The 57,671-nt window shown below is 37.3% G+C and carries 41 protein-coding genes, 1 tRNA gene and 1 pseudogene (1 of these 43 running past the window's edge); 27 read left to right on the forward strand and 16 right to left on the reverse strand.

Annotated elements, in window-relative coordinates; genetic code table 11:
• Positions 1–137: 137 nt before the first annotated feature.
• From DSM02_RS20815 to DSM02_RS16175, 7 genes and pseudogenes are all read left to right on the forward strand, one after another.
• A pseudogene (locus tag DSM02_RS20815) lies at positions 138–329 on the forward strand (hypothetical protein); the annotation flags it as partial.
• Between the two features lie 87 nt (positions 330–416).
• The gene (locus tag DSM02_RS16150; RefSeq protein ID WP_128766587.1) at positions 417–791 is read left to right on the forward strand and encodes a hypothetical protein; all 375 of its coding nucleotides are present in this window, start codon (positions 417–419) and stop codon (positions 789–791) included.
• Positions 792–888: 97 nt separating this feature from the next.
• Positions 889–2,625 carry a hypothetical protein gene (locus DSM02_RS16155; protein ID WP_128766588.1) on the forward strand — a complete coding sequence of 579 codons (1,737 nt, stop codon included), beginning with the start codon at positions 889–891 and terminating at the stop codon, positions 2,623–2,625.
• Positions 2,626–2,627: 2 nt separating this feature from the next.
• Positions 2,628–3,296, forward strand: a complete 669-nt coding sequence (locus DSM02_RS16160; protein WP_128766589.1) for a hypothetical protein — start codon at positions 2,628–2,630, stop codon at positions 3,294–3,296.
• 105 nt (positions 3,297–3,401) lie between these two features.
• A complete protein-coding gene (locus DSM02_RS16165; RefSeq protein WP_128766590.1) occupies positions 3,402–5,912 on the forward strand; it encodes a DUF4268 domain-containing protein in 2,511 nt (836 codons plus the stop codon).
• Between the two features lie 30 nt (positions 5,913–5,942).
• Positions 5,943–7,214: an SIR2 family protein gene (locus tag DSM02_RS16170; RefSeq protein ID WP_128766591.1), complete on the forward strand. Its 1,272-nt coding sequence runs from the start codon at positions 5,943–5,945 to the stop codon at positions 7,212–7,214.
• On the forward strand, positions 7,207–8,913 hold the full coding sequence (locus tag DSM02_RS16175) for an ATP-binding protein (RefSeq protein ID WP_128766592.1): 1,707 nt from the start codon (positions 7,207–7,209) through the stop codon (positions 8,911–8,913). The genes DSM02_RS16170 and DSM02_RS16175 overlap by 8 nt, the downstream gene beginning before the upstream one ends.
• A gap of 183 nt (positions 8,914–9,096) precedes the next feature.
• Here the strand turns inward: DSM02_RS16175 and DSM02_RS16180 are convergent.
• Together DSM02_RS16180 and DSM02_RS16185 are read right to left on the reverse strand one after the other, a co-directional pair.
• A tRNA-Ser gene (locus DSM02_RS16180) sits at positions 9,097–9,181 on the reverse strand.
• Between the two features lie 151 nt (positions 9,182–9,332).
• Positions 9,333–9,971 (reverse strand): SanA/YdcF family protein, encoded by a 639-nt coding sequence (locus tag DSM02_RS16185; RefSeq protein ID WP_240674085.1) that lies wholly within the window; start codon positions 9,969–9,971, stop codon positions 9,333–9,335.
• Between the two features lie 210 nt (positions 9,972–10,181).
• On the opposite strand from DSM02_RS16185, the gene DSM02_RS16190 reads away from it, so the two are divergent.
• The gene (locus tag DSM02_RS16190) at positions 10,182–10,811 is read left to right on the forward strand and encodes an NAD(P)H-dependent oxidoreductase (protein ID WP_128766594.1); all 630 of its coding nucleotides are present in this window, start codon (positions 10,182–10,184) and stop codon (positions 10,809–10,811) included.
• Here DSM02_RS16190 and DSM02_RS16195 read toward each other — a convergent pair.
• From DSM02_RS16195 to DSM02_RS16250, 12 genes are all read right to left on the reverse strand, one after another.
• Positions 10,806–11,153 carry a hypothetical protein gene (locus DSM02_RS16195; RefSeq protein WP_128766595.1) on the reverse strand — a complete coding sequence of 116 codons (348 nt, stop codon included), beginning with the start codon at positions 11,151–11,153 and terminating at the stop codon, positions 10,806–10,808. The two genes, DSM02_RS16190 and DSM02_RS16195, sit on opposite strands and share 6 nt — an antisense overlap.
• 72 nt (positions 11,154–11,225) lie before the next feature.
• Positions 11,226–12,371 carry a 3,4-dihydroxy-2-butanone-4-phosphate synthase gene (gene ribB, locus DSM02_RS16200; protein WP_128766596.1) on the reverse strand — a complete coding sequence of 382 codons (1,146 nt, stop codon included), beginning with the start codon at positions 12,369–12,371 and terminating at the stop codon, positions 11,226–11,228.
• Positions 12,372–12,456: 85 nt separating this feature from the next.
• The gene (locus DSM02_RS16205) at positions 12,457–14,067 is read right to left on the reverse strand and encodes an LptF/LptG family permease (protein ID WP_240674086.1); all 1,611 of its coding nucleotides are present in this window, start codon (positions 14,065–14,067) and stop codon (positions 12,457–12,459) included.
• Between the two features lie 6 nt (positions 14,068–14,073).
• Positions 14,074–14,739, reverse strand: coding sequence for a LolA family protein (locus DSM02_RS16210; protein WP_128766597.1), 666 nt, complete (start codon positions 14,737–14,739; stop codon positions 14,074–14,076).
• Complete coding sequence (locus DSM02_RS16215; RefSeq protein ID WP_128766598.1) at positions 14,732–17,110, reverse strand: FtsK/SpoIIIE family DNA translocase; 2,379 nt, start codon at positions 17,108–17,110, stop codon at positions 14,732–14,734. The genes DSM02_RS16210 and DSM02_RS16215 overlap by 8 nt, the downstream gene beginning before the upstream one ends.
• A gap of 153 nt (positions 17,111–17,263) precedes the next feature.
• The gene (locus tag DSM02_RS16220; protein ID WP_128766599.1) at positions 17,264–17,635 is read right to left on the reverse strand and encodes a diacylglycerol kinase; all 372 of its coding nucleotides are present in this window, start codon (positions 17,633–17,635) and stop codon (positions 17,264–17,266) included.
• 3 nt (positions 17,636–17,638) lie between these two features.
• Positions 17,639–18,139 (reverse strand): thiol peroxidase, encoded by a 501-nt coding sequence (gene tpx, locus DSM02_RS16225; protein WP_128766600.1) that lies wholly within the window; start codon positions 18,137–18,139, stop codon positions 17,639–17,641.
• Positions 18,140–18,380: 241 nt separating this feature from the next.
• Positions 18,381–18,629 (reverse strand): DUF6952 family protein, encoded by a 249-nt coding sequence (locus DSM02_RS16230; RefSeq protein WP_128761293.1) that lies wholly within the window; start codon positions 18,627–18,629, stop codon positions 18,381–18,383.
• Complete coding sequence (locus tag DSM02_RS16235) at positions 18,610–18,924, reverse strand: thioredoxin family protein (RefSeq protein WP_128766601.1); 315 nt, start codon at positions 18,922–18,924, stop codon at positions 18,610–18,612. The genes DSM02_RS16230 and DSM02_RS16235 overlap by 20 nt, the downstream gene beginning before the upstream one ends.
• A gap of 54 nt (positions 18,925–18,978) precedes the next feature.
• Complete coding sequence (locus DSM02_RS16240; RefSeq protein WP_128761291.1) at positions 18,979–19,617, reverse strand: peroxiredoxin; 639 nt, start codon at positions 19,615–19,617, stop codon at positions 18,979–18,981.
• Between the two features lie 223 nt (positions 19,618–19,840).
• Positions 19,841–21,322, reverse strand: coding sequence for a Na+/H+ antiporter NhaC (gene nhaC / locus DSM02_RS16245; protein ID WP_128766602.1), 1,482 nt, complete (start codon positions 21,320–21,322; stop codon positions 19,841–19,843).
• 326 nt (positions 21,323–21,648) lie between these two features.
• Entirely contained in the window at positions 21,649–22,185 is a 537-nt protein-coding gene (locus DSM02_RS16250) for a hypothetical protein (protein ID WP_128766603.1), read from the reverse strand.
• Positions 22,186–22,770: 585 nt separating this feature from the next.
• On the opposite strand from DSM02_RS16250, the gene DSM02_RS16255 reads away from it, so the two are divergent.
• From DSM02_RS16255 to DSM02_RS16275, 5 genes are all read left to right on the forward strand, one after another.
• The gene (locus DSM02_RS16255) at positions 22,771–23,307 is read left to right on the forward strand and encodes a sigma-70 family RNA polymerase sigma factor (protein WP_128766604.1); all 537 of its coding nucleotides are present in this window, start codon (positions 22,771–22,773) and stop codon (positions 23,305–23,307) included.
• Positions 23,308–23,393: 86 nt separating this feature from the next.
• Positions 23,394–24,551 carry a FecR family protein gene (locus DSM02_RS16260; protein ID WP_128766605.1) on the forward strand — a complete coding sequence of 386 codons (1,158 nt, stop codon included), beginning with the start codon at positions 23,394–23,396 and terminating at the stop codon, positions 24,549–24,551.
• A 169-nt stretch (positions 24,552–24,720) separates the two neighbouring features.
• Positions 24,721–28,251, forward strand: a complete 3,531-nt coding sequence (locus tag DSM02_RS16265) for a SusC/RagA family TonB-linked outer membrane protein (RefSeq protein WP_164918330.1) — start codon at positions 24,721–24,723, stop codon at positions 28,249–28,251.
• Positions 28,252–28,263: 12 nt separating this feature from the next.
• Positions 28,264–29,616 carry a RagB/SusD family nutrient uptake outer membrane protein gene (locus DSM02_RS16270; RefSeq protein WP_128766607.1) on the forward strand — a complete coding sequence of 451 codons (1,353 nt, stop codon included), beginning with the start codon at positions 28,264–28,266 and terminating at the stop codon, positions 29,614–29,616.
• Positions 29,617–29,634: 18 nt separating this feature from the next.
• Positions 29,635–32,148: a zinc-dependent metalloprotease gene (locus DSM02_RS16275; protein WP_128766608.1), complete on the forward strand. Its 2,514-nt coding sequence runs from the start codon at positions 29,635–29,637 to the stop codon at positions 32,146–32,148.
• 709 nt (positions 32,149–32,857) lie between these two features.
• Here DSM02_RS16275 and DSM02_RS16280 read toward each other — a convergent pair.
• Positions 32,858–33,397, reverse strand: a complete 540-nt coding sequence (locus DSM02_RS16280) for a hypothetical protein (protein ID WP_128766609.1) — start codon at positions 33,395–33,397, stop codon at positions 32,858–32,860.
• A 296-nt stretch (positions 33,398–33,693) separates the two neighbouring features.
• Here DSM02_RS16280 and DSM02_RS16285 point away from each other — a divergent pair, with 296 nt between their 5' ends.
• The 3 genes from DSM02_RS16285 to DSM02_RS16295 all read left to right on the forward strand — a co-directional run bounded on the left by DSM02_RS16285 (position 33,694) and on the right by DSM02_RS16295 (position 40,142).
• Complete coding sequence (locus DSM02_RS16285) at positions 33,694–34,224, forward strand: TPM domain-containing protein (RefSeq protein ID WP_128766610.1); 531 nt, start codon at positions 33,694–33,696, stop codon at positions 34,222–34,224.
• A gap of 745 nt (positions 34,225–34,969) precedes the next feature.
• On the forward strand, positions 34,970–38,152 hold the full coding sequence (locus DSM02_RS16290; protein WP_128766611.1) for a SusC/RagA family TonB-linked outer membrane protein: 3,183 nt from the start codon (positions 34,970–34,972) through the stop codon (positions 38,150–38,152).
• Between the two features lie 7 nt (positions 38,153–38,159).
• Positions 38,160–40,142 (forward strand): RagB/SusD family nutrient uptake outer membrane protein, encoded by a 1,983-nt coding sequence (locus tag DSM02_RS16295; protein WP_205875161.1) that lies wholly within the window; start codon positions 38,160–38,162, stop codon positions 40,140–40,142.
• A gap of 297 nt (positions 40,143–40,439) precedes the next feature.
• Here DSM02_RS16295 and DSM02_RS16300 read toward each other — a convergent pair whose 3' ends face one another.
• Complete coding sequence (locus tag DSM02_RS16300; RefSeq protein ID WP_128766612.1) at positions 40,440–41,177, reverse strand: hypothetical protein; 738 nt, start codon at positions 41,175–41,177, stop codon at positions 40,440–40,442.
• A 582-nt stretch (positions 41,178–41,759) separates the two neighbouring features.
• On the opposite strand from DSM02_RS16300, the gene DSM02_RS16305 reads away from it, so the two are divergent.
• From DSM02_RS16305 to DSM02_RS16355, 11 genes are all read left to right on the forward strand, one after another.
• The gene (locus DSM02_RS16305; protein ID WP_128766613.1) at positions 41,760–44,537 is read left to right on the forward strand and encodes a PA14 domain-containing protein; all 2,778 of its coding nucleotides are present in this window, start codon (positions 41,760–41,762) and stop codon (positions 44,535–44,537) included.
• Positions 44,538–44,673: 136 nt separating this feature from the next.
• Entirely contained in the window at positions 44,674–46,080 is a 1,407-nt protein-coding gene (lpdA, locus tag DSM02_RS16310; protein ID WP_128766614.1) for a dihydrolipoyl dehydrogenase, read from the forward strand.
• A 110-nt stretch (positions 46,081–46,190) separates the two neighbouring features.
• Entirely contained in the window at positions 46,191–47,165 is a 975-nt protein-coding gene (locus DSM02_RS16315) for an NAD(P)H-quinone oxidoreductase (protein WP_128766615.1), read from the forward strand.
• Between the two features lie 19 nt (positions 47,166–47,184).
• Positions 47,185–48,429 (forward strand): ATP-binding cassette domain-containing protein, encoded by a 1,245-nt coding sequence (locus tag DSM02_RS16320; protein WP_128766616.1) that lies wholly within the window; start codon positions 47,185–47,187, stop codon positions 48,427–48,429.
• A 176-nt stretch (positions 48,430–48,605) separates the two neighbouring features.
• Positions 48,606–52,235 carry a PAS domain-containing hybrid sensor histidine kinase/response regulator gene (locus tag DSM02_RS16325; protein ID WP_128766617.1) on the forward strand — a complete coding sequence of 1,210 codons (3,630 nt, stop codon included), beginning with the start codon at positions 48,606–48,608 and terminating at the stop codon, positions 52,233–52,235.
• A 31-nt stretch (positions 52,236–52,266) separates the two neighbouring features.
• Entirely contained in the window at positions 52,267–53,001 is a 735-nt protein-coding gene (locus DSM02_RS16330; protein ID WP_128766618.1) for a hypothetical protein, read from the forward strand.
• A complete protein-coding gene (locus DSM02_RS16335) occupies positions 53,001–53,363 on the forward strand; it encodes a response regulator transcription factor (RefSeq protein WP_164918331.1) in 363 nt (120 codons plus the stop codon). The genes DSM02_RS16330 and DSM02_RS16335 overlap by 1 nt, the downstream gene beginning before the upstream one ends.
• 76 nt (positions 53,364–53,439) lie before the next feature.
• Entirely contained in the window at positions 53,440–54,534 is a 1,095-nt protein-coding gene (locus DSM02_RS16340) for a HEAT repeat domain-containing protein (protein WP_128766620.1), read from the forward strand.
• A 51-nt stretch (positions 54,535–54,585) separates the two neighbouring features.
• A complete protein-coding gene (locus tag DSM02_RS16345) occupies positions 54,586–56,013 on the forward strand; it encodes a glycosyltransferase family 2 protein (protein ID WP_128766621.1) in 1,428 nt (475 codons plus the stop codon).
• An 11-nt stretch (positions 56,014–56,024) separates the two neighbouring features.
• Positions 56,025–57,284 (forward strand): YaiO family outer membrane beta-barrel protein, encoded by a 1,260-nt coding sequence (locus tag DSM02_RS16350; protein ID WP_128766622.1) that lies wholly within the window; start codon positions 56,025–56,027, stop codon positions 57,282–57,284.
• 2 nt (positions 57,285–57,286) lie between these two features.
• Positions 57,287–57,671 carry the 5' end (the start) of a hypothetical protein gene (locus tag DSM02_RS16355; RefSeq protein WP_128766623.1) on the forward strand. The gene runs 776 nt beyond the window's last position, so 385 of the gene's 1,161 nt are visible here — the first part of the coding sequence; its start codon is at positions 57,287–57,289; the stop codon falls past the right edge of the window.

The raw sequence follows: 57,671 nt of genomic DNA on the forward strand, positions 1-57,671 counted from the left end.
TGAGAAAAAAACTGAAAAATAAAGAGTAAATTTAACAACAAAGGAATCGACTTCCAGTACTTAGTTTGCTATGCTCACTTTCATCCGGCGAACGTGGTTCACTTTGACCGGCTCATCCAATTAAACCACAGTTCGCGATAGATAAAACAAAAAACTGGCACGTTCGTACCGTTTGTAGCTTAGAATTAAATACGAAGGGTAAAGAAATAGGTATTAGTCTCGATTTACTTCTGCCAATATTTAATTCAAATTTATTTTATTATTTCATAAAGACAAATAGTAATACTGTACGAGGTGGTTACTACAGATATAAGCCTCAGTATGTTAAAGAATTTCCTGTACCATCTACATCAGATGATGTAAAATTTGCTAAAATTATTTTTCTATCAAAACAAATTCAGGAACAAAATGAGAGTATGAATACTATAATTGAGAAATATGTCAGGATGTTAAATTATTCTTTTAATGGTATTAAACTCTCCCGTAAGCTAGAAAACTGGCACGAGTTGGAGTTTGGGGAGTTTATCAAAGAGCTCAATAAAAGCATCAAAGCCAATAACAAACTCCGTCAAAAAGCTGCTGTCACTTCGAGCGCAGTCGAGAAGCCTATCGAGGTGCCAACCCTAACCAAAAAAGACGAGTTTGAGTGGATGTCCCTTTTTGAAGAAAACAAGAAAAAAGCCCAGGCTCTGCAAAGCCAGATCAATCAAACCGAGCGCGAAATCGACCAGATAGTTTATGAGTTGTATGGGTTGACGGAGGAGGAAATCGCTAAAGTTGAAAGTTCATAGTTAGTAGAATTTAAATATAGCGATTCACGAGTTCCCGGAAAATAATAAAGTGGCGAGTAAATTGAACTAATAAGTTATTAGTTAATATCAATAGAGAATGGATAAAGGTACTTACCTAGATATTAAGACATTTTTTGAATACACAGATACTCAGGCATTTTCTGATAAAAAATACCATGTTGCTGACCAAGTTTTAATCAATTCAAAAAATCTTACCTGGGAATCAGCAGCAATTTCTAATGTAAATTTTATACAACCTGTTGTTGTTAGCAATGTTGACATTAAGTCGGGATTAGCATTTTACAATTGCAATTTTGAAGGAGGTATAATATTTAGGGGTGTCACTTGTCTTGAGTTTGATGTAGAAAAGAGTAAAGCAAAATGTAGCTTGTATTTTTCTAATTGTCAAATGCAGCATTTTACAATGTCTGAGAATTGTCACTTTAAAAGAAATGTAAGGATAGAAAATAATTCAGAAGTTGAACTTTTAAAGTTATTTCAATCTAAAGTTGAGGAGACAGGATTTTACTTTGATAGGAGTAAGTCAATTAAATTTTTTCAGTTAGAAGGTTTTATTGGAAGTTTCAAAATATCTAATTCAACTTTCGAAGATATGGTCCGTTTTGAATCTCACGCAGGTGAGATAAGTTTAGTAAAATCAGTATTTAAAAAATCGATTCAAATATGGAATCTTAGTTCTAGACAATTAATATTTAATGATAACACTTTTGAAGATACTGTAAAGGTTACGGCCTCTCGTATTGCAAGCTGGAGCATTATAGGCGATGTGTTTCAAAAGGAAATTAAATACGAGAATTTTGATCGTGGAGGTCAAATTAAAGAATGTTACTTAAATGGGCTTTATATCAGTCAGGCTAAGTTTATTGAAGGGGCTGATATTAGAGGTAGAGGTCTAACTATTGATAAGATAACCTTACCTATTACCTCAGATTTAAAAGGGGTATTGCGTATTCAGAATTGGCATGTAGCAGAATTAGATATTTCAGGTATTAATCAAAACCTAAAACTCCTTCTGTGTCAGATGTACATTCGTACGCTTAAAATGATCGAGTTTACAAATTATGCCGATGTTACATTTGAAAGGTGCCAAGCAGAGAATGAACTCTTAAAAACTAAGTTGGTCAATTCAAGCGCTATCGTAATGGCGCATAATGATCTCGGAGCGACTAAATTCATCGAGATGGATTTTAGAAGTTTCATCACGATAAATGTTGAAAACACCTCATTTGATGGGATAAAATGCTCTAATGTGAATTGGTTCGATGATAGCCAGTTGGTTATGGGGTTTCCTAATAACAACACTCCAAAGGCATATAGAACACGCAGGGAAATATATAGGCAAATAAAACATGCATTAAAATCGCAGGGCAATCAAATAGATAGTCTTTTGTTTCAAGCAAGAGAGATGCGAGCGCATAGAGCGGAACTAAAAAGTTCAAAGATTTACGGGTATAATGATAGACTGATTATGACCGTAAATATGACAAATAATTACGGGTTAGATTGGTTTAAACCTTTTTGGATAGTATCCTTGATAACTCTTGGTTTTTATTTTGTAGAGTTACCTTTCTTTTCTGATAAGCTAGAGTATAGTCTTGCAACTTCTTGGGAAGAGGTAAAAATAACTTGGTCGGAATGTTTTGGGCATTTTAATGTTTATTGGCAAATGTTCAATCCAGCTAGAAAGTTTGAAGCTGTGTATGGCTCAGGTAGAAGTGCTTCTCTTTATTTCCTAGACCTTTTTCATCGATTGGTCTTAGGCGTTTTTATATTTCAAATTATTAGAGCCTTTAGAAAATTTAGTGGAAAGTAAAGATGACAGAAGCAGAAAACGACTATTTAAAAGAGGTAGCCTCAGAAATCAAGATGCCTGTAATAACCGACCCAAAAGAAGATAAAGAAATTGATTCAGAATCGAGCAAACAAAATTACCTCAATCTTCTCACTGAGAATATTAGATCTAATAATAGAGCAATTCAGCGCAATTCTTTAGTGCTTGTGTCGAGCCTTGCAATTTATACTCTTGTTTTATTAGGTTATATCAATGAAGTAAACGTACTAAGTTTTCAGTTAACTGATAAAAATATACTATTAAATGGTATTGCTGTATTATTCAGTTATCTATATATGGCTAATATAATACGTTGGTATAATAATATTGACCTTAGAATAAAGTTTGACGAGCTGGCTAAAGACCTTTATAAAATTGGTTCAATAAGTGACACTTTAAATGCGATACGCCCTTTTAGTATACTCTTTCACGGATTAGATTATCAGACAGAAAAGAAGGATTTGAAAAGATGGATGAAATGGCCTGGTACTATTTTACAATCTTTTGTGATTCTTGGTCCCATCATTTTTGATGTTTATTTTATAGTAAACATTGTTAGACTAAACACTTTTAATTTTATTGCTTGTTTATGTGGTTTATTGACTTTTCTCATTACAGTCAATACCATCATTTATGCAGCTAAATCAAGATAACTAAATAACTGATAAGGAAATATTAGTCTAGAAATCTACTATAGAAAAAGTTCTATAGACACTCACGAATTGGAACAGGCTAAATTAAAGTAAAAATAAAAAATAATGAAAGCAACAGAACTACCTATTAATGCCTTTTTACAGGCTGCCAATGTACAATTTGTTATACCGGTATATCAGCGTAATTATGACTGGACGTCAAAAGAATGTAAAGAGCTTTTAAAAGACATTGTAGCTGTTGAAGAAGATTCTAGAGGGACTCATTTTATAGGGAGTATTGTTTTTATTCACGAGGGTATTTATAGTACCAGTGAGGTAAAGGAACTGGTTATCATTGACGGGCAGCAGCGTTTGACAACCATTAATATTTTATATGTTGCCTTGTATCGTTTTGCCAAAGAAAATGGTTTAGAACAAGACCGCGACAGACTGTATAATCTGTTTTTAACCAATCAATATGTAAAACAGGAATCCAGTAAGCTTAAACTAAAACAAACCGATACCAATTCTGCTGCATTTCACGCCATTATGATAGGTACAGAGAAAGAGTTTAATCAATATTCTAATGTAATTGAAAATTACACCTATTTTAAATCTCAGATTACAGAAGAAAATTTTGAAACGATTCAACGCGGTTTAAACCGTTTGATCTTTGTTGAAATCTCATTAGAACGCGATAAAGATGATCCCCAGCGTATCTTTGAAAGTTTAAATTCTACAGGATTAGAATTATCCCAATCAGATCTTATCAGGAATTTTATTTTGATGGATTTAGAACCTAAAGATCAGCAACGGGTTTTTGAACAGATCTGGAACCCTATTGAAGATAATGCACTTGATTTAACGCATCAAAAATCTATGGTTTCGGCATACATTAGAGATTATCTAACGTTGCGAAATAATAAAATACCCAATAAAAGTAAGGTTTACGAGGAGTTTAAAAAGTTATATCCCAATAAAAAAGGAGATGACTATCAGCAAGATTTAGAGAATATAAAGTCCCTTTCGGTACACTATAAGAAGTTTATCAATCCTTCAACAGTAAAAGATGATAAAATACGGAGAGAACTTAAGTACATTTCAAGATTAGAAATAAATGTAGCTTATCCTTTTCTGCTTCAGGTTTTTGAAGATGCCGAAAATGGACTACTCGATTCAGCGACCCTTATTCAAATATTAAAACTTATTCAGTCTTATGTATGGCGACGCTTTATTGTGGGTTTGCCCACCAACGCTCTGAATAAAATATTTATGTCTCTGTATTCTGAAATAGATATAGAAGACTATTACAATACGCTTGCTCAGGCACTTGTTAAGAAACGCGGTACAGCTAAATTTCCCGGAGATTCTGAAATCAAAACGGCTCTTTTAGACAAAGACCTGTATAACATTCAGTCTAAGAACAGGAATTATATGTTTGAGATGCTGGAAAATTATAACAACCGGGAGTTTGTAGATACTTCAAACGAGCAAATAACTATAGAGCATATTTTTCCGCAGACACCTGCAAAAGAATGGGAACAAGACTTGCCTGCAGAGAGTTTTTTTATGTTCAAGGAAAAACACCTTAATACGCTGTCAAACCTTACACTTTCAGGCAATAATGGCGCATTAGGAAATAGGTCTTTTCAGGATAAAAAAACAATGAATAAAGAAGGTCTTGAACAAGGTTATATATACAGCAGGCTCTGGCTTAATAATTACCTTAAAAATATTGACACCTGGAACCTTATAAATTACACCGAGCGTTTTGAATTGATCTATGAACGATTTTTAAAAATATGGGAATTTCCTGATGTTGTTGTGGAAGTCGAGGAAGACGATACTATAGAAATCAATATTTACAATGCTGATAAGCCTACAGGTAAAAAATTGGAGTACTTTATTTTTGAAGAAACTAAATATGAGGAAACACATATTGCTCAAATGTACTTTACAGTTTTAAGTGAATTGTACTCAAAGAACCCACAACTTTTACTGGATAGTAAAGATATCATTCAACTTTCCAGAAACACAGAAGATTTTAGAGCTCCGCAGGAGTTGGTTAATGGGTATTATATAGAATCTAATATAGACAGTAATAGTAAGTTTAGGAATCTTAAAAAGATACTATCTGTTTTTGATGCCGAAGATGACTTATTTGTAAAATTTGAAAGTTCTCAAGCCACATCTAATACTGCGAAACGATTTTCAATACGCAGGGAATTCTGGAAGCAGCTTTTACCTCAAATTAGAGAAACTAAACTTTTTTCAAATGTTAATCCTACTCGCGATCATTGGTTAAGTTCTGGCGCAGGTACAAGCGGTGTTATGTATTCTTTTGTTATTACAGGTTCCTATGCTCGGGTAGAATTGGGCTTTATAAGTTCATCAAAAGAAAAAAATAAAGCGTATTTCTCTAAGCTCTATAAGTCTAAAGAAGCTATTGAAACTAGCTTTGGATCTGAATTGGTTTGGGATGAATTACCAGAAAATAAAATGTCTCGCATTAAAATAGAATTACAGAACGTGAATCTTTTCAATGAAGAGGATTGGTCTCAAATGACTTCCTTTTTAATTGAGACGCTTCCTAAATTTGAAAACGCGCTTCAGTCATTTGTAAATAAGTTGAGATAGTGCTAAATAATAGTTTGAAAAGTTTTAGATATGGCAGAGAAAATAAAAGAAAATTGGAAATACCTTTTAATTAATGGAAAATCTAAAACACTAGAAGTTAAGGATTCGGAATTTGACAAAGGAAAACTCACGAATCTAACTGATATTAGACCATTTAATAAAAATGATTCGGAAGGTAAAGAAATATCGCCAACTGTCGAACTTGCCAATAAGGAAAAACGAAAAGTTTACACTACGTTTTTCCAGAAACCATTTAAGAATTTAGTACTTCTTACGGGAGCGGGGTCTTCTATGGATGTTAAGGGTCTTTCAATGAATCAATTATGGGATGAATCTGAAAAAGAATTTAAATCAGAAAAAGTTGATGGTTTAAACAACATTATTGAGGCTGTAAAATTTCCTAATGAGAAAAAAGACAAAAAGGATATTGAAGCCTTATTGAGTCAAATTGAAGGCTTCGTAAGATTTTCAGATGATATTGAGGTTGATTCTAAAGATGGAAGGAAAAAACTATCAAAGTTAAAAGAATTGCTTTTCAAACTCATACAAGAAAAATGTACAATTCCAACGCCTTCAAATGATGCATTTCCACACAAAGTTTTACTTGAAAAAGTGTTGCAACGCAAACTAACAAGCCCAAGAGTTAAAATATTCACCTTAAATTATGACTTACTCTTTGAAGATGCCGCAACGGCTGTAAACGCTATTGTTATTGATGGTTTTTCATATACATTTCCAAGAACATTCAGCGGTAGGTATTTTGATTATGATATTGTACAAAGAGAAGGAAGCAAACTAAAAGAAGAAGATAATTTTGTACAGCGTGTTTTTCATTTACACAAATTACACGGCTCTATCAACTGGGAAAGAATTGAAGAAACTGGCAGCGTAGTAATTAATGAAAAACCTAAAAAAGCTTTGATGGTGTATCCTAGGGAAGCCAAATATGAAGATTCATACGAACAGCCATTTTTTGAAATGATGGCACGTTTTCAAAGAAACCTTAGGTTAAATGATGATACTTTATTGGTTTGCATAGGTTACAGTTTTAATGATAAGCATATTAATGCAGCAATAGAAGAAGCATTGAATCAAAACCCAGGTTTTAGATTGGCAATAATTGATCCAGGATTTGACAATGATGCCGCTTCAAAATCACTAAAAACCATAAAAGAAACGGCATTGCAAACTGAAAGAATTTTAATGGTTTCAGAAACATTTACAGACTTTGCTAATTATTTTCCCGAGATAAAAACATATGAAAACACCCAGCAAGTAACCATAAACTTGAAAAATGAGTAACCAAAAGATAAATCCTTTCAAGCACGAATACTTTCTTGGTTATATCAATCAGGTGTTACCGCAATTTGTGAAAGTACATTTCCCATCATCTGTGTTATTGAATGGTTTCACTCATTTTGGCAAAGAGTTTAATGGTGGTTTGGTGGGTAGTTTTGTCGTCATTGAAGGCGATAAATATGGTTTTTTAGGTAGAATTACAGAATTATCGTTACCAGAATCAGAACGACTTTCTTTGAATGAAAAAGCATTTCAAACCAGTGATTTTCATCCTACGGGAAAAATTGAAATTCTTTTATCTTTTGATTTATACAATCCTTTTGATGTCAAAAAAGGATTAACAGCTTATCCAAACATTGGAGCAAAAGTATTTGTAAGTTCAGGAGAACTAGTGCAAGAATATATGTCAAGGTTTGGCGTGAGAAGTGGCGAAATCGCAAACACAATTTCAATAGGAAGTTTAGTTTCAAGCCCTAATACCAAGGTCAAAATAAATTTGCAATCTATTTTTGGACGCCATTGTGCGATTGTTGGAACTACAGGAGGAGGGAAAAGCTATACGGTAAGCAAATTGGTAGAATCATTAATAGCAACAGGTAATAAAGCTATATTGATTGATGCAACTGGAGAGTATCGTGGCAGTTATGATAAGATAAAATCTATAGATATTGGTAATGGCGAAAACATATTTCATTATTCTCAACTAACAATAGATGATATGTTTTTCTTGTTGAAGCCATCACCAAGAACTCAAACGCCTAAGCTAATGGAAGCTATAAGGTCTCTAAAAATGGTGAAAATTGTTGGAGAAGCTACACAAATTGAACATAACGGAGATGCTATTCCGATTGAAGATGGTTTATTGAAAAAAAACGGAAAGCCTAAGAAACCATATGATGTTTTATACTACCGAAACATATCAGCTATTGAAAACGGAATGGCAGATTTTGATTTTATGAAATTGTCCCATCAATTAAGTGCTGAATGTGTCTATGACAATGGAACTACATGGGGAGGTGTGGCTCCAAATGATGTTTCATATTGTGTGAGTTTGATATCAAGAGTTACCAATCTTGCCAATACACCTGAATTGAACCAAATATTTGGTTTCCAACAGGGGAAAACAGAAAATGACATAACGGATGTTCTCAATGAATTTATTTCTATCGAAAACACCGATAACAAATTATTGCGCTTAAACTTAGAAAACGTAAAATATGATTTTCAAGTCAGAGAAACATTAGTAAATGCAATCGGCAAATTTCTTTTAGCAAAAGCAAGAAGTGGTTCATTCAAAGATTCACCAGTTGTGGTTTTTATTGATGAAGCCCACCAGTTTCTAAACAAGTCTATTAAAGACGAGTATTTTGACAGTAAACCCTTAGACGCTTTCGATTCCATAGCCAAAGAATGTAGAAAGCACGGTTTGTTTCTTTGTATTGCGACCCAAATGCCACGAGACATTCCACAAGGCACACTAAGTCAAATGGGAACATTCATAGCACATCGATTGATCAATCATTTTGACAAAGAAGCAGTAAGCAATGCTTGTAGTACAGCCAATAAAAACACATTAGACTTTTTGCCTATTCTTGGAGAAGGCGAAGCCATTTTGACAGGAGTAGATTTTCCAATGCCAATCATAATGAAGTTTGACGAACCTATTATAAAGCCGGATTCAAGTACGCCCAGATTAAGCTAATATAAAGTAAGGCTAAAATTGATAAGTTATATTTGATTCCAGAAACTAGTTACATACAAAACACGATCTCATTGATTTTTCTTAAAAAATGAGATTCAAGTAAAAAAAACACCCAATCCTTTACAGAATTGGGTGTAATTTTGGGTGTCAACTTCGTAACTAACTGAATATCAGCTGACATTGCGGAGAAAGAGGGATTCGAACCCCCGGAGGTGTGACCCTCAACAGTTTTCAAGACTGCCGCATTCGACCACTCTGCCATTTCTCCAAATAAGGAAGCAGTTTTCCCGCATTGACCTCCCGATAGCTATCGGGACTGCCATTTTTCCTGAGTGTCTCATCAGCTATTTGCTGATTGCGGGTGCAAATATAGAAAGTTTTTTCTGATTGGCAACACACTTTTTTGAGGAATTTTTGACTTAATTGTTTTTTCCGGTAATGGGAATTTTATCTCCCTTAAAATGAGGTTCTTTGTTGATCAAAAGTTCTAACCAAGCCTTTACATTTGCAGCAACTTCTCTAAATCTATTGCGACTTTCGAGTTCATACTCACGCCGATCTCCATTATAACCGTAAAAATTGAGACCCATAGAACGGGCTATATATACAGCACGAGGTAAGTGAAAGCGCTGCGATACTACAATTGCATTATCCACTTCAAAAATATAAGATGCCCGGTAGACAGAATCGTAGGTGTCAAAGCCTGCAAAGTCCATAAAAATATCTTCTTCAGGAACACCGCGTTCTTGCAAATACTTTTTCATGGCTACCGGTTCGTTATAATTAGTGGTGCGGTTATCTCCAGAAACTAAAAACCGGTTTACCTTTCCGCGATGATACAACAATAGGGCAGACTCTACACGATCCCTCAGCATAGTAGATAGTTCGCCGTTGCTTTTTACACTGGCCCCTAAGACTAGTGCAGTATAAGTTTTAGGAATAGTATTAATATCATCATAGATAAATTGCTCCGTTTCATTTCTAATATGATAAGACAAGTAACTTGTTAAAATAAGAACAAGTAAAGCAGCAAGAATAAGATAACGCAGAATGCGCAAAGCGAGTATTTTTTTTATAAACATAAAACCGGCTGGCAATTAGGTAGTGTAAACTTATAATTTGTTTTGATGCTAACGCAAAAATTAAGCAATAACGTATTGAGAATATTGAATGCCGTTATGGTTTTTAATAATGATTATATAAGAATTAGTTAGCATTATAAAGGCGATTAGCAATTTTAGCTGTTTATATTTGCCTAAAATTTTAAGATGGATGTAGTTCAAAGCCTTAAATGGCGTTATGCGACAAAAAAGTTTGATGAGAACCGGTTTTTAGAAGAAGAGCAATTAATGGTTTTGCAAGAAGCTTTTAATCTTACCGCGACTTCATATGGTTTACAGCCCTTACGTCTTGTCGTGATTTCTAATAAAGAAAAGCAAGCAGAATTGGTAGAAGCTTCTTTGAATCAACGTCAGGTTTTAGATGCATCACATCTTTTAGTTATCTGCGTCGAGCGAAAGGTACAAGCACCTTTTGTGACTAATTATTTTGATAGGGTTCAGAAAATACGCGAAACTCCAGAACCAATATTGAAACCTTTTAAAGAAATGCTTGCCAATAAATTTGACAAACAGTCTTCTTCAGAAACTCGCGAGTGGGCCATACGCCAGGCGTATTTAGCGATGGGAAATTTACTTACTGTTTGCGCGCTGGAAAAAATTGATGCCTGCCCAATGGAAGGTTTTGAGCCTGAAAAATTTGATAAAATTCTCGATCTTAAAAAACACAATCTGGCATCTGCATTAATATTACCAGTAGGTTACCGCGCCGAAGATGATATGTTTGCCGACTTTAAAAAGGTTCGCAGACCTCAAAAAGAGACTATCATTCATTTATGATCGGTAATACTTCTCGATCATAATAGGTTCTAAAATAGGCATGTTATGTTCGTATATTCCGTCTGGTTTGTAGATTTTCAGTTTATAATCAAACCTATCGTTTGGCACTATAATAGGCATCAGATTTTTAAATCCATTTGGTTTTTCAACAGGTGGTGTATATTCACTCAGTGGATTTTTATTCTTTAATAAATCCAGATTTGAAAAGTCTTGAGGATTTAAATTGAATTTTTGGAATAAGGAGTCTGCCGGAGTTAAACGCATTTTTGATGGGACTTGCGCAATTAAAAAACTCCCGAAACCTAAAATAAATAGGATAGAAAAGTAAAATTTTGAATTCATATTTATGGCTTTTGTTCCATATAAATACGAATTTAATTTCATTATGTGGCAAATGCGCAATAATTTAACGCTCTAGTAATTTACTTTATCAGTAATCTCAAGGCCGTAGCCTATCATACCCACACGTTTTTGATCTTCACTATTTGAGAGTAAACGTATTTTTGAGATTCCCAGATCGTGCAAAATTTGAGCGCCTATACCAAAATCTTTAAGGTCCATTTTAGAATTGTTTGTAAGCTTGCGTCCGGTTTCCTGGCGTTCTTTTAATTCCGCTAGGCGGAAGAGTAACTTACTTGCAAAATTCTCTTGATTTATAAAGACTACAGCTCCTTTTCCTTCAGAATTTATTTTTTCAAAAATCTGATTGAGTTTGGTGTCAGCTTGTTCGGTTAGTGTACTTAAAATATCATTATTTACAAAACTTGAGTTCACACGAACGAGAACCGGCTCATCGTTTACCCAAGTACCTTTTGAAAGTGCAATATGTATTTGGTCATTGGTAGTTTGCTGGTAGGCGCGTAGTCTGAAAGTGCCAAAAAGCGTATTGATTTCAAAATCCTCTTTTTTTACAATTAGCGAATCGTGTTGCATGCGGTAAGCAACAAGATCAGCTATAGAAACAATTTTTAGATCAAATTTTTCTGCGATCTCAAAGAGTTGCGGTAATCGAGCCATCGTACCGTCTTCATTCATCACTTCAACGATAACTCCTGCTGGAGCAAAACCTGCAAGACGAGCAAAATCAATAGCGGCTTCGGTATGCCCTGTTCTCCTTAAAACGCCACCTTCTTTTGCTTTAAGTGGGAAAATGTGTCCTGGTCTTGTAAAATCCCACGAATTCATGTCGGGGTCAGTAAGACCTTTTACAGCTTTAGCGCGATCTAATGCACTGATGCCAGTAGTTACCCCGTGACCTTTTAAATCAACAGAAACAGTAAATGCAGTTTCCATGGGATCGCTGTTTGTACCTACCATCATTTCCAGCTTGAGCTCTTTGCAGCGTTCTTCAGTAATAGGAGCACAAATAAGACCACGACCGTGTGTAGCCATAAAATTTATAGTTTCTGCAGTAACAAGCTCTGAAGCGGCTAGAAAGTCGCCTTCATTCTCGCGATCCTCATCATCTACAACAATGATCACTTTACCTTGTTTTATATCCTCAATAGCTTCAGGGATGGTATTGAGTTTTGTCTTTTTGGTTCGCGTTTGCGTAGCCATAATCTTTCTTTTTTAAGCGGATATAAAGGTACGATTTAGGTTGCTCTTAACCTTGAGGTAGAATTATCAAAACTTTTAAAACCTTCTAGAGTGTCTTCAGTAAGGTTTCTGCAGCTTCTTTGAATTTCTCAGAATATCCATAAACTTGGTAGTTTTTTATAATATCCTGAAGTTCTCTTTTGGTTTTGGTCTTTAGAATTGCCTTTTCAGAATTAGATAAATCAAAATCTATCAAAGGTTGCTCGGGATCAATTTTGGAATCCTTTCTCTTTTTAAATAATTTTTTTATTGGATCCAGAAATCCGTCAAGGTCAAATAAGCCCTGATCAGTTGTAGCACGATAAGTTAAATAAACACCTAACGGAAATAAGATAAGGGTGCTCAGCCAGCTGGCTAACCACGCTGCAACGGTACCGTCTTCTGCACTGTTTTTTGCAAAAATACCAATGAAATGATAGGTTAAAAAGAGCACAACGCCAATCACTATAGGTAGACCTAAACCACCTTTTCTTATAATTGCTCCAAGTGGTGCGCCCACAAAAAACAGAATTACACAGCCAAAAGCCAAAACAAACTTCTCGTGTAAAGCAATTTCATATTTACTCAATGTCTTGACCTTAATACTGTTGTCTGTTTTTCGGTTTTTAATCGAGGTGATGTTATTTTTTACTGTGGTTTTAGCATAATCTAAAACCTGAATTTGTTCTGAAAAATCAAAATTATCAATGAGATTTTCTTTTAAAACTCGCGTGGTATCTTTTTTGATATTCTTTAAGTAGGAAGAGTCTAATGGGCGCAATTGCATTTCTCTTACCTGCCCTTTGCCCAGAGAGGTTAAATACTGATTGTAATTTTTGGAGATGTCTGCAAGCGTATCATTAAGCTGGGTAACGGTAAGCATGGTATACGCATTGTCGATGCTTTTTTCATCCATATCTACATTACTAAGTTCTGAAAGATCTATGTTTATGGTATAGGTCTCAAAATAGCTTTTTACATACGGTTCGCGCTTTTGCTTTCTAAAATCTTTTTGCTCAACCTCGTCATAATAATTACCGTCAATTAATTTTAAAGAAAGTACATTGTCTCCTTCGGCACTTATCAACTCGCCTTCTCGGGCTTTAATCACCGTATAATTTCCCACTCTTGAAGGATCTTTTTGATAAATGATAACATCTTTCAAAAACTGACCTTTTTCACCTTGTTTGTCGGCCACTTTCATCACGTAGTCTTCACCTATAGTGGTATATTGTCCTTTTGTGATGGCCATCGCGGGCTTAACCTGAGCAATATTTCTACGTAAGTTTAACGATTCAAATTCCGCTGCCGGAATCACATAATTAGCAAACAAAAAAGAGGTTGCGGCAAGTGCCAGAATAAAAATAGTAAGACTGCGCATTGCGCGTTGTAAGGAAATACCGGTAGATTTCATTGCAGCAAACTCATAGTTTTCTGCAAAATTACCAAAGGTCATGATACTGGTAAGCAAGACCGTTAGTGGTAAAACCAGTGTTACTAATCGGGGAGAGAAGTACATCAAAAATTTTACAATAATCATAAAATCAAGATCTTTCCCCGCTAATTCTTTGATGTACAACCATACAGTTTGTAACACAAAGATGAACATCAAGATGATGAACGTGCTGAGAAAGTTCTTGATAAATGTGGTGAGAATATAACGGTCTAGTATTTTCAAAAGAACCTAGTCTAGTCGGTTTATATAGTAGTCTCCATATTTGCTTTCGTCAAAAACAAACATATTAGCAGGTAAAGGCTTGTCAGTTTTAAATGTGTTAACGGTAATGGTTATTTTACTACCGTTATTTTGAGTCATTATCAAACGGTAAATATGTTTGGTTTGTGCATCAACACCTAATAAAGCTGACTTTAATTCACTGTTAGAATCCATAGGAGTGAGCTTTACATATTGAATTTTACGACCATTTACATTTTGCTCAATATCCCATTTATACGTGTAGCCTTTATTAAAAAAGGTTAGCATCTTAGAGGGCGTAATGGCATCATCATCTCCCGGATCCTGAGTAGAGATGGTAATCTCTTCATCTTCAGGGATGACGGTGTATAACTTTTTGCCATCATACATCTGGGTTGTACCCATTAAATTGAGTTTGTATTTATCACCGTCTAGAGTAACATCACCACGGGTTTCTTGATTTATACCTGCGGCATCATTAGACAAGCCATACTTAAAATCTATGTACATATTGTCATAGGTTTTTACTTTGGCAGAGACTTCGTCTAATAGTTTTTTTGCTTTAGCATCCTGAGCAAATAGGGTAGAAGCTCCGGTAAATGCGATCAGCATCAGGGTAAATACTTTTATTTTTGAAAAATTCATATTATTCATTGTTTAATAATTGGTGTAATCCATTCATATCATTCACGAGAACTTGTCTGGCTTTACTGCCTTCAAAAGGTCCTACAACACCTGCAGCTTCTAGTTGATCTATAATTCGGCCTGCGCGGTTGTAGCCTAATTTAAGCTTCCGTTGTAGCAAAGACGCACTTCCTTGTTGCGCTGTGACAATAACTTCTGCAGCATCCATAAACAATGCATCTCGGTCACTGGCATCTATATCAAGACTTGTGCCACCTTCTTCTCCTACATATTCAGGCAGTAAATGAGCGTCAGGATAGGCTTTTTGTGCACCGATGAAATCAGTTATTTTTTCAACTTCCGGGGTGTCTACAAACGCACACTGTATGCGTACGAGTGAATTACCTTGAGTAAATAACATATCCCCACGACCGATTAACTGGTCTGCACCCTGACTGTCTAAAATGGTTCTTGAATCTATTTTTGAAGTTACTCTAAAAGCAATACGCGCCGGGAAGTTGGCTTTTATAATACCTGTAATAACGTTTACAGAAGGACGTTGTGTGGCTACGATAAGATGAATACCTATCGCTCGTGCAAGCTGCGCCAGACGTGCAATCGGAGTTTCAACCTCTTTACCCGCGGTCATAATCAAATCAGCAAACTCATCAATTACCAGAACGATATACGGTAAAAATTTATGACCGTCGTTGGGATTTAATTTGCGTTTTTTAAACTTGGCGTTATATTCTTTAATGTTACGGGCCATTGCATTTTTAAGCAAGTCGTAACGCTGATCCATTTCAATACAGAGGGAGTTTAAGGTATTGATTACTTTTGCATTATCGGTAATTATTGCTTCTTCAGAATCTGGAAGTTTTGCGAGATAATGACGTTCTATTTTATTAAATAAAGTAAGTTCAACCTTTTTAGGATCGACCAAAACAAACTTTACTTCAGCAGGATGCTTTTTATACAACAACGAAGTTAAGATCGCATTCAAACCTACTGATTTACCCTGACCGGTAGCACCTGCCATAAGCAAGTGAGGCATTTTAGCGAGATCTACCACAAAAGTCTCATTAGATATGGTTTTACCTAAAGTAAGCGGTAACTCCATTTCTGCATTTTGAAAACGTGGCGAAGCGATCGCTGAGCGCATAGAAACAATGCGTGCATTTTTGTTAGGCACTTCTATACCTATTGTTCCTTTCCCTGGAATTGGAGCAATGATACGGATACCCAATGCAGAAAGCGAAAGGGCAATATCATCTTCAAGATTCTTAATTTTAGAGATGCGCACACCTGCTTCGGGTACAATCTCATATAAAGTAACAGTAGGACCTACTGTCGCTTTAATATGTGCGATATCAATTTTGTAGTTCTTAAGCGTATCTACAATACGATTTTTGTTTTCCTCGAGCTCTTCCTGATCAATCGTGATGCTTTGTCCTTTTGTATAATCTTTCAGCAGTTCAATAGAAGGAAATTTATAATTACTGAGTTCCAGAGTAGGGTCAAATTCGCCAAAATCCTGAACCAGCTTTGTGCTCAGATTTTCATCAACTTCTTCCTCCTCAACAGTTTCTTCAATTTCTATTTCAAAATTCTCGTCATCTTCAGGTTTATTAACCTCGAGTGGGGCAGGAGTGGGTTCAGGCTCTGGAGCTGGTTTTGTTTTTAAAACCGGTTCTTCAATTTCTTCGGTGTTTTCTTCAACAGGGAGTTCAATATTATCTTTATCAAAAGCAGTATCTACAAATTCACTTTCGTCTGAATCTTCGGTATTGAATTCTGAAGAAATCGCTTGTTTTTTCGATTTAAGATATTGACCTATAAGTTCCGGAGTGATTTTTAGCCTTACGGCGAAATAAACAATGGCGACAAACACAAGTACGAGAATTGTACCGATCATCCCTATAAAATCCTGAAGGAAATCATTGAGTTCAAAACCTACCATACCTCCTAATAACGGATTTTTATCAGCAAAAAATCCAAAAAATACAGAGAACCAAAGCATCACAATAATACCCCAAAACCAAAATGACTGCAGGCTTTTTTTAGGCTTATCAAAAAAGTAATAAAAGCCGGTAAGTGTTACCAGTACAGCAATAGTAAATGCAGACAAGCCAAAACCTTGATAAATGAAAAAGTCCCCAATACCGGCACCAAATTTATTAAGCCAGTTTTGAGACTCCACACTGCGGTCGCTTAAGTTATGAAGTGTGCTTTGATCTGCCTGCCAAGTGAAAAAGTATGAAATAAACGAAAACAACAAGGCCAGTCCTAAAAGGAACAAAAAACTCCCCAGAACTATTTTTTGTTGTTTAGACAGCTTGAAAGAGATCTTTTTGGGCTGCTTGGTAGATTTAGGTTTTGTTTTGGTTTTTTTTCTGGCCATTCTAAGCTTAGACTAAGTAGATTTTAGGTAATAACGTGTTACACCCCTACAAATCTGAAAAAATCGTTCAATTATTTGCGGTTTGATTTCCGATGGTTTCAACCATTAGCGGGTAAAAATACAAATATCAAACGGTACTAAACTTATAAAATTTTAGAAGAGTTTAGGTATATAAATAATAAAGCCAATGATTGCAGCAATAACGGCTGCAAAGGTCACCGCTCCTGCAGAAACATCTTTTATAATCCCTATTTTTTCATGATACTCAGGATGAATAAAATCTGCTATTCGTTCAATCGCTGTGTTGAGTCCTTCTGTAGCTAAAACCAGACCTATTGCCAAGAGTTGAATACACCACTCGGTTGTAGATAAATCTGCTACAAACCCCAGGATAGTAACAACTAAGGCGCAGCCCAGTTGCACTTGTATGCTCGCTTCTTTGCGCAATAACCACGCACCTTTAAAAGCATATTTAAAGGCTTTGATTCTATTTACTACAAAATTGTCTTTAGGCGGTTGCGTCATCGTTTAATTTAAGGAACTCAATGCAGCTTCATAGTCTGGCTCCTGACCAATTTCAGGTACTTGCTCACTATAAATTAGGGTATGGTCAGCATCTAAAACAAGCACAACACGAGAATGTAATCCTTCAAAAGCACCATCAGCAATTTCTAAACCGTATTCTTTACCAAAAGAACCATCTTTAAAATCTGAAAGCGTTGCCACGTTATCTAGACCTTCTGCACCGCAAAAGCGTGCTTGCGCAAAAGGTAAATCTCTTGAGATGCATAATACTGCAGTATCTTCTAAAGCAGAAGCCTCTTTGTTAAAATGTCTTACCGAAGCTGCACATACACCCGTGTCAACACTAGGGAAGATATTCATAACAACGCGTTTTCCTTTGTAATCTTTAAGGCTTACTTGAGTTAAATCTGTAGCAGCGAGTTTGAAGTCTGGGGCAGGGGTGCCTACTTTAGGAAGCGCTCCATTAGTATGTGTAGGGTTTCCACCAAGGGTGATTGTAGCCATAATTTTTAAATTGGTTTAAGTAAATACGTTTAGGGCAAGCCCAGAACACGTTAAAATGAGATGATTTCTGTTCTTAAGGTAAACCTCAAAGCTTTAAGTCTCAATAATAACGTAAAAGTAGTTAATAGTAAAAGGACCTCCAATTAAAGCTTTGCTAAAATATTAAGCGTTTGTTTTATATAAAAAAAAGCCCTCAGCTAGGGAAACTGAGGACTTTTTGATTAAAAAATCTAACCTACATTTATCGGTCTATAGAACCCAGAACCTTTTGAGCAAATCCATTTGCTGCATCACGTTCTGACATTCCTTCTGAGATCATTTGGTGCATTTCAACAGCGCCACAAAGATTGGTGATCAACTCGCCTACAACATCCATATCGGTGTCGGTTACAGAGCGATGCTCTGTAAAAGATTCTAATACATCAATGGTGTTTTGTAACGCCTCAACACTGTTGTTTTTTTGCAAATGCTTAATTACTGGTAACTTCATCTACGAGTTCTTTTAGGTTTTCAAACTTGTTGGTTTGTACCTGGTTAACAAAAGTTCCATTTTTAAACGTAGCAAAAGTTGGCAGGTTATCTACAGTAGCCATTTTTCGGCTCTCTGGATATTTTTCTGCATCTACTAAATAAAATTTAGCATTGTCGTTTTCAGAAGCAAGTTTCTTAAACTTAGGCTTCATCAATCTGCAGTTACCACACCAGCTTGCCATATATTGAACAATCACAGTTTCGTTATCACTAACTAATTCTGAAAGATTGTCTTGATCAAGTTCTTGAATCATGAATTGCTTTTTTAGGGTTAATTTCTTTAAAAAAATGAAGTTGGGTGAAAGAAATTAATTTGAAGCTAAGTAAGAAGCAACACCATCACGGTTAGCATTCATTGCATCTTTACCTTCTTCCCAGTTTGCAGGACATACTTCACCGTTTTTCTGAACGTGAGCATAGGCGTCGATTAAACGTAAAAATTCTTTAACGTTACGACCCACCGGCATGTGGTTTACACCTTCGTGAAATACTGTTCCTTCTTCGTCGATCAAATACGTAGCTCTGTAGGTTACGTTATCACCATCTACAGTTAAGATACCGGTCTCTTCATCATAACGTTCGTTAGTAACATCTAAAATCCCTAGACGATTAGCAAGGTTACGATTCGTATCTGCTAAGATTGGGTAAGTCACGCCTTCAATACCACCATTGTCTTTAGGCGTATTCAACCATGCGAAATGTACTTCTGGTGTATCACAAGATGCACCTATAACTAAAGTATTACGTTTTTCAAACTCACTCATTGCTGCTTGAAAAGCGTGAAGTTCTGTAGGACATACGAATGTGAAATCTTTTGGATACCAAAAAAGCAAAACTTTCTTACCGTTCTTTTTTGCTTCTTCCAATACATTTAATTTAAATGTATCTCCCATTTCATTCATAGCGTCTACAGCTAAGTTTGGAAATTGTTTACCTACTGATGTCATTAATTAGTTTTTTAAATTTTACAAGGCAAAGATAGCTCGCTAAATCGATTAATGACAGCATAGAAAATGCAAACAAATTATTTTGATATAAGCTTTATCTATGCCTTGTCAAAAAAGCATGTTCTTTTAGTAGACCCTTAAGAATACAGGTGTAAAAATAGGATACCCGTAAATTTATCGGTTAATTTTTAAGGTAATGATAAAACGTGAATTATATAAAAAATCAGACTGTTTTGGTTTCTTTCAGCGTTCTGATTTTTATGCTGAATGCAGCAAATATCAATGTCATAAAGGGGCTCAACCAGTTGAATATCGCGTAGACAAAATAGTCTGCTACAGAAACTCCTAAAACACCACTTTGATACGCACCACATGTATTATAGGGTACCAATACCGAAGTTACCGTACCGCTGTCTTCTAAAGTTCTACTCAGGTTTTCGGGAGCTAGACCTTTATCACGATAGGCCTTAGCATACATTTTACCGGGAACCACAATGGCTAAATATTGATCACTAGCTGTAGCGTTTAGACCGATACAGGTAGCAACCGTACTGGCAAATAAACCAAAAGTACTATCAAATAAATTGAGCATAAACGCGCTAATGCGGGAGAGTGCACCTATGGCATCCATAATACCGCCAAAGGTCATTGCACAGATGATTAACCAGATGGTACCTAACATACCAGACATTCCGCTTGCGGCAAAAAGATCATTCAGGTTTTCATTGGTAGTTTCAATAGCTGTATCTACCGTTATCGCATTCATCACACCCATATAACCACTTTTAAAGGTAAGCGTGTCGCTACCTCCAAGTCCGGCTACGATTTCAGGCTGAAAAATAAGCGCTGCGATTCCACCGAGGAGGGTTCCTATTAATAAAGCGATTAACGGAGAAGTTTTTTTGATTATTAAAAAAATGACAATAGCGGGAACTAAAAATAACCACGGACTAATGTTGAAAGCATCATCTATAGAAGCTAATATTGCCGAAGTGTCTGCAGTACCTGTTGTTTCAATATTTAAACCGATAATTATAAATACGATAAGGGTTATGGTAATCGTAGGAACCGTGGTATAGAGCATATATTGAATATGCGTAAACAAGTCGGTCCCTGCCATTGCCGGGGCGAGATTTGTGGTATCACTAAGTGGGGACAGTTTGTCTCCAAAGTAAGCCCCGGATAATATTGCTCCTGCGGTCATCCCGAGTGAAATATCTAGCGCATTTGCGATTCCTATCAAAGCGATGCCTACAGTGGCAGAGGTCGTCCAGCTACTTCCAGTAGCAACAGAGATAATAGCACAGATAACTACACAAGCAGCAAGGAAAATAGACGGATTTAAAATCTGTAATCCGTAATAAATCATGGTGGGGATGATACCGCTTATCAACCAGGTTCCGGCGAGAGCGCCTACCATTAATAAAATGATAATGGCACCCGATGTAGATTTGATATTTTGAGCAACTTCTTCCATCATGGTGTCAAAAGAAGTTTTATTAAAAAAGCCTACAATGGCTGCAACTGCAGCACCCAATAGCAAAATGAATTGGTTAGATCCACTGAGGGCGTCATCACCAAAGACAAAAACATTATAAGCCAGCATCCCTACAAGAGCAATAATAGGAATCAATGCTTCCCAAATGTTTAATGCTCTGTTCTCAACGATTTCCTGATTTTTTGGATCCTGATCCTGATTGCTCATAGGTGTATTTTAAGATGCTTACAATAATAAACAATCTTCGGGATATAGCTTTAATGGATAGGTGGTGCAAATACGCTATTAAGAATACCTGTTATTTTTGGCTCTGTTTTTTCTATTGGTTCTTTTTTTGAACAAGGCAAATCGATGAGGAGAGATTCACGAACTTCCGTTAAAATAGAAATCGCGCGAGTAAAGAAAAGATGTTATAGAAACGAATAGCATAAAACTGTCTTTTCTAAGTTCTTGTATTTCAAATCAATGATTTAATGAGATGCATAAAACAAACATCCTAACCACTACTTGAATACCTTTTCCTTTGCCTGAGATTATAGGTTTATTAAAAAGGTCTTGCAGATCCGTTCGTGCAAATTGTTATCACTCCTTTTGGTGTAGTGTTTAACCTCTTTACCCAGCTTATTATAAAAGTTAAAGGATTTGGGATGACTGCTGCTAATTAGCATTTTAGCGTAGTCTTTAGAGCTGTAGTAAGGGAAAATAATAGTGTTAAGCCAATAGCTTCCGTGCCCCATTCCTTTTTCTACGATATGGAAGTATTTGAGCAATACGGTCTCCTTTAGATCGGCTTCGCCTTCTATACCAAGCTTTTCTAGTTCACCCCCTACAACCGTTAAAACACCGATGATGGAGCCCTTTCTTTCCAGAGTATGTATATCAAACCAAACACCTGCTGTCTGCTTTAAGTTTTCTATGTAATTTACGGCATGATAAAGCTCATTATAATCATCCCAATTGTTTTCGAGTTTCCAGGAAACGTAGTTGCTTATCGGGGAGAATAATGGGCTGCTAAAGGATTGATGCAGTATGAATTTTAAATCGTTTTTACCGGTTCCAAGTACGTTCATAATGTGATCAACTATTAAGGTGTAAAGATAGGGAGATTAAAAAATGTAAGGAAAAGCTTTGCAAGAACTTTATATCCCACTTCAGTTCTGCTCCTGAAGGAAAATAGAACCTGATAAGGATGCTCCAACTTTTATTCGTATTTCTATTTTTTTGTCTGCCTTATGGTGCTGAAGACTGGGCAATGCAAATAGATAGTAGGAGCTTCACGAGTTCCAATAAAATAGTGTGCGCGAGCTAAAAAATGAACAAAACCAGCCTCATTGTAGTACTGTTAAACCGGTTGTAGCGCTTCACCACTATATGGGCATCGTATGTTACAGCAGTGCTCATACCCAAGTGCAGAGCGGGTACCCCTTAGAGAGATACCGGTGTCCAAACGCACAGAGCGTTAATACGGATAGGGCCAAAAGGGGGCTGTTCGGTATGGTATCGTACGCTATCGGGCACATCGAGCCGGGTACTTCGCACCATCAAATTACCGTATAGGCCCGCTTTTGCTAAAATATTACCCGTTTTAATTTTAATATCTACTAGGTTTTAATTTTCTTTGTTAAGGTAATTTAACCTTCTCTTAACTTAACTTTTTGATTGAATTAAAAAATAAAGATGAACTGGATGTAGTGTTTCACGCATACTACAAAGCACTTGTAAATTACGCGAGCAACTTCAGTATCAATCTGGATGAAAGAGAAGATATCGTACAGGACATTTTTGTGTACCTGTGGAAACAACAGCTGGAATTTCCCAATGAAGCAGCTCTCAAAGCTTACTTGTATACTACAGTTAGAAACAGATGCTTAAATGTTATTAAGCATAATAAAGTAAAAAGCGACTTCCAGATTTCTCAGAATATAGACCCTGTAGAAGATTCCCTTTTTCAGAAACAGGTTTTAGAGGAAGAAATTACCAGGCAATTATATAAAATAATCAATACCTTAAAAGGCAGGAAACGTGAAATTATCTTGCTGAGTTTAAAAGGGATGAAAGGACCTGAAATTGCCACAAAGTTAAAGATTGAAGCACAGACCGTTCGAGCCATCAGAACACAGGCTTATAAGATCATTAAAGAAAAAATTAACGCTTTAGGATACTTTCTTAACTTTGTACTAACTTACAGATAAGTGACTTATATTTTTTCTGTAAAAAAATCTTAAATTTTATACTACACTTTAGGTTTTGGGTTGTTTTAACAATAAACCCAAACTAAATGAAGGATATCTTTCTTTTATCTAAGCTTTTCATCAAAAAAAGATTGAATCTCTTAACAAAAGAGGATAAAATGATTTTGTCGAGCTTACAGGAAGAATATGGTTTTTATAAAAATCTAAAAACTCAGACCTTATTAAAACGTACCCACCACTATTCGCTGATAGACTCTAATGCAGCCTGGAGAAAGATTTCAAAAAAGATAGATCAAAAATCCAAACGAGTAGCCGTTTTCCCGCGTAAAAACTGGATAGGATATGCAGCGGCTTCAATTGCTATTTTATGTATTGCCAGTTTCTTGGTTTTTCAGAATGTTGATTTTGGTCAGGCTCCCGCAGTAAGTGTTTCTCAACCTGTAATTCCTAAAGGTTCTAGCAAAGCAGTTTTAATATTGAATAATGGGGAGAAAATTTATTTAAATCCTGAGTCGGGATATACGTCATCAAACAGCTCGAGTAACGGGAAAGATCTCGTCTATACAGAATCTTCAGATACAGATTCCGTCGAGTTTAATACCCTTGCTGTGCCCAGAGGGGGGCAGTTTCATATAAAACTTTCAGACGGATCTGAAGTCTGGTTGAACTCAGATTCTAAAATAAAATATCCTGTTCAATTCAGTAAAAATAAACCTCGTGAAGTAAAATTAATTTATGGGGAAGCCTATCTGGCGGTTACTTCCAGTGCAGAAAATAACGGGAATGGGTTTCAAGTAAAAACAGGTCAACAAACGGTAAAGGTTTTGGGTACTGAATTTAATATTAAAGCTTACCCCGAAGAGCCGGTAATCACGACCACGCTTGTAGAAGGAAAGGTACGATTAAACCTGCAGGAAGATACTTTTTTATTAGCACCTTCAGAACAGCTAAGCTTTAATAAAAGCACGAAAGAAACTCAGATTAACAAGGTTCATGTGTACGACGCGATTTCATGGAAAAAAGGTGTTTTTAGTTTTAAAGGAGCTGATTTAAAACACATTATGACAGTGATATCCAGATGGTACGATGTACATGTAATTTTTGAAAATAGAGCACTGGAAACGATACGATTTACCGGGGCTTTTAGTAAAGAGCAAAACCTGGAACAACTCTTAAAAACAATTAAAGAAACAAATTTTATAAATGCCTATGAGATAAAAGAAAGACAGATAATCGTAAAATAACAACACCAAAAAGAAAAAGGGAAAGGTCTTTCACCTCCTACAGTTTACAGACCCTACCCCTCTATTCTTAGAATTAATTAAAAACTAATCCTAATTCACTAACAAATTTATGGAAATTAATTTAGAAAGTACCTTACCCATAAGGAGTAAGGCCCTACTACTTTTGCTTATGAGAACATTTATACTTTTATTTTGTTCTACTGTATTTAGTTTCAATACAGGCAGCGTATTCTCCCAGAACTCAAAAATTCAGATTTTAGAAAATAACGAATTTTCGATTGACGAAATTTTTACCCTTATTAAAGAGCAAACAGATTATAATTTTATCTATCAGGAAGATATCTTTAAAGATCAGCCTAAAGTAGCATTGAAGAAGGGCATTATCCAGGCGGGAAACCTTTTAAAGAAAAGTCTGAACCCTAATTTTTCGTTTTCATTTTCTAAAGACACCCGAACAATTTCTATTAGAAAAAAAACGCCTACCGCTATACAATCTCAACTGATACAGGGGATTGTTACCGATGAAAATAAAGTACCGCTATTAGGGGTTACCGTATATATTAAAAATACCGGGAGAGGGATTACTACAGATGAAGACGGGAGGTATAAAATTTATGCAAGTGAAGGTGAAATTGTAGTATTTCAATATGTAGGGTATAAAACTCAGGAAATAGAAGTTACTGAAAAAGCGGAAATGAATATATCCCTTCAGCTGGATCTGAATTCGCTTGAAGAAGTTACCGTAGTTTCAACAGGTTACCAAAAGCTGAAAAAATCTTCCGCTACAGGTGCCTATGAAATAATTACCGCAAGAGACATTCAGGAAAATCCTTCAATTAACATTATGGAGCGTCTTCAGGGCATTGTACCAGGGGTCCGTTTTGATGTGGCTAACAACAGTATTTCTATTCGAGGAACCAATACATTTTATGGAAACAATGCACCTTTAATAGTTATAGATGGTTTCCCGGCGATCGACCAAAATTTGGCGAATGCTCCAGGAACAGCCCTTACCGGAACCTCTGGAGAAACTAACAATTCAATTCTAAGCACCTTCAATATGAACGATATTGAAAGTATTTCGTTCTTAAAAGATGCAGCGGCTGCTTCTATATGGGGTTCTAGAGCTGCAAACGGAGTAATCGTTATTGAAACCAAAAGAGGAAGGAAAAACTCAAAACCTATTTTCAACCTATCGTCAATCACCAGTATTTCTGCGGCTTCAGATTTAACCGAACTAAACGCTATGAATAGTAGCGAATATATCGATTTTGAGCAGGAGCTTTTTGATAAAAACTTTTTAACCGATCCTTTTTCCTATTGGAGATACCAAAACGGTAGTGAAGCTACCAATACCATGTTCTTAGCGCAAAATGGGACTATTACCGAAGCTGAAAGAGATGCCAGATTAGAGCAATTGAGAAATCAAAGTAATGTTGGGCAAATTAACGAGCATTTATTACGCGCTCAGGTAACCAACCAATATAACCTTTCTGTAAGCGGGGGTGGTGATAGAAGTTCTTATTTTGTTTCAGGAAACTATTCTAAAGATACTCCGGTCTTTAGAGGTAACGAGTCTGAACAATATTCAGTTACAGCAAATGTAAGCTCTGATATTTTAAATGACCGGGTAACTTTTAATTTAGGAGTTAACCACACCTACTCGAAACGAAAGGTAAACAGTGCAGCTATACAGGCCTTAACCCCTGGGCAGTTTGGTTTAAGACCGTATGATCTTCTTATCGATGAAGATGGAAATCACATAAACCGGGCTATTTCTTTTACACCAGATGTAACAGATGATTATGAAAGCCAGGGATATTTACCATGGCGGTATAATGCCATAGACGATTTAAGCCTGTCAAATACGGGGTATAACAAGGGGGCTACCCGAGTAAATTCTAAAATCAATGCGAAGTTAACCTCTTGGGCCAATTTAGCTGTATCGGGAAGTTGGCAGCGTGGCACCAACGAAAAAGTAGATTACAAAGATGTAGCGAGTTACAATGTTCGCAATCTTATTAATATAGGAACTACCGTAAATCCCGATAACGGGCAACTCATCTACGGGGTGCCAATGGGTGGTGTTATACAATTAGGCAATACAGTGAGTGAGGATTATTCTTTTAGAGGTCAACTCGATATTAATAAAGACTGGAACGACATCCATCATTTCGATTTTATCGCGGGTACAGAACGTAGGGAATCTAAAGCCGAAGGCTATAATCATACACGATACGGTTATGACAAGGATGCATCTACAACGGCTACGGTAAACCCTACTACGCCCTACCAAACCATTTATGGGTATGGGATGACTTTAGGAAATACAGATGGGGCGTTGTTTAAAACGAGAAGAAGATATCTTTCTTACTACAGTAATGCCAATTATTCCTTCTTAAGCACGTATACCGTATCTGGAAGTATTCGTTATGACGATGCTAATATAGTTGGAGTTTCAAGAAGAGATCGTGCTATTCCACTCTGGTCTGCTGGCGCTAAATGGAATGCTAAGAATGAAAACTTCTTAATTGAAAAAGAGTGGCTTAGCAGCTTAAATTTAAGATTAACCTACGGTTCTGGAGGAAGTGTTCCCACCAGTGGAAGTTCGGTTTCCACCATTGCTTTGGGCGGATCTGATTACCTAAGTGGCTTGCCCTACGGGTATATTAGTAGCCCGGGAAATCAGAAATTGGGTTGGGAAACTACTAAAATAGTAAACGCAGGTTTAGATATTGGATTTTTCAATCAGCGTATAGGACTTATTGTAGATGTATATAAAAAATGGTCTGAAGGTATTTTGGTAAGCGTACCCTATAACGCTACGTATGGATGGACTACACTTTACTACAACACAGGAAACCTGGAAAGTAAAGGGTATGAAGTAGACCTGAATGTTTATCCTGTTCGTAATGAAGATTGGACCTTGCATAACAGCTTCAATATTTCTTACAATACCAATGAGGTAACAGATAATCGATTCCCAAATAATACCAACTCGCCAAATATGGGCGCTACGCGCATCATTACAGGTTACCCGGTAGATAACTTATTTGTATACCGTTGGGCCGGTCTGGATGAAACAGGTCAATCTCAAATTTATACAGAAGAAGGAGAAATTATTGCGCCTTCACAAAGTGCAATGGATCTTGAACCTGAAGACTTAAAATATGTGGGTCGTACAACACCCAAATATTTTGGAGGTTTTGTGAACTCGTTGCGTTACAAGAATTTAAAATTAACCACAAGGATCACCTATGAGTTTGGTCATAAAGTCTTGAAGAATGACATACAAACGTCATTTTATCCAACGAGCAGTTATTTTTCAGGCTTCTTGGGGACCAGTAAAACCTTGGTAAACAGATGGCAAAATCCAGGCGATGAAAACAGTACGAATGTTCCCGGTATTGTTGGGAGTAGTTTTAATAGTGTACAACGCTATGCGTATTCAGATTTAAATGTATTAAGTGGAGATAACATCAGGCTTAACCAGATTTCGCTTAGTTATACCCTGCCTAACAGCGTGGTTTCTAAGACCAACTTTTTAAGATCAATGTCTTTGTCGATATCGGCTAACAATTTAGGGCCAATCTGGGTAAAAAATGACGAGGGGATCGATCCGCAATATGTTTTTGCAGGAACGTATAATTCCCTGGCTCCTTCAGAGAATTACTCCCTCAGTGTTAACCTTTCTTTTTAAATATAGAAGATCATGAAAAAAAGTATACTATATATCCTATTACTAGTTGGTTCATTCATCAGTTTTAAATGCCAGGAGTATGTTGAAATAGATCAACCTATGCAAAGAACGCTAACCTACACAGGCGATTACCAGTATTTATTAAACTATGTGTCCCGTTTGGAAAAATCTTATTTTTATCCGGAACTGGCCTCAGATGATATAGAGATAACCGATGAAACATTTGCAAATAATGTAACAGAAAAAAATGCTAATGTGTATATCTGGGCCGAAAATATCTACGGAGATTCTGAAGATACCGACTGGAATACACTTTACCAGCAAATCTATACCGCTAACGAAGTTATAAACGGTGTTCTGGAAAGTGAAGGCGGCACAGAAGCTGAAAAAGAAGAGGCCTTAGCTCAGGCAAAGGTTCATCGTGCATTTGCATACTTCTCTTTAGTGAACGTATATGCCAAACAATATGATGCTGCTACGGCAAGTACAGATTTAGGAGTTCCCCTTTTATTGACTCCTGATCTATTTGTTGCTCTAGAACGTGCAAGTGTAGCCCGTGTTTATGAGCAGATTATAACAGATCTTGAAGAAGCGGTAGATTTTCTTCCAGAAACCCAGAAAAATAGTTTTTTACCCTCAAGCACAGGAGCTATTGCGTTATTGGCACGAGTTCAATTACAAATAGGGGATTATGAAAAAGCGCTTAGTCTGGCAGAAGAAGCTTTATCAAGACAAAGTGGTGTAAATAATTTAGAAAATTATATCGAGACTCCTACTTCGTATCCGGGAAGATACGAAGACCAGGAAATCATCTTACTCAAAACGTTAGGGAATACGGTTTTAGATTTTCCTTTAAGCCAGGAATTACTTGATCTATTTGACGAAAAGGATTTAAGATACGAGTTATTTACAGCCCCGGGTACTAATTACCCATGGAGTCCTTTTGAAGGTAGAGGGTACTGGAAACCCAGATTGCGATCTCAGGGAATTTACATAGGGCCATCGGTTCCGGAAATGATGCTTATACAAGCAGAATGTCTTGCCAGAACCAATAATCCTGATGAAGCGATAAGCGTTCTTAACACCTTAAGAAGTTATCGTTTTAAAGCAGCGGATTATCAAGAATTAGAAACCCAGGCTAATGTTCTTCAGGAAGTTCTTGATGAACGAAGAAGAGAAACCTTTGGTACAGGATTAAGATGGTTAGATCTAAAACGGCTTAACAAAGAACCTGAGTTTAAAACTATTACCAGAACATTTAGAGGAGACACGTACACGTTAGAGCCCAATAGTAATGCATATGTCTTCCAGATCAATCCGATCTACATTCAGAAAAATCCTGAAATCGAAAGTAACCCAAGGTAATATCACAAAAAATAATAGATGATTAATTTAAAAAAGTTATTGATAGCCGCCATTTTTGTCGGTAGTCAAAGTTTCGTTTTTGCTCAGCAGCATAAAAACGAAGAAAAGAATAAAACAGAACAAAAAGATTCTACTTCTAATGCTCAAAAAGAGGAAAAAGTTAAGCTAAAAAAGTATGAGGATGTTATAAAGCCAGAAATGATTAAGTATGAGGGGTTTATAACAACGTATACAGATACTACGGATTTTAAATTCTTTATGGAAATCCCGCAAGATGTTTTCAATAAAGACATTTTGGTAGTAAACCGTATAGCCAAAGCATCAACCGACATGAGAAATGGGTCTTTTGGTCTTGTTGGTGATAAAATAGGAGAAGCTGTATATAAATTTCAAGAAGGCCCGCGAAAGAAATTATTCCTGAGGCGGATCTCTTTTACAGAATATGCTAAAGACAGCACACAAACCCTGTATGAGGGCATCAAATTAAACAACGTACAGGCTATTGCTGAAGCTTTTCCTATAGAAGCCTATAATAAAGACTCTACCGCGGTAGTTATCGATGTTACTAATTTTTTAGATAGCGACAATGATATTCTTTATTTCGCCAATCAAATGATGAAAGATCGATCTGGGGTCGCCGCCCAGCAAAACGATAAAAGTTATGTGAAGTATATGCGATCTTATGATAACAATTTAGAAATAAGAGCGGTTAAAACCTATGCGAAAGGAAAAAATCCTTCGGCACCTAATTATACCTTAGAATTGAATTCATCTTTTATTCTATTACCAGAAAAATCTATGCAGCCACGATTGGTAGATGAGCGCGTAGGTTATTTTAGCGTAGGCCACAGAGACTTTAATACCAATCCGCAAGGCGTTACGGCCAAGATGATGGTGAAGCGTTGGCGCTTAGAACCAAAACCTGAAGATGAAGAAAAATACCTAAGAGGAGAATTGGTGGAACCTCAAAAACCAATCGTATTTTATATCGATCCCGCAACTCCAGAGAAATGGGTGCCTTATTTAATTCAGGGAGTTAATGATTGGCAGGAAGCTTTCGAAAAAGCGGGCTTTAAAAATGCGATTTTCGGCAAAAGAGCACCCACCAAAAAAGCAGATAGCACGTGGAGTTTAGAGAATGCAAATTACTCGGCTATTATCTACAGACCTTCTGAAATCGCTAATGCAATGGGACCCAGTATTTCTGATCCTAGAAGTGGAGAGATTATAGAAAGTCATGTATTCTGGTTTCATAACGTAATGAAAGTGCTTAAAGAATGGTACATGATTCAGGCAGGAGCCATCGATCCTAGAGCCAGAAAACCAGAATTAGACGACGAATTAATGGGAGAGCTTATTCGCTTTGTTTCTTCTCACGAAATTGGTCATGCCATAGGGTTATTACACAATTTTGGTTCGAGTTCTACTGTACCTGTCGAGAAACTTAGAGATAAGGAATGGGTAGAAAAAAATGGGCATACACCATCGATTATGGATTATGCGAGGTTCAATTACGTAGCACAACCCGAAGATAATATTGGTTCTGCAGGTATCTATCCCAAAATCAACGATTACGATAAGTGGGCTATTAGCTGGGGGTATCGTTGGCATCCGGAATTTGAGGACGAATTTGAAGAACAAAAAGCCTTAACTAAAATAGTTACCGATAGCTTAGCCGCAAATCACCGACTCTGGTTTGGGACAGAAGTTGAACCTTTTGATCCTAGAAGCCAAAATGAAGATTTAGGAGATGATGCCGTACTGGCCGGCACCTATGGTATCAAAAATTTAAAAAGGATTGTACCGCACTTAATAGCATGGAATAGTGTTGAATACAAAGGCTACGATGCAGTTAAGGATGCTTTGGGAGCTGTTTTTGCTCAGTATAACAGATATCTAGGTCATGCCTTAAAGAATATTGGTGGGGTGTATAACGATGTACATTTAGCTTCAGATGATTCTCCTATTTACCAGCCTGTAGAAAAAGAAAGGCAGCAAAGAGCTTTTCAATTTATTTCAGATCAATTATTTGATACCCCTTACTGGCTAAATGAAAAATCGATTTTCAATAAATTAGATTTTTCATTTGGAATAGAATTGAGCGAGATTCAAAAAATGAACATAGAAAGATTGATTACTAGGGTGAGAATGAGTAATCTCCTTAATGCTCAATATGAACACGAAGAGGATGCGTATACGCTTCAAAATCTATTTGACGATTTAAACCAATCGATTTTTAGAGAATTGCATGAAAAAGAATCTGTTGATTTCTACCGAAGAAATCTTCAGAAGATTTATGTAAACAGACTCTTACAACAAATAGCCTTAGAAGAACCACTAAACCTGATTACTAGCAACTTTCAGTACACCACCATAAATTCAGATATTCAAACCCTTATCCTGAATGAACTGAGAAAGCAAAAAGAATTGTTTGAAAAATTAAGCAAAAGCTCCCGGTTAGACGAAACCACAAAAACGCATTTAACAGAGCTTGCAAAAAGAATTGAAAAGCAACTTGATTTAGACAGTTAAGTTTGATGTTAGCCAAGTGAAAACTCGGGAGCCAAAAGCTCTCGAGTTTTTTGCTTTAAAGCTATTATTATAAATAGCCAGCCCTAAAACACTAAAACTACACGGGTACGATCAATCCTAAGGTTGATAAACCGCTATAAGAGATCACCAATAATAAGTCATAGTTCACTTACATAAGAGCACAGTCGAAGGCTGGACCCTGCCAACCGACCTTAAGCCATTTACGAGCTCTCGTAAAATAATATAGTGAGCTAAAAAGGAACAGAACATCGAAGAGAAACTAGAATCTGATGCGATGCTGAAACAAGTTCAGCATGACGTGTTTTTTGAAGCGTTTCTCCTAATCCTCAGCCCTGCTGCATCTCGCTTCTCGACTGTATTTCGACGGCGCTCAGTTTGGCACGTTCGAAGCGACAGTCGTACTAACCCGGAAGATTAAATAAATTACATCCCTTTGCTTTAGAATAAGCATTTAAGCCTTTTTTTAGTACCTATCCAAAAGGTGTATTTTCTTTTCTGCATCCGACGACCGTAGGGAGAGGAATGCACTGTTCTAGAGAACCTAAAGCCTTTAATGACGTAGGAGTCTGTTGCGTAAAGAAAATGAACAGAGCATACTATAGAAACTAAAAGCTTCTTGCGATGCTATATTAAAATGAGCTTGACGCTATTAACAAAAAATCTTAAGAGGTAAAGCATTACCTGAAATTTAGTATAGGTTTATTAAAAAGGTCTTGCAGATCCGTTCGTGCAAATTGTTATCACTCCTTTTGGTGTAGTGTTTAACCTCTTTACCCAGCTTATTATAAAAATTAAAAGATTTGGGGTGACTGCTGCTAATTAGCATTTTAGCGTAGTCTTTAGAGCGGTAGTAAGGGAAAATAATAGTGTTAAGCCAATAGCTTCCATGCCCCATTCCTTTTTCTACGATATGGAAGTATTTGAGCAATACGGTCTCCTTTAGATCGGCTTGGCCTTCTACACCAAGCTTTTCCAATTCACCCCCTACAACCGTTAAAACACCGATGATGGAGCCCTTTCTTTCCAGAGTATGTATATCAAACCAAACACCTGCTGTCTGCTTTAAGTTTTCTATGTAATTTACGGCATGATAAAGCTCATTATAATCATCCCAATTGTTTTCGAGTTTCCAGGAAACATAGTTGCTTATCGGGGAGAATAATGGGCTGCTAAAGGATTGATGCAGTATGAATTTTAAATCGTTTTTACCGGTTCCAAGTACGTTCATAAAGTCATAAACTATTAAGGTTTAAAGATAGGGAGATTAAAAAATGGGTAAGAAGAGTATTGGCAGAACGTTGTTTAGGCTATATGTTTTTGATTTAAAAATAGTTATCCTTCCAAAAAGGTGTTGTTAGGGACTTTCTTAGGATCAGTACTGTACTAACAGCCCCGTGCAACCTGCATCTTCCTGACGCTTCTGAACTAAAAAAAGCAAGAAAGCAGAAGCCAATTCTCGTTCAATGTGTATTTTCGAACACGAATAAACAAGCAGATTGAAAAATCTGGTCAATCAACAGGCAAATGAATCGACTTTCCTTCAAATTTACTACATTCATTTTTATGTTGATCGCGTATACGTCTTGCAGTTCGATAAAAACAGCACCTGCAGATATGCCTTCTCCTCCCCCTAAAGCAAGTAGTGTTTTTCCTAAACAAAAAGGATCCGTGAATGATTTTGAGAATATTCTTAGCGAATCAGAAGAAGCGGAACTCACCAGAAAAATTCAAGAACTTGAATCTGCAACTTCAGATCAAATAGTTGTTGTGACTTTAGTTTCGATAAAACCCTATTTAACTATTGAAAGTTATGCATTTGATTTAGCGAACGACTGGGGAGTTGGAATGGAAGAAAAAGACAAGGGAATTGTAATTGCGCTGGGAAAAGAATTGAAACAGATTCGCATTGAAAACAGTATGGGGATCCAGCAACGTTTAACCGACTCAGAAGCAAAACGCATTATCGAAGAACTCATGATTCCGGAGTTTAAACAAGAAAACTATTATAAAGCACTCCTTAAGGGAATTGAAGCCATTAGTCTGCAACTTAAATAAATGCGTTGGGCAGTAAGCCGAAACTCATGCTACTGTATACGCCTTTTAGCAGTTGATACGTATCTCAAACTCTCATCCATCTTATGAGTTTTTAAATTCAACAGTAGTCGCATGGATACCCAAAGGCTAAAATAAATTTTGATCCTTGGGTTGAGAGTAAGCGCAGACCGTTTTAAAGAACAGATGTGATACACACGCAGAGCTGATAATCCCGTTTACCCTTAAACTACTTTTTTCTTCAGTATGACAATCAACATATTGATGTGATGTTGAAACTTCCAGCTCCTTAATGCTGCGGAAGGTATAATAGGTGCAGTATTACGACCTTCTTCTTCACCTGTAACTTCTCTTCTTAAAGCTTCTTGAGCAAGGGAGTATCCCCAACTTTTAGAACATTCAGATTGGCTGTCAAGTAACTACTTTTCAGCAAAAACCTGTTAAAGTGTAAATCCTATTAAGGTAGGGTAATATCCTATCAATAATAAGTGTATAATATACGTTTATTTGAAGAATGAAATCACCTATACAGTATTATGAAGAAAATTAAAGGGCTTATCCTTTGATTATAGGTCTTTGGAATTGGGTGATAACTAAAATTTGAGCTGTGCCATCTGCTACAATAGAGTCTCTGTAAAACCTATCATCCTTGGTGATTTTCTTTAAAAGCTATAATAAGATTAAGACTAGAATTCCCAATATATCCAAATATAACTGTATGTCTAAACTTTAATAAACACAATAAAATATGAGAATTAGTTACCTTAAATTATATTTTACCAGTATCCTAGTCTTGCTCTCATGCACTCTTATCCAGGCGCAAGAGCTAACCGTAACTGGAAAAATTGTAGACGAGACGGGGATGCCGTTACCGGGTGTAACCATAAAAATCAAAGATAAAGCAAAAGGCACCGTATCTGATTTTGATGGTCTTTACACAATAGCTGCAGCAAACCAAGATGTTTTAGTATTCTCCTTTTTAGGTTTTGCGAATCAGGAAGTTACACTTGATGATCAAACTTCTGTAAATATCACCCTTAAGGAAAATGCAGCCGAGCTTGGAGAGGTGGTGGTTGTAGGTTTTGGTAAAAAAAAGAAAGTCAATCTCACAGGAGCTGTAGCATCTGTTGACTCGGAAACCTTTAAATCAAGGCCTGTACAAAATGCAACACAAATGCTTCAAGGTGTTGTAGGCGGACTCAATATCAATCAAAGTAGTGGGGGCAGTTTAGAGAGCAGACCTTCTATAAATATACGCGGAACTACCACAATTGGTAGCGGCTCTACAGGAAGCCCTTTGGTGCTCATCGATGGGATGCAAGGGGATATCAATGCTATTAACCCACAGGATATAGAAAGCGTCTCGGTTTTAAAAGATGCCGCAGCGGCTTCTATCTATGGCTCTCGGGCTGCATTTGGGGTTATTCTGGTAACCACAAAGACCGGAAAGAAAGGCATCCCCAGCGTGCAATACAGTACCAATTTCAGATTGAGTACGCCTTTAAACATGCCGGAAATGATGGATTCTTATACGTTTGCGACCTTTTTTAACGATGCGAATATTAATGGTAATAATGGACCTATTTTTAGTGAAGAACGCCTGCAACGTATTAAAGATTATCAAAATGGTGTGATCAGCGATCCTATAGTTGCAAATCCAAGCAATCCATCGCGATGGGCTGATGGTTATGCTTTTGGTAACGCCAACGTTAACTGGTATGATGCGATATACAGAAAACAGTCTTACTCCCAAGAACACAACTTTAGTGTGCGTGGAGGTGGGGATCGCGTTAGATATTATGTTTCTGGAAATTACTTGGATCAAAATGGTCTGATGGAATTCAACCGGGATAAATTTAAAAGATATACCACCACAGCTAAAGTAGGTTCTGACCTTACAGATTGGCTAACCCTTAATGTTTCTATGCGATTCATCAGAGAAGACTATGGGAGACCTTCTGCCTTAAATGATAATTTATTTCAGGATCTAGCCAGACAGGGATGGCCGGTTTTACCGCTTTATGATGCGAACGGATATCTATATTCTTCTCCCTCTCCTGCACTGGGTTTGCGAGACGGTGGACGCGATGTGAGTCAAAAAGACTGGTTGTATCAGCAAGCTCAATTTGTGATAAAGCCTACCGAAGGACTGGAAGTATTTGCAGAATTTAATTATAGAATTAGAAATGATTTTAGACACTGGGATGTGTTGCAGACCTTTAACCACGATGTAAACGGAGACCCGTATCTGTACAATAGAAATTCTAGTGTGTATGAATATGCGTTCCGCGAAAATTACTTCAATACCAATATCTACAGTACCTATAATTTTGATATTGAAGAAAAACACAACTTCAGTGTTACTGCAGGTTTTCAATCTGAACTTAATAAATACAGGAGTCTGAGTGCAGATCGTACTGGAGTTATTTTACCAGCTTTACCGGTTCTGGATCTGACATCAGGAGTGGATGCAAATGGAAATGTCGTGGCACCTGCGATCAGTGGAGAATATCAGAACTGGGCTACTGCCGGGTATTTTGCCAGACTCAATTATAATTTTAAAGAACGTTACCTTTTAGAAGCAAACATACGCTATGATGGAACTTCCCGTTTTCAAAGTGATAAACGCTGGCAGTGGTTTCCATCGGTTTCTGCAGGATGGAATGTTGCAAAAGAAGAATTCTGGGGCAATTTATATGAAACCATAAGCACCTTTAAGTTTAGAGGCTCCTGGGGAGAATTGGGCAACCAGAATACTGATGATTGGTACCCTACTTACCTAACCATGCCTATAGGCACTGCAAACGGAGGATGGCTCGTAAACGGCCAGCGACCTAATACCAGTAGTGCCCCCGGACTGGTTAGTCAGTCATTAACATGGGAAAAGGTTCAAAGCTGGAATGTAGGTCTTGATCTTGCACTGTTTAAAAACAGACTAACAGGATCTTTCGATTATTTCACCAGATATACCTTAGATATGGTGGGACCGGCACCAGAACTTCCGGTAGTTTTAGGAACAGCAGTTCCCCAAACAAACAATACCGATCTAAAAACTTACGGATTTGAGTTGAGTCTGTCCTGGAAAGACAGGCTGAGCAATGGATTGGGTTATGGCATAGATGTACTGTTGTCAGACTCTCAGGCCGAAATCACCAAATATCCCAATCAGACTAATTCCTTAAATACCTATAGAACTGGTCAAAAAGTTGGCGAAATATGGGGCTATGAGACGTTGGGTATTGCTAAGACTGAAGAAGAAATGCAAGCGCATCTCAATTCCTTACCCAATGGGGGACAGGACGCACTGGGGAACCAGTGGGCGGCAGGTGATATTATGTACAAAGACCTTAACGGAGATGGAAAGATCGATTCAGGTTCCTGGACCTCAGATGAACCGGGTGACCGTAAAGTAATCGGAAACAGTACGGCACGATATCCTTTTGCCGTTACGCTGAATGCAGACTGGAAAGGCTTTGATTTTAGAGCCTTCTTTCAGGGAGTTTTAAAACAAGATTATTTTCAAGGAAGCTATTATTTCTGGGGAGTTTCCGATTCGCAGTGGTGGTCTACAGGATTTGTACAGCACGAGGATTACTTCAGAGCTGATGAAAACCATCCTTTAGGGCAAAATACAGATGCGTATTATCCACGCCCATTATTCAACACCAAGAATAAGCAAACTCAATCTAAATACTTACAAGACGCTTCTTACATACGCCTTAAAAATGTACAACTGGGGTATACCATACCTTCACAGGTTTATGAAGATTTAGGGATAAAAAGTTTTAGAATTTACGTTGCCGGTGAAAATTTATGGACAGCAACAGCAATGTCAAAAGTATTTGACCCGGAAACCATAGACGGTGGATCGGGCGGTAATGTATACCCGCTTTCCACAACTTTTGCTTTTGGCTTAAACATTAACTTTTAAAAAAAACATGATGAAAAGATATATAAATACCCTAGTACTATTTTCGCTGTTTGTTTTAACAGTGAGTTGTAGCGATGATTTCTTAGACAGACCTCCACAATCTCAGATCATTCCTGAAGACTATTTGTATGAAGAATCTCAGCTGGCTGCATATACCATAAACCTATATGGGATACTCCCTTCTCATGGGAACTGGAGTTTTGGCACATTTGGTATTGATAGCGATACCGATAATATGGCAGATTTAAGTTATGATAATAAGTATGTTCCCGGACAATGGAGGGTGCCGCAAACAGATGGCAGCTGGAGTTTTACGAATATATACAACATCAACTACTTCTTAAATACAGTTTTACCACGCTGGAAAAATGGTGAAATCACAGGGAGTGAAAACATGATTGAACAGTATATTGGTGAAGCTTATTTTTTCAGAGCCTTTGAGTACTTTAATAAAGTGCAGGCTTTAGGTGATTTCCCAATCGTGAAGAAAAACTATGCTGATGACAAAGAAGTGCTTATCGATGTAAGTAAAAGAACACCCAGATCTGAGGTGGTTCGCTTTATCATTTCAGATTTAGACTCTGCCGCGGCGATGATGCAGAATACTTCACCTGACGGAAATAAAAACAGGTTGTCTAAATATTCAGCACTTTTAGTGAAGTCTCGGGTAGCACTTTATGAAGCTTCATGGCTTAAAAACTTTAAAGGGACCGCTTTTGTACCCAATGGATCGGGCTGGCCGGGAGCAGCTAAAAACTACAATCAGGGATGGAACTATGAAGCCGGTAGCATTGATGCTGAAATAGACTGGCTTTTAGATCAGGCAATGGAGGCTTCAAAAGAAGTTGCTGACGCTTTTTCATTAACACCTAATAACGGCGTATTACAGCAAACCGTTACCGATTCTCAAAATCCGTATTTTGACATGTTTAGTGACACCGATATGTCTGGATATGACGAAGTCTTACTTTGGAGGGATTATGATCAGGGGCTGGGAGTTGTACACAATGTACCTGTAGAAGCTATGCGAGGCAATGCTACTGTTGGACTGACTAAAGGTTTGGTTGATTCATTTGTGATGGAAAACGGACTTCCTATTTACGCATCGGGCTCTGGATATGTAGGTGATGATTATATTGCTGACGTTAGATCGAACAGAGACGGTAGGTTATGGCTTTTTCTGAAACAACCCGAACAGATCAATGTGCTCTATAATGTAAATGCCGGTACACACGTCACACCGGTTGAACCCATACCTGAGATCATAAACCGTATATATGCTACGGGTTATGCAATTCGAAAAGGTTTAAATTACGATGGAGCTCAGGCTAATAACGGACAAGGATATACAGGAAGTATTGTATTTAGAGCAACAGAGGCTTATTTAAATTATATAGAAGCCTCGTATTTAAAAACCGGTAGCATCAACGGTACTGCATCATCATACTGGATAGCAATACGGGAGCGTGCAGGTGTGGATACGGACTTCAACAAAACCATTGCAGCGACGAGTATGGCTCTTGAGGCAGCGGGAGATTGGGGCGCTTATACTGCTGGTCAACTGGTTGAACCTACGTTGTACAACATTCGTCGCGAACGAAGAAACGAACTCTTTGCTGAGGGATTGCGGTGGATGGACTTGAAAAGATGGAGAGCGATAGATCAACTTATGACCCAAAACTACCACATTGAAGGCTTCAAATTATGGGGGCCTATGCAAAACTGGTACGATAGCGGTGAGTTAACCTATGAAACAGGTACAGCAACAGTATCGTCACCCAACCGAAGTACGTATTTAAGACCTTATGAAAAAACCGGTGGTGAGCTTGTATATGACGGATATAGCTGGGCAATGGCTCATTATCTTGATCCTATTGCTATACAGCACTTTTTAATTACAGCAGAAGGTGCCGATTTAAGCACATCACCCATCTATCAAAACCCGGGGTGGACCTTAAAAGCAAATGACGGAGCCCAACCGATCGATTAATTTAGTTATAAACTTCTTAAAGTCCCTTTTTTGAAAAAGGGACTTTTTTTTTGCTCAATCTTGATGATCAGATAACACCGGATATATAGAATACCCCAAACACGGAGCTTCGTACACTCCAAAACCAATAACAACCCAAACCCTGTTAGGGTGCTGAAACTTTCAAATGTTTGGAGCGAGCAAGAATACGAATGCATGTAAACCTCCCTTTGAAGGGAGGTTTTTTAATTCTCATAAAAAGCGTTCTTGTGAATGCTGCAACAGAAACAGCACAAAGATAAGAGCCGGTTATGGAAGTTAAGCCTTAAAAACCTTCATCACCTGCGCCGGATTAAAAGCTTTGCTGTTGAGTGTTTGTTGGCTCCGCAGCGTATGGCTTGTATAAAACAAAATACCGGCTGTCACCAGATTCAGGCTGTCCTGAGGCAGTTCGGCAGTGGTGTAGCGTGACGCGGGGATGGTTGCGGTACGGTGCGGGATGGGAATAGTAAAGAGTTCCTGATGCAGGGTTTGATAATCGCTTGGTGCATAGGCACTGATCCAGTAACACAGCTCGGCAGTACCGGCTTCCTTGGGCCAGTAGAGTTGGCTACCGGTTTTAAATTCGGGCAATGTGACAAGTAGTTTTCCGGCATCCAGACGAAGTTCTAAGCCCGGAAGTTGTACATATTCGGGATAAGGCGTTTGCAAGTTGAATTCCAAACCTTCTAAAACCTCAGGGCTTCCTTGTGCCAAATCGAGATTACCCTGAGGCAACGAGGTGTTGGTTTTCATTCCCTGATACACCGTTTTCCGAAAGCGGTTGAACCATTGCGAATCATAATTTGTACCTATAAACGGACGCAATCCTCTTACCAGCGCACTGGTCGTTCGCGAGGCTCGACCAAAATCGGTTGCGGACTGTTTGGAACGTTCCGAGGGATATTTCCCGGTTTTTTCAGGCTTGGCTTGTACAAGGGTTTTCCCATTTACATTTCTAAAAACCAGTTGGCCTATACTGCCTACAATATTTCCTTTAGCGTCTAAATATGCCATAGTAACGAGTTATTAAGTTAAAGATTCTGCCAGAGTACTACAAGACTTCATCCAAAGTCCACCACAAATTGTGTGGCAAAGTGTGGTTACAGTGTGGACTTAGTGTGGACTCAGTGTGGTAGCACGTTAATCAAGAGTAAGTTATGAAATAAAGCAATACGGTACCAGCGCATACTTAATAACTTAATATTTGTGTAAAAAAGGCTGTTGGTATTGCCGTTTTAACCTTAAGAGTCCTTGTTTTAAGGCCTGCTCAGGATTTAAATGCTACAAGGTTTTCCTTGAAGTCAAAACTTTTTCATCATAATGCCTTGTGCGGAATCACCTCGAGGTGATGCATTCAAAGTCCGTTATAAGACGAAGCAGTCTTAACATAAAACGATGGATTAATTGTTTTACAATGAATTGTAAAATTCAAAAACCACCTGACTGTTTTTACCGTAAGTGTCGGTAAAATTTACTTTAAGTCAGATAAAATACCTATTTGTAGGAAAGTATTTTTTACTTGTGTTAAATAACTATTTATCAATATTCTATATCATTTTAACATTTATTTTTGAGGTGCCTTAAATCAATCATTGTATGAAACAACAACTACTCTCATTATTTTTTTTAGTAGCATTTTATTCAAGTTCAGCTCAGGTAGGAATTGGTACTACCAACCCTAAAAGCTCCTTGGATGTGATAGGGAATCCATCAGATGTAACATCTTTAGATGGAATTGCACCTCCACGATTAACCGGTAACCAACTTCAGGCTAAAACCTACACAGCTGCCCAGAATGGTACTATGATTTATGTAACGCTACCTACAACCACACCTACAGGTCAAACTGCAGATGTTACTACTGAAGGCTTATATGTATACAGTTCTTCACAAAATAAATGGGTTGCGCTAAAAGGTATTTCGGGTGGTGCATCGACAAGTTGGGCATTGACAGGTAATACCGGTACAAATCCTTCAACTGATTTTTTAGGAACAACAGATAACCAATCGTTAAATTTTAGGGTCAATAACTTTGATGTCGGGAGTATAAAAACTGATAATTCATTTTATATAGGTAGAGATGCCTCTAGTAATGGAGCACGGTCTGTGGCTGTAGGCTATCAGGCAAACTCTTCGGGAGAAGAATCTGCTGCATTTGGAAGAGCATCGATTGCATCAGGAGCCAGATCAACAGCTATAGGTTTTCAAGCAGCAGCTTCAAGTGAGGAATCAACCGCTTTAGGTAGAGCAACTGAGGCTTCAGGAGCCAGATCAACTGCAACAGGCTTTCAAAGTAAGGCTCAGGCTGAAGAGAGTGCTGCCTATGGGCGCGGAGCAACTGCCAGTTCTGCACGGTCCACTGCAATAGGTTTTGAAACTACGGCCACAGCAGATGATGCTACAGCCTTAGGTCGTAATGCCGATGCCAGTGCTGCCCGGGCTACGGCGACGGGGTATAATGCATTGGCGTCCAATACTGATGCCAATGCTTTTGGTAGTGGGGCTATTGCAAGTTCTGCAAGTAGTTTGGCTTTAGGTACCAATGCGAGTGCCCGAGGAAACTCTTCAGCGGCAATAGGTTTGAATGCGATTGCCAGAAACCAGAGCTCACTTGCTTTTGGAGTTGGCGCAGATGCAAATGGAAATAATTCGGTTTCAATTGGGGTAGGGGCTCTTACAAGTGCTCAAAATGCTGCCGCATTAGGAAGTAATGCGACTGCAAGCAATTCTTCAGCTTTAGCTTTTGGTCAAAATTCTACCTCTTCTGGTTTGAGGTCATCTGCTTTAGGAACAGGAACTCAAGCCACAGCTCAAAATGCTACGGCTATAGGTAATGGGGCACGGGCAACCGGTGATGCTGCAACTGCCGTTGGTTCTGGAACTACTGCAAACCAATCTAATAGTACAGCATTAGGAAGTCAGGCCAATGCCTCAGCGATCAATACCACTTCGTTAGGTTATAATTCTGATGCAACGGCAGATAATGCTACTGCTGTAGGGTATGAAACCAAAGCTACGGGTATTTCATCTGTCGCAATAGGTGATCGCGCAGAGGGAAATGCACTCAATACCATAGCAATAGGCTATTCATCTGCAGCTCTTGCAACAAATGCTTTAGCTATAGGTGACGATGCTTACAGCAATAAGGCATTTGGACTTGCTATAGGTTATTCAGCTGATGCGCAGGGAGATTATTCTGTTGCAATTGGTCCCGACAGCTATACCAATCAACTTAATGCTACAGCCCTAGGTAGGCAATCTGATGCTCAGGGACAAAATTCCATCGCGTTGGGTTACGATACCTATACCAATCAGGATGGGGCTGTCGCTATTGGAAATAATGCTGAAAGTACTGGTTTAGATGCTATCGCTTTAGGTACAGGCAGTAGAGCTCCTCAAGATAATTCAATTATATTAGGGAATCATACCAATGCGAATGTTCGAGTAGGAATTGGAACAAATACGCCGTCTGCTAAGCTTCAGATAAACGGAAGTCTCAGGTATGTTGATGGAAATCAAACTGCAGGACGGGTATTGACTTCAGATGCTACAGGGAATGCAAGTTGGCAAGCTGCTGCCGGGGATGGTAATATTTATTCTAACGATGGAACGTTAACTGCGCAAAGAACTATAAACCTAAATGGGAATGTGCTGCGCTTTGATAATGGAATTAATCGATTCATGGAAATTATTGGAGGAGATGTAAGTGACAATGATGATCCCTTTAAATTTACAACACTCAATGCGTTTCGATTTGATGTTGATGGTAATACAGCACTTGAGATTGAATCTAATAGAGATATTGTATTACCCCTTTATGGCAGTGGAGCAAGAACAGGAACACCTACTTATAATTTAGCCGTAGATGCAACGGGAAGAATAATTGAGACCCCTATGAAACTTGCTACTCCCAGTGGGATGCAGTTCTATTCCTATGATATTGCAAGCTCCACTTCACCAGATTTAAATAACCTGGAACGAAATACGCTGGTAACCAAAGCTGGAGTTTATAATGGTGCATTGAGTCTGCCCGCTTCCGGCTCTTCAGTTTTAAATCCTACTACAGACGGTGAAGGCTTTGTAATTAAAATTGTAGGTACTTATTTGGTAAGAAATACTGGTAATTTTACTTTTTCTCAGCGTTCTGATGATGGGGCTAGGATATATATTGACGGTTCTTTAATACTAAATGATTGGGCGGATAGTGGCTCCAATACTACAACCTCTAACCCTGTGCAGCTTGCACAAGGAAAGCACAAATTTGAATTTTGGTATTATGAAGATGCTGGAGATCAGGAATTTTCGTTTTCCTGGGAAACTAATCCAGATGGTAATAGTGGGGTGATTCAGGCAAATCAATTTACAATCGAATAGGTCAAATAGGTCATAGACAAGTATAGCGGGGATATCTGTGAAGGCATACCTACTTAGCGTTAGATTTCTAAAAAGTCTGATTGCAAAGCCTAAGTGATAGTCGTACCTTTGATGTCCAAATTTTGAACGTAACATTATGAGTACATACGACGTTGCAGTCATCGGTTCCGGTCCCGGAGGTTATGTGGCTGCTATTCGCTGCGCCCAGTTGGGTCTTAAAACAGCAATCATTGAGAAATATGCAACTATGGGCGGTACTTGCCTTAATGTAGGTTGTATTCCTTCTAAAGCCCTATTAGATTCTTCACATCATTATGATGATGCCATTCAACATTTTGAAGAGCACGGTATCGAAATTCCCGGAGAGATCAAAATCAATCTGGAGAAGATGATGGCGCGCAAAGCTGCTGTGGTAGAACAAACCACAAAGGGGATCGAGTTTTTAATGAGCAAAAATAAGATCGATACTTTTCAGGGGGTGGGTAGCTTTAAAGATAAAACACACATTCACATCGCTGTTGCTGAGGGGGATGACGTAGAAATAGAAGCAAAAAACACCATTATCGCTACCGGAAGCAAGCCTGCAAGTCTTCCGTTTATCAACATAGATAAAGAACGCATCATTACTTCTACAGAAGCCTTAAAACTTAAAGAAATCCCGAAGCACCTTATTGTTATAGGTGGTGGTGTGATCGGCTTAGAATTAGGTCAGGTATATAAGCGTCTGGGGTCTGAAGTAACTGTTGTAGAATATTTAGACCGAATCATCCCAACGATGGATGGGGCTCAAAGTAAAGAACTGACTAAGGTTCTTAAAAAAGCTAAGGTTAAAATCAACACGTCACATAAGGTAAGCGCCGTGGAGCGTAAAGGAGATGAGGTGGTGGTTACGGCTACTGATAAAAAAGATAACGAAGTTGCGTTTACAGGAGATTATGTTTTAGTTTCTGTAGGCCGTAAAGCATACACAGACGGACTGAACCTGGAAGCTGCCGGATTGAAGACCGATGATCGGGGTCGTGTTGAGGTCAATGAGCATTTGCAAACTTCAGTTTCTAATATTTATGCTATTGGGGATGTGGTTCGCGGTGCAATGCTTGCACATAAAGCTGAAGAAGAAGGGGTGTTTGTTGCCGAAACCCTTGCCGGTCAAAAACCGCATATTAATTATAATCTGATTCCGGGTGTGGTGTATACATGGCCAGAAGTTGCTTCTGTAGGTAAGACCGAAGAGCAACTTAAAGAAGACGGTGTGGTGTATAAATCGGGTCAGTTTCCTATGCGTGCGTTAGGGCGTTCGAGAGCTTCTGGTGATGTAGATGGGTTTGTGAAAATTCTAGCAGATAAAGAGACTGATGAAGTTCTAGGCGTTCATATGGTGGGAGCTCGTGTAGCAGATTTAATTGCTGAAGGAGTAACTGCGATGGAATTTCGTGCGAGTGCAGAAGATATTGCGATTATGTCCCATGCACATCCTACGTATGCAGAAGCGGTTAAAGAAGCAGCGCTTGCTGCAACGGAAGACAGAGCTTTACATATTTAAGATCTTAAGAATTACTTAAAAGCCCTTTTCTAGTCGAAAAGGGCTTTTTTTATGATTTATTTGATAGGTTATGTCTGTATTCTTGATGAACTTTCAATTCAAAAAATCTTATGAAAGCAATTGTAATAACCGAAGCAGGAGGTCCTGAAGTTCTAAAATTAAAAACTGTTGGGAGCCAGCCTTTAGCAGCGCATCACGTGCGTATTGCAGTAAAAGCAGCGGGTGTTAACCGTAGTGATATACTTACGCGTAAAAATCCGGATGCATATGGTGATGATACGCCGGCAGCTCAAATTCCCGGACTCGAAGTAGCCGGAGAAATTATAGAAAGGGATGAAGATGTTGAATCTTTTAAGGTAGGCGATGCGGTTTGTGCTTTGGTTGCCGGTGGGGGGTATGCTACAGAAATTGTCGTGGATGCGCGCTTGTGTCTTCCGGTACCTAAGGATTTTAGTTTTGTTGAAGCAGCAGCTTTACCCGAAGTTATGTTTACAGTATGGTTTAATGTATTTCAGCAAGCAAAAGCAAAAAAAGGAGAGAAGCTGTTGATTCACGGCGGTACCAGTGGTATTGGTATTATGGGGTTACAGATGGCAAAAGCTTTGGGATTAAAAACGTATACAACAGTTGGTTCTCAGGAGAAAATAGATTTTGTAGAAAAGTATGATTTAGCCGAAGTAATAAACTATAAAGAGACCGATTTTGAATTGATATTTGCCGATAAGAAAATTGATGTGATTTTAGATATGGTGGGTGGAGGCTATACCCAGAAAAACCTGAATATTCTCAATAAAAAGGGGCGTCTGGTCCATATCAATGGAATGAATGGTTTGACTCCGGAAATTAATTTATGGACGATTATGAGTAAGCAACTCACCCTTACCGGAAGCCTTTTAAAACCCGAGCCTATAGCTATTAAACAAGGTATAGCTTCAGAAATATATAAAGAAATTTGGCCTTTGCTAAATAGTAAAATGATTAAACCTTTTATTTATAAAACATTTACACTTGATGATGCTTCTAAAGCTCATCAACTCATGGAAAGCAGTAAGCATATTGGCAAAATTATTTTAGAGGTAGCATAATTTTTCTCATATTTAGGTTATGCGTTTACAAACAATAGAGAAACCCCAGAAACATTTTGTAATAGATGTTTCAGAAAAGGGCATAACTAAAAAACAATTAGAAGACCTTAAAAATGAAGACTGGTTAATAAATAGGGCAGGCGGAGAAGGCCTTATCTTTTCAAACCATGTTTTAGAGTATTATTTGGACGAAGAATATAGGCACGGAAAAACCATACTAACAGCAGGAAGTGGACTTTTAAAAACAAAATCTAGTGGAGAACGAAAAAAGCTTTTACTCGATTATTTACTAGAAAAAAGTCCGAAGTTTTTAATTCTTGATAATCCATTTGATTCCCTAGATCAAGAAAAAGTAACTTGGTTTAAAAAGAAACTAGAGGCTCTTTCTCAAACAACATTGTTGATTCAGCTTTTTAGGAGGCGAGAGGATATCTTGCCATTTTACAATTCGGCTTTAGTCTATACCTATAAGGGCTTTTCAGAATCAAAACTGAAAAAGCATTATCTGGAAATGATTGATGCTTTTAATACAAAGCATCAAATTCCAACTCCTATAGCGCGTTATGAAAACTTACCGGAAACACTTGTGGCTTTTAATGATGTTTCGGTTTCTTTTGGGAATAAACCAGTTATAGATAGTATTTCTTGGGAGATTAAACAAGGAGAGGCCTGGCATTTGAAAGGTCCCAATGGCTCGGGGAAGACCACGATACTATCTATGATTACCGGAGACAGTACAAAAGGCTATGGTAAAGAGTTATACATCTTCGGAAGAAAAAAAGGCAGCGGAGAAAGTGTGTGGGAAATTAAGAAGAAGATAGGATATATTACGGCGACGCTTACAGAGCGTTTTGATGGGATGCATAGCGTTTTAGAAATGGTAATTTCCGGTTTGTATGATAGTGTGGGGTTATACCAAAGACCTACATCATTAGAAGTGACTAAGGCTGAAGAATGGCTTGAGCTAATAGGCCTAAGCGATAAAAAAGAATATACTTTTAGAAGGTTGAATGAAGTGCAAAAACGACTTGTTTTGATCGCGCGTGCAATGATTAAACATCCGCCATTGCTTATTTTAGATGAGCCTACTTCTGGTTTAGATACGCGAGGCGCACAGTTGTTAGTTCAATTGGTAAATAGAATAGCTGCAGCTCGTGAAACCGCAATGCTTTATGTATCTCATCGGGAAGAGGATGGATTAAATTTTAAACATACACTAGAATTAGAGCCTTCTCAAACCGGTTCAAGAGCATTATTTAAATGAAATTAAAGCAATTTAACTAGCTATTACTACTAAGTGTTTAGAATTAATTATCTTTCTAAGAACAATTTTACCGTTAAAATGCATAAAAAATTAGTTTAAAAACATACATTTGAATACCCACTATAAATTTGAGACGCTTGTTTTAAATTTTGCAACCCAACTTAAAGTAATAGACGATGTCTAAAAGAGATTTTTTCAAGGAAGATTTTCACCGTATTCTGTGCGAGAATCCTCATATATTTTCTTGGATTACCAATGAGGCTACGCTTGGTGTTTACTATGTAAATCTTGATTTTCCAAATAGATATTTTATAACACAATCTTTCTGGTCCATTTTAGAATATTCAGAACCCGAAAAGGATGCAGCGTTAGACTTGTGGTGGTCAATTTTAGGAGCTGCTGGTAAAAAATCTATAGAAGATTTAATTAGTGCGATAACTAACAAGGGTTCTGCAAAAAAAGACAATTATTTCTCACTTCTATCTAAAAGAAAGAAAATACTTACAGCTAAGTCTTCTCATCTTGTGCATGTGGACTCTAATGGATCACGGCATTTAATCCTAAAATTTATACAAGAAATTGATAATGAGTTTTCATCAAATAGGTATTTGAAGAAAATTAAGAAGCTTCGTAAATTCAATGAGATATACGAAGAAACGAACGATCTGGCTTGTGTTGGGGGATGGGAAGTCGATTTAATAGAAAATACAATAACCTGGACCCGGGTAACCAAAGAAATACATGGTGTACCGCCAGATTATGAACCAGGTATTGAAACCGCTATAAATTTTTATAAAGAAGGAGAACATAAAGAGCGTATACTAAAATTTTTTTCTGATTGTATTGAAGAGGGTAAAAACTTTGACGAAGAGTTTATAATTGTAACCTATGACGGAACAGAAAAGTGGGTTAGGAGTATGGGGAAACCCGAACTTAAAAATGGCACCTGCGTAAGAGTTTATGGTGCATTTCAAGATATAAGCAAAAGAAAACATCATCAGGAAGCTCATAAAAAAGCAGAGCTTCGGTTTTCTAAAGTATTTGAAAATTCTGCAATAGGTATTATTCTGGTAAACAATCAGAATGAATTAGAAATGGCCAATCCTGCTGCTAGAAGAATTTTTGGTTTAGATTCATTGTCAGATGAAGAAATTTTAAACTATACATTTAAAGATGTTATAAAACCAGAATATATAGAGCTTGCTGTAGAGAAGCGTACCGCGTTACTAGCTGGTGAAATAGAGAGCTATAATATTGAAGTAGAATGTTATCACCATACAGGCAAAACTATCTGGTGCAATATCAATTGCTCCTTAATCTCTAACGCTAATTTAGACTCTGATCTGGTCATAACTCAGGTAGAAGATATTACACTTAGAAAAAATTTGGAGCGTAAAGCATTAGAAAATGCAACGCGTTTTAAACGTATTTTTGAATATTCTCCTAACGGGATGGCACTTGTAGATTTACATGGTAAATGGCGTAGTGTAAATCTCAATTTGGCCCAGATGATAGGCTATACTAAAGAAGAGTTGCTTAGAAAGTCTTTAGACGAAATCACCCATCCAGAGGATCGCGATAATGATAAGCATCTTTTTGCTAAAGTTATATCTAGAGAATCACCTAGCTATCAGATAGAGAAGCGTTATCTACATAAAGATGGTTCTATAGTTAGCTGTTTTCTAACGGTTTCGGGTTTACTAGATGAGCATGGTGAGGTGCGTTCTTTGATAGGTCAGGTGGTAGACATGACCGATGAGGTTAATGCCAAAAGGGCTCTTGAGGCTAGTTTAAACGATATGCGGGTTATTCTAGATTCTACAACACAAGTAATTATAGTAGAAACTGACCTCAATCACATAATACGTAAATTTAATAAAGGAGCAGAAAACCTATTGGGGTATTCTGCAGAAGAGGTGGTAGATAAAGAAAAACCAAGTTTATTTCATAAAAAAGAAGAAGTTCAGAATTATGCTTTAGAACTGGAGCAACAGTATGGTGAGAAGGTAGATAAGCATGATATATTCACGTATAAAATAAAGAGAGGAGAACTTGAGACGAGTGACTGGACCTATCTTAGAAAAGACGGCTCTACCTTTCCGGTTCAATTAGTGGTGACTGCTATTCAAGATGAAAATGGAAACACAAAAGGATATCTGGGAGTGTCTGCTGATATTTCTGCCTTAAAAGCTATGGAGCATTCGTTACTTAAGGCGAAGCTTAAAGCTGAAGCTGCAAATAAATCAAAGTCAGAATTTTTAGCAAACATGAGTCATGAAATTAGAACCCCTTTAAATGGGGTGATTGGTTTTAGTGACCTGTTACTTAAAACAAAACTAGACGCTAATCAGCAAAAATATATGGAAACTGTTTTTGCTTCTGCAGTTTCGCTATTAGATTTAATCAATGATATTCTAGACTTTTCTAAAATTGAAGCAGGAAAGCTTGAGCTTAGTGAAGAGCGCGTAAATATTTCAGAAATCTGTGGTAGATCTGTAGAAATGATTAAGCAACAGGCGCATCAAAAAGAACTCGAAGTATTGCTTAATATCCCTAACAGTATTGATGCTAACATCATGGCAGATGGTCTCAGATTGCGTCAGATTTTGATCAATCTGTTAAGTAACGCTCTTAAATTTACGCATAAGGGAGAGATAGAGGTAAAAGTAGCGTCTAAAGGTTTGATCGAGGACAATCAGAAAAAACGATATACCTTTTCAATACGAGATACAGGTATTGGTATTGCACCTCAAAATCTGAAGAAAATATTCAGAGCTTTTGATCAGGCAGATGCTTCAACGACCCGCAAATATGGAGGAACAGGTTTGGGGTTGACTATTAGTAACCGTCTTTTGGAGTTGATGAATAGTAAGCTTGAAGTAACTAGCGAGCTGGGATTGGGGACCACTTTTTCCTTTACTGTAGATTTTACAACTGTAGATTCACAGTTAATAGAAACTAAAATTGAGCGTTCTTTAAAAAAGGTACTTATTGTTGAAGATAATTTAAACAATCGCTACATCATAGATGGGATGTTGCGCGAACGGAATATAGAAACAACATTAGTGAGTAATGGCGTTGATGCGATTGAAATCTTAGAGAAAGAAAAGGACTATGATTTAGCTATCGTAGATTACCACATGCCCTATTTAAACGGTCTTGATTTTGTAGAGCACCTTCGAGATGATTTAAAAATATCTGAAGAAGAACTCCCGATACTTTTGATGCACAGTTCTGGAGATGACCAAGCGTTAAATAGCAGAAGTCAAAAGCTAGGTGTTTCAGGTAAAATGGTAAAACCTGTTCTAAGAAATGAACTTTATGAATTCTTTGATAATTTAGAAAGTCCTACAATTGATACTAAAGAAATTACAACTGTTTCAGAACTTTTCAATCTTCAAGACAAAACACCTACAATTCTTATTGCTGAAGATAATCAGGTCAATAAATTTTTGACGCGAACGATTATTAATAAAATAGTTCCTAATGCTATACTCGTTGAGGTAGATAATGGTCAGGAAGCTATAGATGCTTACAAGCACACAAAAATAGATTTTGTACTGATGGATATTCAAATGCCGGTTTTGAGTGGTTTTGAAGCAACAAAAGCCATCCGGGAAATTGAATTGAATAGCTCAAGAGTTCCTATAATAGCCCTTACTGCACGAGCAATAAAGGGAGAGCGGGAGCGCTGTATAGAACATGGAATGGACGATTATATAGCTAAGCCTATTGTTTTAGAAGATCTTAGGCAAGCTTTGAAACGCTATTTGTTTAGTGCCGAAAATGAGAGAGTAATAAAATAAAACGAACCCCTATTTAACCCCCTGCAGTAAAGTGAACGAAGCTTTAAAACATATAATACTGGTAACCACAGATTCAGATGCTGTGGCTGCATTCAATACCTATCTTAATCCTAATGCGGTAACGTTAAGTAATTTTGCTTCGGGTATGGGAGCCATTCAATATATAAAACAAATAGGAGAGGCAGATTTGCTCATTCTTGAAGAAAACATAAAACCACTTGGTGCTGTGCAAACCATTCATTACCTTATAGATAATATGAATTATAGTGGTTCAATTTTAATTTTATCAGATTCTGGTGTAAGCGAGATACAAACTGACGAAGGAGCTTTTGAAGTATTGAAAAAGGGATTTGATAAGCCTGATCTTGATTGGGTATTAAGTCTGCTTTCAGAAAATAAAGAGCAGCGTGTTGAATTGAATTCAAAACCCTATTCGTTGTCGTATTTGAGCGACTTATCTGATGGTGATGAAGCTTTTATTTTTGAAAGCTTAAAAATATTTAATGAATCTGTAGGTAAAAATATTAGTGAAATAGAAGAATTATTTGGCAAAGAGCATTATAAAGAGGTAAGTAATCTTGCTCATAATATAAAACCTTCTTTTGAAATGTTAGAAAATAATTTAGGGAGTACAATCTGTGATGAGTTGGCTCATACTCAAGTTGACTCCTCTAAAGCGGAGCAGGTAGACCTCTTAAAAAAGGAATACCTCAAAATACAGGAGTGTCTTAAAGAAGACTTTCCTGATTTATTTAAAACGGTTTGATGCAAAGAATTCTAATTATAGAAGATAATCCTATGGTCGTTCGCTCTTTAGAATTTAAACTAAAGAAAGAGGGTTATGAGGTTGTGGTAGCAGAAGAAGGCAGGCAAGCCATGAAGTTGCTCCTTGAAGAAACTTTTGATTTGATTTTAACAGATCTAATGCTCCCTTTTGTTACAGGAACCCAAATTATAGAACATATAAAGAAAACATATCCCAATATACCGGTTATCGTATTATCTACTTCTACGCAAGAGGATATCATAACCGATGCGTTTAAGATGGGGGTAGATGATTTTATAACAAAACCTTTTAGCCCAAGCGAATTATCGCTAAGGGTTAAAAGAACATTAGCGAAACAATAACAAAAATCAGTATCGTATACGAACAAATAGTAGTTAAGTAACTCAGACTCCCCAAGTCGCAATTGAATTTATCATTATGTTAATAGCTCTTCTAGAGTTAGATGAATGGCCTTTTATTTTGAAGGTTAATCTATTACTCAGTATATTCTTTTTAATACTTACCCTTCTTTTTGTGGGGCTGGTTCTGTATTTACGTATTCAAAAAAACTTCAAAGAAGCCCATAGAAAAAAACAGGAAACTAAGTTTATAGATTTTGCCAATACCTTTCTATTTGATGATTCTATAAACAAGAGTAAGGAGTTGGCTAATTTCAAGTTTACTAATATTAAATCTTCGTACGATTATAAAATTCTGATCAAGCAAGTATTGATTTTTGATGAAAATTTAAAGGGAGAGTCCACTGCACTTATAAAAGAGATTTTTTATGGGTTGGGCTTGTATCGATTTTTATTGAAAGATTTAAACCGTAAGGAATGGTTTAATAAAGCTCGTGCACTCTTTGCATTTTCAAAATTAGGTATTGCTGTGCCAGATCAACTCATAATGCCTTTATTACAATCTAAACGTGTTGAGTTAAAGCAGCATGGCATATTGTATTTTTTAAATACCTCTAAGACAGATCCATTAGTGTTTTTAGATAATCTTGAAGGGCGTCTAACGCTTTGGCAACAAGTATTGATTGAGAATAGCCTCAAAAGCTTTGAAGTAGAAATCCCGGATTTTGCACGTTGGCTCAATCATAAAGAAGATAGTATTGTGGTGTTTTGTATAAAAATGATTTTGAGTTTTAATCAGTTTCAGAACATTCCTTTTCTAATAGATTGTTTAGATCATACTTCAGAAAATGTAAGACATCAGGCAATTCAAGTTCTGCAAGCTATGGAAGTCCCAGAAGCACTGCAGTTAATGGTTGCTCATTTTCCAGAAGAGACAGCAGCAAATAAGCGCAGTATTCTGTATGCTATCAGCAAGATAGGAACCTATAAAGATTTGCAAACACTAGTGCCATTTATTCATAAAGAAGAGGAAAATCTGCAAATAGACTTTTATAAAATATCGGGTTTATTTGGAGATGAAATTCCCGTTAAAAAGCTTTTAAACATTGAAACTATTACAAAAGATTGGGAAGATTTTCAAGAGTATTCAATTAATAGCAGTATCGGTGCTTAAGGACGGTGTTTTTAGTTGAAAGTTGCTTATCTTTTATCAAAATTGAACGACTTGCAGCTCTACTCCATTTCAGTTATAGAAGTTTTTAGTGTCTTATTCCTAATTTATGGTTTAATCATAATATCAGGATATATTTTTTCTGCCTTTTTTTCAATTTTTGAAATAAGAGATTATAAACGGCGAAACAACTTTCAGGATGATGCTGCATTGTTACAGTCTGCTAATCTACCTGCGATTTCAGTATTGGCTCCGGCTTATAATGAAGAAGCTAATGTGGTTGAAAATATTCGATCGCTGTTAACCCTGAACTATCCATCATTTGAGATTGTGATCATCAATGACGGAAGTAAAGACAAGTCGCTTCAAAAGCTCATCGAAACCTTTGAGCTTGAAAAGCAAGAGCTGATTCATTACCATCACGTTCAAACAAAAAAAGTTAGAGGAATTTATAAGTCTAGAATAAAAGCTTATAAAAATCTCCGAGTAATAGATAAAGAAAACGGTGGTAAGGCAGATGCCTTAAATACCGGGATTAATTGCTGTATCTATGATTTAATCTGTTGTATAGATGTAGATTGTATATTGGAGCGTAACTCTCTTTTAAAGCTTATAAGACCCTTTTTAAACAATACAAAAAGAGTGATTGCCAGTGGCGGAATCATTAGAGTTGCTAATAATTGTATCATTGAAGACGGTAGGATTATCGAAGTTCGTTTACCACGTACTTTTCTGGGAAAGGCACAGATATTAGAATACTTTAGAGCATTCTTAATGGGAAGAATGGCCTGGTCAAGAGTAGACGGTTTGTTGTTGATCTCTGGAGCTTTTGGAATGTTTGATAAGCAAACAGTTATTGAAGCTGGGGGTTACAATCACCATACGGTGGGTGAAGATATGGAATTATTGGTGCGTATGCGTAGGGTTATGCGAGAGCAAAATATCCCCTATACGGTAGGTTTTGTACCAGATCCCTTATGCTGGACCGAAGTCCCTGAAAGTAGAGAGATTCTAACCCGTCAACGAAATCGCTGGGCACGAGGTACCGTAGAAACTTTAATGCTGCATAAAAAGATGTTGTTCAATCCCAGGTATGGTGTTCTGGGTTTGCTGAGTACTCCATACTGGATGTTTTTTGAGTGGTTTGCACCCATAATAGAGTTTACAGGTATCTTATTTTTTATAATTTTAGTCCTCTTAGGAAAGGTGAATTTTCAGGTTTTTGGAATTTTCTTTTTAGTGATCTATACGTTTTCAATTCTATTTTCGATCACGGCTATATTCTTTGAAGAGTACTCCTTTCAGCAATACAAGAAGCCTAAGTTTATGTTTATGCTCATACTCACCGCTTTACTAGAACCCATAATATACCATCCCATTGTCATGTGGGCTGCTGTTAAAGGAAATATAGATCTAATACAAGGAAAAAAATCCTGGGGAGAAATGTCCAGAGCAGGATTAGGAAATACCGGTAAAACTTAAAAACCTATACTATGCCCCATTTATACAAATCTTTTAAGGTCTTTTTAATAGCCGTGTTATTCGTGACTTGTGGCTCTTTTGCGCAAGAACAGGAATACACTACAGACGAACTCTACACTCAGGCTCGAAATGCAGCTTTTGATGAAGATGATTATCCTAAAGCGGTAAAACTCTTAAAAGCTGCATTGGCAAAAAGTCCGGACTATTTGGGAGTTCGTGTTTTTTTAGGTCGAATTTACACGTATTCTGATAGCTTGCCTAAAGCACGAATGGCTTTTGAAGAAGTTTTGGCAAAAGAGAAAGGCCACGAGGATGCCAGTTTTGCTTACGGAAACCTTGAATTTTGGAATAACAATTCTGAAGCTGCTTTAAAAGTGGTAAATACCGGTTTAGAAGTACATCCTGAATCTGAAAACCTTGGAATTTTAAAAGCTAAGATTTTAAAAGACCTAGAACATTATGAAGAAGCAACTGCCACGCTTCAGAAGCTTTTAGAACAAAATCCTAAACTTACGCAAGCGCGTAGTATGCTAAGCGGTATAAACAGTTCTACAGCAAAGAATGAACTGGGTGTCAACTATGAGTTTGTGTATTTTGATGCGCGTTTTGACGATCCGTGGCATTTAGCGATGTTAGATTATACGCGGCAGACCAAGTTGGGCTCTATGGCTGCCCGAGTCAATTTTGCAAACCGTTTTAAAACGGATGCGCTACAGTTTGAAGTAGATGCTTATCCACGTATTTCAGACTTGTTTTATACCTATGTGAATCTGGGGATTTCCAGCGATAGCGGAATCTTTCCGCAGTACAGAGCGGGGTTTTCATTATTTGCAAATTTGCCTGCTTCTTTTGAGGCAGATGCTGGTTTTAGGTATTTGGCATTTAATGAAGATACTTTTATTTACACTTTAGGTTTGGGTAAATACTACAAGAATTACTGGTTTAACTTCAGGACGTATTTAACTCCTTCAGACAGCGCGTTGTCTCAGTCTTATGCGTTAACAGTGCGCTACTACTTTGGCGGGGCAGATGATTTTGTAGGAGCAAAAATAGGAACAGGGATTTCTCCGGATGATAGTGCAAACAGCGTGCTTTTTGACGGAGCAAACATTACCCGTTTGCGGTCTAACAATATAGCATTATACTATAGAAAACTATTGGGGTCCACTCATGTTTTAACGGCACAGACAGCGCTTGAAGATCAGGAATATGCCGCAGGAACAAGAGGACTTCAATTCTCTATAAGTGTTGGTTTTATTAAACGATTCTAATTATGCTAAAAAAGGTCATTAGAATTGTTGTTATCCTACTTGTATTAACTCCGTTACTATCGTTCCTGGCTTGGTATTTTACTCCAAAAAAATACCTTACAGCTGCTATTATAGATAAAACAGTGATGAAAGCAGATGGCCAAGAGCACATCTCTTTTCATTGGGTTTTAAATCACAACCGTTATCTTAAGAACAGTACTTCTGGTTATAAGGTAAGTACAGACTATTTTGGTTTTTTTCCAAAAGAGGACACTGTTTATGACATTAAAGGTCTGGAGCGTTTTTCTAAAGAAAGCTTAAGCCTGCTGAGTGATGATACAGATCTGTTGTATATCACAGATACCTACGGTATTTATAAGCAGGAATGGTATGCGAAATATACCGAAG

It is taken from the genome of Leeuwenhoekiella polynyae (assembly GCF_004104075.1).
In the GTDB taxonomy this organism is placed as follows: Bacteria; Bacteroidota; Bacteroidia; order Flavobacteriales; family Flavobacteriaceae; genus Leeuwenhoekiella; species Leeuwenhoekiella polynyae.

Bases quoted from the DNA above. Each gene is read 5' to 3' on its own strand.
- DSM02_RS16150 (WP_128766587.1), top strand. From the start codon at position 417: ATGAATACTATAATTGAGAAATATGTCAGGATGTTAAATTATTCTTTT.
- DSM02_RS16155 (WP_128766588.1), top strand. From the start codon at position 889: ATGGATAAAGGTACTTACCTAGATATTAAGACATTTTTTGAATACACA.
- DSM02_RS16160 (WP_128766589.1), top strand. From the start codon at position 2,628: ATGACAGAAGCAGAAAACGACTATTTAAAAGAGGTAGCCTCAGAAATC.
- DSM02_RS16165 (WP_128766590.1), top strand. From the start codon at position 3,402: ATGAAAGCAACAGAACTACCTATTAATGCCTTTTTACAGGCTGCCAAT.
- DSM02_RS16170 (WP_128766591.1), top strand. From the start codon at position 5,943: ATGGCAGAGAAAATAAAAGAAAATTGGAAATACCTTTTAATTAATGGA.
- DSM02_RS16175 (WP_128766592.1), top strand. From the start codon at position 7,207: ATGAGTAACCAAAAGATAAATCCTTTCAAGCACGAATACTTTCTTGGT.
- DSM02_RS16190 (WP_128766594.1), top strand. From the start codon at position 10,182: ATGGATGTAGTTCAAAGCCTTAAATGGCGTTATGCGACAAAAAAGTTT.
- DSM02_RS16195 (WP_128766595.1), bottom strand. From the start codon at position 11,153: ATGAATTCAAAATTTTACTTTTCTATCCTATTTATTTTAGGTTTCGGG.
- ribB (WP_128766596.1), bottom strand. From the start codon at position 12,371: ATGGCTACGCAAACGCGAACCAAAAAGACAAAACTCAATACCATCCCT.
- DSM02_RS16210 (WP_128766597.1), bottom strand. From the start codon at position 14,739: ATGAATAATATGAATTTTTCAAAAATAAAAGTATTTACCCTGATGCTG.
- DSM02_RS16215 (WP_128766598.1), bottom strand. From the start codon at position 17,110: ATGGCCAGAAAAAAAACCAAAACAAAACCTAAATCTACCAAGCAGCCC.
- DSM02_RS16220 (WP_128766599.1), bottom strand. From the start codon at position 17,635: ATGACGCAACCGCCTAAAGACAATTTTGTAGTAAATAGAATCAAAGCC.
- tpx (WP_128766600.1), bottom strand. From the start codon at position 18,139: ATGGCTACAATCACCCTTGGTGGAAACCCTACACATACTAATGGAGCG.
- DSM02_RS16230 (WP_128761293.1), bottom strand. From the start codon at position 18,629: ATGAAGTTACCAGTAATTAAGCATTTGCAAAAAAACAACAGTGTTGAG.
- DSM02_RS16235 (WP_128766601.1), bottom strand. From the start codon at position 18,924: ATGATTCAAGAACTTGATCAAGACAATCTTTCAGAATTAGTTAGTGAT.
- DSM02_RS16240 (WP_128761291.1), bottom strand. From the start codon at position 19,617: ATGACATCAGTAGGTAAACAATTTCCAAACTTAGCTGTAGACGCTATG.
- nhaC (WP_128766602.1), bottom strand. From the start codon at position 21,322: ATGAGCAATCAGGATCAGGATCCAAAAAATCAGGAAATCGTTGAGAAC.
- DSM02_RS16250 (WP_128766603.1), bottom strand. From the start codon at position 22,185: ATGAACGTACTTGGAACCGGTAAAAACGATTTAAAATTCATACTGCAT.
- DSM02_RS16260 (WP_128766605.1), top strand. From the start codon at position 23,394: ATGAAGGATATCTTTCTTTTATCTAAGCTTTTCATCAAAAAAAGATTG.
- DSM02_RS16265 (WP_164918330.1), top strand. From the start codon at position 24,721: ATGAGAACATTTATACTTTTATTTTGTTCTACTGTATTTAGTTTCAAT.
- DSM02_RS16270 (WP_128766607.1), top strand. From the start codon at position 28,264: ATGAAAAAAAGTATACTATATATCCTATTACTAGTTGGTTCATTCATC.
- DSM02_RS16275 (WP_128766608.1), top strand. From the start codon at position 29,635: ATGATTAATTTAAAAAAGTTATTGATAGCCGCCATTTTTGTCGGTAGT.
- DSM02_RS16280 (WP_128766609.1), bottom strand. From the start codon at position 33,397: ATGAACGTACTTGGAACCGGTAAAAACGATTTAAAATTCATACTGCAT.
- DSM02_RS16285 (WP_128766610.1), top strand. From the start codon at position 33,694: ATGAATCGACTTTCCTTCAAATTTACTACATTCATTTTTATGTTGATC.
- DSM02_RS16290 (WP_128766611.1), top strand. From the start codon at position 34,970: ATGAGAATTAGTTACCTTAAATTATATTTTACCAGTATCCTAGTCTTG.
- DSM02_RS16295 (WP_205875161.1), top strand. From the start codon at position 38,160: ATGATGAAAAGATATATAAATACCCTAGTACTATTTTCGCTGTTTGTT.
- DSM02_RS16300 (WP_128766612.1), bottom strand. From the start codon at position 41,177: ATGGCATATTTAGACGCTAAAGGAAATATTGTAGGCAGTATAGGCCAA.
- DSM02_RS16305 (WP_128766613.1), top strand. From the start codon at position 41,760: ATGAAACAACAACTACTCTCATTATTTTTTTTAGTAGCATTTTATTCA.
- lpdA (WP_128766614.1), top strand. From the start codon at position 44,674: ATGAGTACATACGACGTTGCAGTCATCGGTTCCGGTCCCGGAGGTTAT.
- DSM02_RS16315 (WP_128766615.1), top strand. From the start codon at position 46,191: ATGAAAGCAATTGTAATAACCGAAGCAGGAGGTCCTGAAGTTCTAAAA.
- DSM02_RS16320 (WP_128766616.1), top strand. From the start codon at position 47,185: ATGCGTTTACAAACAATAGAGAAACCCCAGAAACATTTTGTAATAGAT.
- DSM02_RS16325 (WP_128766617.1), top strand. From the start codon at position 48,606: ATGTCTAAAAGAGATTTTTTCAAGGAAGATTTTCACCGTATTCTGTGC.
- DSM02_RS16335 (WP_164918331.1), top strand. From the start codon at position 53,001: ATGCAAAGAATTCTAATTATAGAAGATAATCCTATGGTCGTTCGCTCT.
- DSM02_RS16340 (WP_128766620.1), top strand. From the start codon at position 53,440: ATGTTAATAGCTCTTCTAGAGTTAGATGAATGGCCTTTTATTTTGAAG.
- DSM02_RS16350 (WP_128766622.1), top strand. From the start codon at position 56,025: ATGCCCCATTTATACAAATCTTTTAAGGTCTTTTTAATAGCCGTGTTA.